A 55,622-nucleotide genomic window follows, 5' to 3' on the forward strand; every position below is an offset into this window, starting at 1 on the left:
ATCGAGGCGGAGGTCGGGTTCGTGTGCGGCGGCCCGGTCGCCCGCCGCGTGCCGACGTCGGCGGCGGCCGAACACGTCTTCGGCGTGGTGCTGGTGAACGACTGGTCGGCACGCGACATCCAGGGCTGGGAGTACCAGCCGCTGGGCCCGTTCCTCGGCAAGTCGTTCGCGACGTCGATCTCCGCGTGGATCACCCCGCTGGACGCGTTCGCGATGGCGCGGGTGCCGGTGCCCGACTTCGACCACCCCCGGCTGCCGTACCTGCGGGAGGACCCGCCGTGGGGCCTCGACCTGGCGCTGAAGGTCGAGTGGAACGGCACGGTGGTCTCGCGGCCGCGGTTCTCCGACATGTCGTGGTCGTGCGCGCAGCAGCTCGCGCACATGACGGTCAACGGCGCGACCGTCCGGCCGGGCGACCTGTTCGCGTCGGGCACGGTGTCCGGCCCGGAGAAGAACCAGCGCGGCTGCTTCCTGGAACTGTCGTGGGGCGGCCGGGAGAAGATCACCCTCGCCGACGGCGTGACCAGGACGTTCCTGGAGGACGGCGACGAGGTCGTGATCACCGCGACCGCGCCGGGCGAGGACGGTTCGGTGGTCGGCATCGCACCGGTCACGGGCAGAGTGGTCCCGGCGGTCTGAGGTGGCCCGCCCGATCCGTCCCATCCAGCCCGCGGCCCGCCCGCCGGCGGGGACCGGCCGGGAGAGCTCGCTGACCCTGGAACGCGGCCTGGCGCTGTTGCAGGCGGTGGCGGACTCCGAGTCGGAGGCACCGACGATCAGCGACCTGGCCACCGCGATCGGCGCGTCCCGCGCGGCGGTCTACCGGCTGCTGGTGCCGCTGCAGGAACGCGGCCTGGTCCGGCGCGACGGCTCGAAGGTGCGGCTGGGCCTCGGTTTGCTGCGGCTGGCGGCGAGCGTGACCCCGCAGCTGCGCCTGGCCGCCCTCCCCGCCCTGCGTGAACTGGCGGAGTCCGTCGGCGCGACGGCCCACCTGACCGTCGCGGACGGCGAGGAGGCCCAGGCGATCGCGGTGATCGAACCGTCGTGGACGACCTACCACGTGGCGTACCGGGTCGGCACCCGTCACGCCCTGTCGCGGGGCGCGGCGGGCAAGGCGATCGGGCTCCGTTCGGAGGACCCGGGCTGGCTCGCGACGACCGGCGAACTGCAGTCCGGCGCGTCCGGCATCGCGGCGCCGGTACGCGGGGTGCCGGGGCTGCGGGCGAGCGTCGGCGTGGTGAGCTTCGAGCCCCTCGACGGGGCGGTCGTGGGGCCGAAGGTCCTGGCGGGGGGGGGGGGGGGGGGGGGGCCGCCGCCCCCCGGGGGGGGGGGGGGGGGGGCCCGCGGGGCGGGGGGGGGCCCGCGGGGGGGGCGCCCCCCCTCCGGTGAGCGTCAGCTGGTCGCCAGCTCGCGCAGGACGTCGTCCAGCGGGGTCGGCTTCAGGTCGAGGACCGTCGCCGTGTCCGTCCATTCCATGACCGCCGGGCGGCGGTACAGGTACTGCATCTCGGGCATCTCCGCCATGACCGGGTCGGCGGTGGCCTGTGCGTGCAGCTCCAGCGCGGTCATCTCGCGGATCGAGGGCAGCGGCACGCCGGCCACCTCGGCGAAGCGGGCCGCCATCGCCCGGATCGGGATGTCCGAGGTTTGCGGGGTGTGCCACGCGCGGCCCCACGACGCCTCCGACCTCGCCACCGCGACCAGTGTCGCCGCGACGTCGCCGGTGTAGGTCCAGCTGTGCGGCACGTCCAGGTCCGCCGGGAACACGATCTCCTGGCCCGCCAGCACGTTCGGGGCGATCATCAGGTTGAACAGCGCGAACGCGGCGACCCCCAGGTAGTCGCCTGGGCGTACCTCCGCGAACCGGATGCGGCCCGCCTCGTGTGCGGCGAGCCCGTCCAGGTACATCCGCGTCCGGACCTCGCCCTTGATCGTCGTGGGGCGCATGGGCAGGCCGGGGGTCAGCGGGCCGTCGACCGGGCCGTAGCCGTACACGTTGGACAGGCTCACGTACGCGGCACCCGTCGCCTCCGCCGCCGACAGCAGGGCCGCCGACAGCGCCGGTGCCTCCTCGGGCCACCGGTCGTACGAGGGCATCGCGCAGTTGATGATCGTGGCGGCGCCGCCGGACAGCTCCGTCAGCCGGGTGGTCGCGTCGGCCGCGACCAGTTCGATCCTCGGGTGTGACGGGCCGGTGCCGCGGCGGGTGATCACCCGTACGTCGTCGCCCGTGGTGGCCAGCAGGAGTGCGGTCGCGGTACCGGTCGGGCCCGCGCCGACCACAACGTGTGAAGTCATGTCCTCGACGTTATGGGCGTCGGGAAAGACTGTGGATGGTTCAGAAGCTCTGATGGATGTCCTAGAGTCTTCGTGTGGACGTGCTGAGCGACGTGCTGATCACCCTGCGGACCGGACGGCCCTCGGCCGCGCGGTCCTCCAGCCAGGCGCCGTGGGGGGTGCGGTTCCAGCGCGGCCCGGCCGCCGGATGCCACGTCGTCCTCGAGGGCGGCTGCTGGTTGCTCTCCGACCACGGCGAACCCAGGCGGCTCAGCCCGGGCGACGTGCTGTTCACCCCGCACGGCGACGGGCACGCGCTCGCCGACCACCCGGACAGCCCGCTCGTCGACTTCGAACCGGAACCGCACGACGCCGCGCCGCTCGACGAGATGCGCATCGACGGCGCCGGGCCGGTCACCGAGCTGCTGTGCGCCTACTACTGGTTCGACGCCGCCCGGCCGCACCCGCTGCTCACCGAGTTGCCCGCCATGGTCCACGTGCCTGCCCGGGTCGGGCAGCACCCCTCGCTGCGGGCCGCCGTCGAACTGCTCGGGCAGGAGGTGGCCGACCCTCGGCCGGGTACCGAGGCCGCCGTGCCCGCGCTGATCGACATGCTCCTGCTGTACGTGCTGCGTGCCTGGCTCGACGACCAGCCCGAAGGCCAGTCCGGCTGGGCCACCGCGTTGCGCGACCCGGCGATCACCGCCGCGCTGCGCCAGATCCACCGCCACCCCGAGAAGCCGTGGACGGTCGAGGACCTGGCCGCGGTCGCCGGGCTGTCCCGTGCCGCGTTCGCGAAGCGCTTCACCGCGATCATCGGCCAGCCGCCGCTGACCTACCTGACGTGGTGGCGGATGACCACGGCCGCCCGGCTGCTCCGCGAGTCCGACGACCCGCTGCGCACGGTCGCCGCCCGCAGTGGCTACGCGTCCGAGTACGCGTTCGGGAAGGCGTTCAAGCGCGCCTACGACACCGCGCCCGGGTCATACCGGGCGGCGCAGAAGAGCTCGGCGTAGCGCCCGCCGCGCCCGCTCGGCCCGGCGTGCCTCGTACGCGATGGGGAAGTACCGCAACCGTTCCGGCAGCAGCGGCAGCACCCGCCCCACCACGGCACCCAGCAACCGCAGGGCCCGTTCGTCGCGGGACGTCCACGTCAGGCCCAGCTTCTCCCTGGCCGCCGCGGGCAGCGTGCCGATCGTGACGAAGTGCTGGACGCGGCCGGGCACGTCCATCGCCACCCGCCACAGCGGGCGGAGCACGGCGGGCAGGTCGACCGGCGGCGGGGTGTGGCGGGTCGACTCCAGGAACTCGTACGCGGTCGGGTGGGCGACCAGCGTCTCGTCGACCATGTCGGCGAAGTACTCGAGGTAGGCGTCGTAGGTCGGCGGGATCTCCTTCTCCGCCACGTGCAGGTTCCGCGCCAGCTGCACGATCTCCGCGTAGAACTCCTCCTCCTCGGCCCGCGTCAGCGGCCGCTTCGAGAAGTACTTCGCGCCGACCGTGTAGGCGTACGGCGCGGTCAGGATGATCCACGCCCACGGGCCGGACGCCAGCGCCGTGTACCGCGTGCCGTCCACGGTGGACGTCAGTGGCGCGTGCAGAGCCCGGAGGCGGTCGCCTTCGCGCAGCGCCTCCTCGCCGCCGTACACCCACGTCATCACCGACGCGATGGACCGCTGGGCGCGCCCGATCGCGTCCGTGCGGAACACCGAGTGCTCACCGACGACCGCGCCGACCGCCGGGTGCATCACCTGCAACGCGAACGCCGCGCCGGTGGTCAGGGAGAACGTGACGAGCCCGGTCTCGTCCCACAGGCGCGTGCCCGGGCTGATCGGCTGCCGCATGACCCAGCTCCCTTCTGGTGAAGGACGTCACCAGATAACATAGGTTCGCATGAAGACCTACGGTGGCGCCAGCCCCGACGAGCGAAAGACCAGGCGGCGCGCCGCGTTGCGCGAGGCCGCGCTCGACCTGCTCGCCGAGGGCGGCTGGGAACGCGTCACCGTCCGCGGGGTCTGCGCCCGCGCCAAGCTCAACGACCGCTACTTCTACGAGAGCTTCCGCGACCCGGCGGCGCTGCTGCTCGCCGTCCGCGAACAGGTGACGGCACACGCGTTCGCGGTGGTCGCCAAGGCGATCGCGGACACCGCACCCGACCCGGACGTGCGGGTCCGCGCGGTGATCGTGGCACTCGTCGACTTCTTCACCGAGGACCCGCGGCGCGGCCACCTGCTGGTCCAGTCGCAGGCCACCGACGAGCTGCGGGCCGCACGCCAGACCTCCGTCCGCGCCATGGCACGCGTGGTCGCCGACCAGGGCGCCGCGATGCTCGGCGCGCAGGCCCCGCCGGAACCGGACCGCGAGCTGGCCGCGCTCACGCTCGTCCACGGCACGCTGGAACTGTTCGCCTCCTGGCTGCGCGGCGAACTGGACATCACCCGCACGCACCTCGTCGACTTCCTCGTCGCCATGGTCCGCACGACCGAGGACCTCGCCGCGGCGTTGCGGCGGCAACGCGGATGACCTCCGGGCATTAGGCTCCTGCCGTGAGAACCGGCAGTCGCGCGCGATGAACGACCCCGCGAGAGAGTTCGACGTCGTGGGGGTCACCACGTCGACGATCGCCGACATCCTGGTGGCGAACCGACCGTGACCCAGCCGACGGACCCCGACCTCGAAGAGCTGCTCCGGTTCATCCGCGACGCCCGCGGTTTCGACTTCACCGGCTACAAGCGCAGCTCGCTCACCCGGCGCATCCGCAAGCGGATGGCCGACATCGGCGTCGCGGAGTACCCCGACTACCAGGACCTGCTCGAGGCGAGCGCGGCCGAGTTCGGCGCGTTGTTCAACACCATCCTGATCAACGTCACCGGCTTCTTCCGCGACGAGGAGAGCTGGGCCCACCTGCGCGACACCGTGCTGCCGGAGCTGCTGCTCGGACTGGACGCCGACGAGGAGATCCGTGTGTGGAGCGCGGGCTGCTCGTCCGGCGAGGAGGCGTACACGCTCGCGATCGTGCTCGCCGAGGTGCTCGGCGTCGAGCAGTGCGTGCGGCGCGTGAAGATCTACAGCACCGACGTGGACGACGAGGCGCTGCGGCGGGCGCGGCTCGGCACGTACCCGTCGAAGGCCGTGGAGAACCTGCCCGCCGGACTGGTGGAGAAGTACTTCGAACCGCAGGGTGACGCGGTCTCGTTCCGTACCGACCTGCGCAGGCGGGTCATCTTCGGCCGCCACGACATCACGAGGGACGCGCCGATCTCGCGGCTGCACCTGCTGGTGTGCCGCAACACGCTCATGTACTTCAACGTCGAGGCGCAGCAGGCGATCGTCGACCGCTTCACGTTCGCCATGAACGACCGCGCGTGCCTGTTCCTCGGCAAGGCGGAGATGCTGCTGGCCGACGGCAACCGGTTCGAGGTGGTGAGCATGCGGCACCGCATGTTCCGCCGCCGGGGCGGCACGGTGCCGCGGCCGCTGTCCCCGAGCCGTCCCGTGCGCACGATCGCGGTCCCGGAGGACGGCGACCGGCAGCGGAACGTCCGCGACCTGGTGCTGGACACCGCGCCGAACGCGATCGTGGCGGTGGACATGGCGGGCGTCCTCATCCAGGTCAACGGCCAGGCGCGGGCCTTGCTGGGAATGGGGCCCTCGGACGTCGGCAGGCCGTTCCGGGACCTGGAGATCTCCTACCGGCCGCTCGAACTGCGGTCCCTCATCGAGCAGGCGCACGACACCCGCCGCCCGGTGCGCGTCAACGCCGTCGAGCGCCGGATCGCCGCCGACGAGGTCCAGTACCTCGACATCGTGGTGCAGCCGCTGATCGCGATCGACGGCGAGTTGCTCGGCGCGGGCATCGCGTTCATCGACAACACCTTGTTCACCCAGCTGCAGCAGGAGGTCAAGCGCAGCCGCGAGGAGCTGGAGACCACGAACGAGGAACTCCAGTCAACCAACGAGGAACTCGAGACCACCAACGAGGAACTCCAGTCCAGCATCGAGGAACTGGAGACCACGAACGAGGAACTGCAGTCCACCAACGAGGAACTCGAGACCACCAACGAGGAACTCCAGTCCGGCAACGAGGAACTGGAGACCATGAACGAGGAGATGCGGATCCGCGGCGACGAGCTCGGCGAGGCACGCACGTTCCTCGAGGGCGTGCTGTCGAGCGTCGCGGCCGGGGTGGTGGTGCTGGACGCGCACCTGCGGGTGCGCAGCTGGAACCGGGGCGCCGAGGAACTGTGGGGGCTGCGTGCCGCCGAGGTCGACAACGAGGACTTCTTCAAGCTCGACTTCGGGTTGCCGACCGCCGGGCTGGCCACCCTGATCCGTGACTGCGTCGCAGGCCGGAGCCGGACGGGACCGGTGGACGTGGCCGCGGTGAACCGACGTGGCCGCGCCTTCACGTGCTCGCTGACCTGCAACCCGTTGAACAGTGCGGACGGCGGCGTCGTCCTGCTGATGGAGCCGGCCGATCAAGGCTGAACGCGAGTACGATGTGCCGGGTGCCTGAACCGCACTCCGGTGTGTCGTATACCGCCAGGGCGAGTCGGCGCGCGAGCCGCGAGAAGGATCGTGCACAGCGTGCCGCTCAGGTCGCCGCCCGCCACGAACAGCTTGCGGTGCGGGCAAGTCCGACGTTGCGCGGGTTGCACCTGGACATGGCCGAGATGCACCGCGCGATCGAACGCAGGCACCTGGCCGCCGCCGAGATGAACGCCCACCACGCCGCCCGGCTGGCGGCGTGGCACGGTACGTCGGCGGAGCCGCGCTTCATCACGGCCGTCGCCTCGGCGCTCGGTGTCGAGCACGTCGGGGTCAGCCTCCTCCTCGGCAACCGGGAAGAAGCCGTGAACGTGGGGTCCGACGGCGTCGCGACCGCGGCCCAGGAGGTGGAGTTCACCCTCGGCGAGGGGCCGGTCCACGACGTCGCCGAGGCCAGGGCCGCCGTCGCGGTGGACGAGACGGCGCTGCCGTCGCGGTGGCCGGAGTTCGCGTCCCAGGTGGCCGAGTTCGGGGTCCACGCGGTCGCGGCGGCGCCACTGCGGACCGCCACCGGTTGTCTGGGCGTGCTCACCGTGTTCGACCCGCCCGCGGAGTCGGCACGGTCGGCGGCGATGCTGGCCACGGTCGCCGACGCGTTGGTGCACTCGTCGCTCCTCGCGCCGGACAGCGCCGACCCGCTCGACCTCCCGGTGCTCGTGGGTGCCAACCACCATGCGGTCGTGCACCAGGCCAGTGGCATAGTCGCCGAACAACTCGGCTGCCGCGCCGAGGACGCGCTCGTCGTACTGCGCGCCAGAGCGTTCGCGATGGACGAGCCACTCGCCGCGATCGCGGCCGAGGTCGTGCACAGGGGTTTGAGATTGGACAGATGAACGAGCGCAGCCGGAGGTTGGTGGACCTCACCGAGATCCTCGTGAGCGGACTGGACGAGCCCGCCCAGCGGCAACGCCTCACCGTGATGTGCGCCGAACTGCTCGACGTGCAGGCCGCCGCCCTGCTGGCGCTCGACCTCGACGGCGCACCCGCCATGGCGGGCGCGTCCGAGGAGACGGCCGAACTGCTGACCCGTTTCGAACTGGCCTACGAGCAGGGCCCCGGCATCGACGTGCTGCGGACCGGTGCGCGGGTGGAGTGCGCCGACCTCAGCGCGGCCCGGCTGCGGTGGCCGAGGTTCGCCCCGGTCGCGCTGGACGCGGGCGTCGCCGCCGCGGTCGGACTGCCGTGCGTGCTGTGCGACGACGTCGTCGGCGCGCTGACCCTGTACACGGCGACGCCGGGACACGTGGCGGCGGACGACGACGTGGTGAGCCGGGGGCTGGTCAACACGATGTCGCTCGGGGTGACCGCCCACCGCAGCCGTGAGCTGGCGGCACGTGCCACGCAGCTGCAGGGCGCGCTCGACACCCGGGTGGTGATCGAGCAGGCCAAGGGGATGCTCGCCGAGCGGGAGTCCATCACCGTCGACGAGGCGTTCACGCTGCTGCGCAACCACTCGCGCGGCACCGGCACGAAGCTGCGCGAGGTGGCCCAGGACGTGGTCAAGGGCGTGCTGCGGCTGCCCCGCCAGAAGTGACGGGGCAGCCGGCCGGCGACTCGGACGTGCTCGGTTCGTCCGCTGGGTGGCGTGGTGACTCACCCCCGTCGCCGGCCGGCACCTCCCGCCCCCAGGCGCTGCTGGCCCGCGGCCAGCAGCCGGATGTCCCGGATGGCCTGGTCGAGCCGGGTGATGGCCTGTTCGAGACGGGCTCGCACGAGCCCGTCGGTGTCACTGAGCGCGACATTCACGTCGAGAGCGACACGCGAGAGTCGTTCGCTGATCAACCCGGCCTGGACGACGAGTACGTCGCCCGCCTCGTGATCGTCCCAGCCCATGCGGGGTCCCTCGACGGTGTGGTGCGGCGCGCCGGGTCCTGGGCGGCAGGTTCGAGACGTTCGCACTGTAACTCCGCCCCGGACACGCTGTGTATCCGCCAAACGGTCGACACAGGTCAGAGGACCGCCTGCCACAGCGCGATGAGCGCGAACGCGCCGAACACGACCGCGGCACCGCGCTGGATGACGTGCGCGGGCACCTTGGCCCGCAGCTTGCGGCCCACCAGCAGCGCCAGCACGGTCACGCTCATCAACGCGAGGAAGGTGCCGAGGCCGACCGCGATCGGGCTCGCGTAGCGCGCCGCCACCCCGATGGCCGTGACCTGCGACGCGTCGCCCCATTCGGTGAGGAACAGGGTGCCGAACGAGATCATCGCCGCGCGCACGAACGTCGTCGCGTCCCGGTTCACCGGACCGGCGCCGTCGGCGTCGTCGCTGTCGCTCTCGCGGCTCTCCCGCCACAGCAGGAACGCCCCGACCCCGAACAGCAGCGCGATCGCCGCGGCCACCACCCGGTCCGGCAGCAGGGTGATCGCACTGCCCAGCGCGACCGCGATGACCGCCTGCAACGCGAACGCCAGCCCGGCACCCAGCAGCACCGGCTTGCCGCGGAAGCGACTGGACAGCACGAGCGTCAGCGCCGTGGTCTTGTCGGGCAGCTCGAGCAGGAAGACGGCGCCGTACGCCGATACGAAAGCGAGGAGCCAGTGGCCCATGTGGACGGAATTCCCTCCGCGTCGGGCCCGGACGGAGGCAGCATGACTCCGGCCGGGCATGCTTCTACCCGGCCGGAGGTCTCGTTCGCCCGCTCGTGAGCGGGTGAGGCACCGGACCCGTGAAACGAGTCAGTATGTCGATGCACTCGCCGAGCGGACGCGAACGCCCGCCGCGGGAACTACTCCCCTCTGGCGCCAACCAGTGTACGCGTGCCGCCTGACGTGCGGGTATGGCGGTCGTCACGGGACCTACGTCCCAGGCGGACAGGACCCGGAGACCTGCCGGAACGCCGGTTCCGGCAGGCAATGTGGCAGGCGTGGAAGTACTCGATCTCGCCCGGTGGCAGTTCGGTATCACGACCGTCTACCACTTCCTGATGGTGCCGCTGACGATCGGCCTCTCGCTGCTCGTCGCCGGCATGCAGACGGCGTGGGTGCGTACCGGCAACCCGCGCTACCTGGCCATGACGAAGTTCTGGGGCAAGCTCCTGATGATCAACTTCGCCATGGGGGTGGTGACCGGGATCGTCCAGGAGTTCCAGTTCGGCATGGCGTGGAGCGAGTACTCGCGTTTCGTCGGGGACGTGTTCGGGGCGCCGCTCGCCATGGAGGGGCTCGTCGCGTTCTTCGTCGAGTCGACGTTCCTCGGGCTGTGGATGTTCGGCTGGGACCGGCTGCCCAAGCGCGTCCACCTGGCGTGCGTGTGGGCGTTCTCGCTGGCCACGGTCGCCTCCGCCTACTTCATCCTCGCCGCCAACTCGTGGATGCAGCACCCGGTCGGCGTCGAGATGGTCGACGGGCGGCCGCGGCTCACGTCGATCTGGGCGGTGCTGACGAACTCGACCGTCCTCGCGGCGTTCCCGCACGCGATCTTCGGCGCCTTCGCGGTCGCGGCCACGTTCCTCGTCGGCATCGCGGCATGGCGGTTGTGGCGGTCCCGCGAGGACGAGGGCACGTGGCGGACGTCGGTGCGCCTCGGCGCGTGGGTCGGGGTCGTCGCGTTCGCGGGGCTCGCGGTCAGCGGTGACCTGCAGTCGAAGCTGATGTTCGAGCAGCAGCCGATGAAGATGGCGTCGGCGGAGGCCCTGTGCCACACCGAACAGCCGGCCGGGTTCTCGGTCTTCGCGATCGGCGACGTGTCGAACCCGGACTGCGAGAACGTCAAGTCGATCACCGTGCCCGCGCTGCTGTCCTTCCTGGCGCACGGCGACTTCGACGCCGAGGTGACCGGGGTCGAGGACCTCGTCACGCGGTACCAGGAGCGCTACGGCACGCACTACCCGGTCGACCCGCGGCTCGGTGAGCTGTCCGGGCAGCCGATCGACTACGTGCCGAACCTGCCGGTGACGTACTGGAGCTTCCGGTTCATGATCGGCCTCGGCGCCATCGGCACCGCGGCGGGCCTGGCCGTGCTGTGGCTGACGCGGCGCGGGCGCGTGCCGACGAGCCGCTGGTTCCCCCGGTTCGCCCTCGCGAGCATCGCGCTGCCGTTCGTCGCCAACAGCTTCGGCTGGATCTTCACCGAGATGGGGCGCCAGCCGTTCGTCGTCGTGCCCAATCCGTCCGGTGTGGACGGTGTGTGGATGTTCACCGCGCGGGCCGTGTCCGGGCTGACCGTCGGCGAGGTCCTGACGTCGCTGATCGCGCTGACGCTCACCTACGGCGTGCTCGCGGTGGTGGAGGTCGTGCTGATGCGCCGCTACGTGCGGGCGGGCATCGAGCAACCGGAGCCCGGGGACAAGTCCGACGACAACCTGACCTTCGCGTACTGAGGAGCGTGCCGTGGAGACCTTCTGGTTCGTCGCGATCGCCGTGCTGTGGTTCGGCTACCTGTTCCTGGAGGGGTTCGACTTCGGCGTCGGCATGCTGCTGCGCCTGCTCGGCCGCACCGAACCCGAGCGGCGCGCGATGCTCACGACGATCGGCCCGGTCTGGGACGGCAACGAGGTGTGGCTGATCGTCGCCGCCGGTGCCACGTTCGCCGCGTTCCCCGGCTGGTACGCGGGCCTGTTCAGCGCGGCCTACCTGCCGATGTTGTTGCTACTGCTGGCGTTGATCGGCCGCGGCGTCGCCCTCGAGTGGCGCGGCAAGGTCGACACCGACCGGTGGCGCGCCGTGTGGGACGCGGTGATCACCGGCGGCTCGCTCGTCGCGACGCTCGGCGTCGGCCTCGTGCTGTCGTGGAACGTGCTGGGGCTGCCGCTCGACGAGAACGGCAACCGCGTCGGGTCCGCGTTCGCCGCGGTGCGTTGGGACACGGCGCTCGGCGCGCTCGCGTTGACCGGGTTCGCGCTGGTCCACGGCGCGGTGTTCGTCGCGCTCAAGACCGACGGGCCGCTGCGGCACCGTGCCCGGAGGCTGGCGCTCCGGCTGCTGCCCGTCGCGTTGACGCCGCTGATGGCGCTCGCCGTCACGGTGCAGTTGCGGTCGGACACGGAGTGGACGTGGCTCGTCGTGTTCGCGGTGCTGGTCGCGGCGGTGTGCGCGTGGCTGTTCCTGGACGGGAACCGTGAGGGTCGGGCGTTCGCGGCACTCGGCGTGACGCTGGGCGCGGGCGTGCTGGCGTTGTTCGGCGCGCTGTACCCGAACGTGCTTCCGTCCACTGTGGACCCGGCGTACTCGCTGAGCGTCGCCGAGGCCGCGTCGAGCCCGTACACGTTGACCGTGATGACGTGGGTCGCCGGGTTCGGCGCGCCCGCGGTCCTGGTCTACCAGGGCTGGACGTACTGGGTGTTCCGCAAGCGGGTGACGACATGAGGCCGTTGACCAGGCTTTCTCGCGCGGCCCGGCGGGCGCTCGTCGGCTGCGCGGTGCTGGCCGGGATGAGCGGTGCCGCGCTGGTGGTGCAGGCGTGGGCGCTGGCGTCGGTGATCACCGGTGCGGGCGGGCTCGCCGTGCTGGCGGGCGCGGTGGTGGCGCGGGCGTTGCTGGTGTGGGTGACGCAGGTGGTCGCGGCCCGCGCGGCGGCGGGCGCGAAGGAGGAACTGCGGGCGCGGCTGCTGGACCGCGCGCTCGCGTTGGGTCCGGAGTGGACGGTGCCGCGCGGGTCGGCGCTGACCGTGCTCGCGACGCGCGGACTCGACGCGCTCGACGACTACTTCACCGTGTACCTGCCCGCGCTGGTGAACGCGGCGGTCCTACCACTGGGCGTCGGCGCGGTGCTGCTGGCGGCGGACTGGGTGTCGGCGCTGACGGTCGGCCTGACGTTGCCGCTCGTGCCGTTGTTCGCGGCGCTGGTCGGGCTGCGCACGAAGGACCGCGTGGCCGAGGCGTCGGCGACGGAGCAGCGGGTGGCACACCACCTGCGTGAGCTCGTGCGGGCGCGGCCGGTGCTGACCGCGTTCCGGCGCGTCGACGCACAGGCGACGACGATCCGGCGGCTGTCGGAGTCGCAGCGCCGTTCGACGATGGCGACGCTGCGGGTGGCGTTCGCGTCCGCGCTGGTGCTGGAACTGGTGGCCACGCTGTCGGTGGCGCTGGTGGCCGTGCTGATCGGGATCCGGTTGATCAGCGGCGACCTGTCGCTCGCGGTGGGGTTGTTCGTACTGGTCCTGGCACCGGAGTGCTACCTGCCGCTGCGGCAGGCCGGCGCGGCGCACCACGCGAGCGAGGCGGGCATGCAGGCGGTGCGGGAGATCGCGGACCTGCCCGCGCCACCGGAGTTCGGCACCGCGGCACCGGTGGGTCCTCTGACGGTCACCGACCTGCGGGTCCGCAGGCGGGACGGCTTCGCACCGGACGGGGTGACGTTCACGGCCCGGCCTGGGGAGGTCGTGCACCTGGACACGCCGAGCGCATCGGGCAAGTCGACGACGTTCGCGGCCATCCTCGGGTTCGTGGCACCCTCGTCCGGCTCGGTCCGGGTCGGCGCACACGAGCTGTCCGACGTGGACATCGAGGCCTGGCGGCGGCGGGTGGCGTGGGTGCCGCAGACGCCGCGGTTCGCGGGCGGGACCGTGCGGGCCGAGGTCGGTGACCTGGCGGACCAGCTCAACCTGACACACGTGCTCGACCGTCCGATCGCGGAACTGTCCACAGGGGAACGCCAGCGGGTGGCGGTGGCACGGGCACTGCGCCGCGGCGCGGACGTGCTCCTGCTCGACGAGCCGACCGCCCACCAGGACCCGGCCAACGCGGCACGCGTCCACGAGGCGATCGCGGCGTCGGGCGCGGCCGTGGTGCTCGCGAGCCACCGCGCGGCGGACGGGGTGGCGGACCCCGCCCCCGCCCGCGTCGCGAACACGGTGACCCGCTCGGACATCAGGCGGGTCCCGCTGCGGACGTTGGTCACGCCGAGGTTGCTGGCGGGCGCGGCGCTGGGCGCGGCGGCGTTGCTGGCGGGGGTGGCGTTGACGGCGACGTCGGCGTGGCTGATCGCGAAGGCCGCGACACAGCCGCCGATCCTGTTGCTCGGTGTCGCGGTGGTGGGGGTGCGCGCGTTCGGCCTGGCGCGGGCGGGGTTGCGGTACGCGGAACGCCTGGTCACGCACGACGCGGCCTTCCGGATGGCGGCCGAGCGCCGGGTGCGGCTGTGGCGGACCGCGGACTACCGGCGGCTCACCACCGACGTGGACACCGCGCGGGACCTGACCCCTCGTGTGCTGCTGCCACCGCTGGTGGCGGCGGTCGTGTGCGTGGCGGCCGTGGCCGTGCAGTCGGCGATCCTGCCGGCGGCCGGTCTCGTGCTCGTCATCGCGGTCGCGGCGGCCGGCCTGGGTGCACCGGCCGTCGCGCTCGCGGTCGACCGGCACGCGACCCGCGCGCTCGCGGACGGCCGTCGCCGGGTCGCGGACCGGGTGCTGGCACTGCTGGAGGCGGCTCCGGACCTGATCGCGTTCGGCACGCATGTCGCGCACCGAGCCGAGGTGGCGCGGGAGGACGCGGCGCTGGCCCGCGAGGCCCGGCGGCAGGCGTTGAGCGCGGGCGCGGCCGCGGCGTTGATCACGCTGTGCCTGGGGCTGGCGAGCGTGGCGGCGCTGGGCTTGGCGAGCGGGGTGGACCCGCTGCTGGTGCCGGTGCTGGCACTGGTCCCGCTGGCGCTGGCGGAGGCGCTGACCCCGCTGCCGCCAGCCGTCCAGCACGTGGCGCCGCTGCGTGCCGCGCTGGCGGAGCGCGGCCCTCGGCCCCCCGAAATCCAGCGTACCGACGAGCACCGACAGAACCGGGCCGTCGCGCTGCGGGGTGTGGACATCCGGTGGCCCGGAGCGGACGCGCCCACCGTGCGTGGCGTCGACCTCGACGTCCGACCCGGGACGCACGTCGCCGTCGTCGGGCCGTCCGGGGTCGGCAAGTCGACACTCGTCGCGTTCCTGGCCGGGTTGCTCCCCGCCGAGCGGGGGACCGCGACCCTGCCGACCACCGCCTGGGTGCCGCAGGAGCCGCACCTCGTCGCGACCACCCTGCGCGAGAACCTCCGCCTCGCCGACCCGCACGCGACCGACGAGCGGCTCCGCGACGCGCTCCGGCAGGCCGAACTGCCCGCCTGGGTCGACCGCCTCGACGACGACCCCACCACCGCCTCCGGCGGCGAGGCCCAGCGGATCGCGCTCGCCCGCGCCCTGCTCGCCGACGCCGACCTGCTCCTCCTCGACGAGCCCACCGCCCACCTCGACGCGCCGACCGCCGCCCGCGTCCTCGCCAACCTGAAGGGCCGCACCGTCGTGCACGTCACCCACCGGCCCGAGGAGGCGGCCGCCGCCGACGCCGTTCTGGAACTAACCTGACGTGCGTATGGAACCCGCACTTGCCGCGCAGGCGCTCGGCGCCTCCACCGAGATCGCGACGGCAGCACTGTCCGGTGAGGACCCGGACGCGGTGCTGCGTCTCGTCGTGCGGCACGCCGCCGAACTGGCCAAGGCGGACCTCGGGCTCGTCATGACCCGCGGCGAGGACGGCGCCCTCACCGTCGAGGCCGCCCACGGCAGCCCCGGCCCCACCTTCACCGACCCCGTCGGCCTCGTCCTGTCGCCGCGCAGCTCCGCCGCCCGCACCGCCCGCAGCGGTGTCGCCATCGTGGTCGACGACGTCGCCGCCGATCCGCGTACCGCCCCGTTCGTGCCCCGTGAGCTGCGGAACTTCGGACCGTTCGCGGCCGCGCCGTTCGGCACCGCGCAGCGGCGGCTCGGGGCGCTCACCGTCTACCGCAACCGCGGTGCGCAGCCGTTCGCCGAGACCGCCGTCGAGATGCTCACCGCGTTCGCCGCACAGGCCGGGCTCGTGCTCGTGCTCGCCGAAGGCGCCAACGCCCGCGCCCGGCTGACCCTCTACCAGGAACGCGAGCGCATCGCCCGCGACCTGCACGACGTGCTCGTCCAGCGCCTGTACGCGGCGGGCATGCAGCTCGACCTGCTCGCCCGCCGCCCGAGCCGCAAGCTGGCACGCAAGGACGCCCAGCGGCTCGCCGACGCCATCGACCAGCTCGACGCGTCCATCGCCGACGTCCGGGCCGTGGTCCGCGCGCTGCGCAACCCCGACCCCGAGGAGCACGCGACCGACCTCGCCGAGTCGGCACGCACCGAGGTCGCGATCGCCGGTGAGCTGCTCGGGTTCCAGCCCGTCCTGGAGATCGACGGCGACCTCGCCGACGTGCCCGCCGCGCTCGCCGACCACGCCAGGGCCGCGCTGCGCGAGACGCTGTCCAACGTGGTCCGCCACTCCGGCGCGCACCACGTGTCCGTCCACATCGGACGAGGCGACGCGCTGCGCCTGGTCGTCGCCGACGACGGGTGCGGCATCCCCGAGGGCGTCACCCACCGCGGGCTGGGGCACCTCGAGGAACGCGCGCGGCAGGCGGGCGGCCGCTCCGACATCCGCTCCTCACCCAAGGGCACGACCGTGACCTGGACCGTGCCGCTGGGGTAGGGCTACCCCCACCTCGCATCCGCCGGGTCGCACCAGTGTCCCGGGCGCGCCGAACCGCGATCCTTCTCTTGTGCGACAAGAGAAGGAGAACACCGTGGACGTGGTGCGGCTCACCGAAGTGCGGAAGACCTACGGCGGCCGCCGCAACGCGGTGACCGCCCTCGACGGCGTCACCATCGGTTTCCCCAAGGCGACGTTCACGGCCGTCATGGGCCCGTCCGGGTCCGGCAAGAGCACGTTCCTGCACTGCGCCGCCGGGCTCGACCGCCCGACCAGCGGTTCCGTGCTGCTCGAGGACGAGGAGCTGTCGAAGCTCTCCGAGGTCGAGCTGACCAGGCTGCGCCGCGAGCGCGTCGGGTTCGTCTTCCAGGCGTTCAACCTGCTGCCCGCGTTCTCCGTGCAGGACAACGTGACGCTGCCGCTGCGCCTCGCGGGCAGGCGGGTCAAGAACGACGCCGTCGACCGGGTACTGGCGCAGGTCGGCCTCAGCGAACGCCGCAAGCACCTGCCCGGCGAGCTGTCCGGCGGCCAGCAGCAGCGCGTCGCGATCGCCCGCGCCCTCATCACGCGCCCGGCCGTCATGTTCGCCGACGAACCCACCGGCGCGCTCGACACCCGCACCGCCCGCGAGGTGCTGAACCTGCTGCGCGCGTCCGTCGACCAGGCCGGTCAGACCGTCGTCATGGTGACCCACGACCCCGTCGCCGCCTCGTACGCCGACCGGGTCGTGTTCCTCGCCGACGGCAAGCTCGTCGGCGAGCTGCACCGCCCGACCGCCGAGGCCGTCGCCGAGCGCATGACCCACCTCGGTGCGTGGGGCGAGCAGCCCGCGGGGGTGCGGTGATGCTGCGGATCGCGTTGCGGACACTGCGGTTCCGCAAGGGCGCGTTCGTCGCGACGTTCCTCGCGATGACGTTCGGTGCGGTGCTGGTCCTCGCGTGCGCCGGGCTGATGGAGACGGGCATACGGGGTGACATCCCGGCGCGGCGGCTCGCGGCCGCGCCGCTCGTCGTGACCGGCAGCCAGACGTGGACGCTGCCGAAGGAGAACCCGGCCGACCCGGAGGAGGACAGCGAGGCCGCGTACCTGCCGGAACGTGTGCGGTTGTCCGACGAACTGGTCGACGAGGTGTCGCGGGTGCCGGGGGTGGCGGCCGCGGTGGGGGAGACGTCGGTGCCGGTGCTGGCCGGGCAGCGGCGGCTCGACGCGTACGGGTGGGCGTCGGCGGCGCTGACGCCGGTGTCGCTGACGTCGGGGGAGGCGCCCGCGACGGGGGAGGTCGTGCTCGGCCAGGGGGCGGGCGCGGCGGTCGGTGACCGGGTCGAGCTGGTCGTGCGGGGGAGCGCGGAGACGTTCACGGTGTCGGGTCTCGTGCCCGGTCAGGCCGTGTACTTCGCCGACGACCAGGTCGCCGACCTCGCCGGTCATCCCGGCGGCGTGGACCTGATCGGCGTGCTCACCGCACCCGGCGCCGACGTCGGCGCGGTCGCCGACGCCATCGCCGGGCTGCTGCCCGGCCAGAACGCGACGCTGCTGTCCGGCGACGACCGCGGGTTCGCCGAGTTCGCCGGCTCGGAGAAGGCGAGCGAGAACCTGATCGTCCTGTCCGCGGTGTTCGGCGGGCTCGCCACCATGGTCATGCTGTTCGTGGTGTCCACGACGCTGGGCCTGTCGGTCCAGCAGCGGCAGCGCGAACTCGCCCTGCTGCGGGCGGTCGGCACCACGCCGGGGCAGCTGCGGCGCATGGTGGTCGGCGAGGCGCTGTTCATGGCGGTGTTCGCGGCCGGGCTCGGCCTGCTGCTCGGCGGCGTGTTCGGCGAGTGGCTGTTCGAACGCCTGGCGGACAACGGGATCGTGCCGACCGCGATGACCCACTCGTCCGGCTGGATCCCGATGGTCGTCGCGTCCGGCGCGGTGCTGGTCGGGTCGTTCCTCGGCGCGCTCATCGCCGGGCGCAAGGCGGCGCGGACCCGGCCGACCGAGGCGCTCGCCGACGCGGCGATCCAGCGGAAGTGGCTGTCCCCGATCCGGGTCATCCTGGCGGTGCTCGCGTTCGGCGGCGGGGTCGCGCTGTTCATCGTGACCGTCGCGGTGATGACCGGGCCCATCGCGGCCAGCACGGCGGGTCCGTCGGTGATGCTGTGGGCGATCGCGCTCGCGCTGGTCGCGCCGGGCGTCACGAAGCTGTTCCTGGCGGTCCTGCGCTGGCCGGTGCGGGCGTTCGCGGGCACCGCGGGCTACCTGGCGACGCTGTCGACGAAGACCCGGTCGGTGCGGGTGGCCGCCGTCGTCACACCGATCATGCTGGCCACCGGTATCGCGACCGCCAACATCTACCTGCAGACCACGACGGTCGCGGTCGCCAACGAGGCGTTCGCCGACAACCTGCGGGCCGACCTGGTGGTGACGTCGCCGACCGGCATCACCACCGGCGTGCTGGCCGAGGTCGGCGCGGTGCCCGGCGTCACCGCCGCGGCGGAGTTCGCGACCAGCACCGTGTTCGTCGCGGAGCCGTACGACTCGTCGCTGTCCGAGGACGGCTGGGCCGTCCAGGGCGTCACCGCCGAGACAGCCGCCGAGACGACCGCGGTCAAGCCCAGCGAAGGCACGCTCGCCGACCTCACCGGTGACACGGTCGTGCTGCCGGAACAGCACGCGGCCACGCTCGGCAAGGGCGTCGGCGACACCATCACCGTCCTCATGGGCGACCGTGCCGAGGTGCCGGTGGAGATCGTCGCGCTGTACCCGGCGCACGAGGGCTTCGAGACGCTGCTCATGCCCGCGTCGCTGGTTGCCGCGCACACGACCGACGGTCTGCCCAAGCAGATCATGATCCGCACCGACGACCCGGCCGCGGTGACCGCGGCACTCCGGCCGGTGCTGGCCGGGCACCCGGGCCTGGCGCTGGTGGACCGCGACGCGCTCCTGTCCGGGTACGCGCAGGACCAGGAACTCGGCGCGTGGATCAACTACCTGATGGCGGGCATGATCATCGCCTACACCGCGATCTCCGTGGTGAACAGCCTGGTCATGGCCACCGGCGCCCGGCGCCGCGAGTTCGGCCTGCAGCGGCTGACCGGCTCCACCCGCGGCCAGGTGCTGCGCATGATGACGGTCGAGGCAGGCATGGCGACGGTCATCGGCGTCGGGCTCGGCACGCTGGTCGCAGGCATGACGCTCATGCCGTTCACGCTGGTCACGGACGGCACGATCCTGCCGAAGGGCCCGATCGTGATCTACCTGGGCGTCGTCGGCGCGGCCGCGCTGCTCACCTTCGGCTCGACCCTCCTGTCCACCTGGGCAGGGCTGCGGACCCGGCCCGCGGAGGCGGCTGTCGCACCCGCCTGACGCGGCCGAAGCACCGCGGGCGGTCCCATCCGGGGCCGCCCGCGGTCGCGTTACCGTGCGACGTGGACTTCCTCGACGCGACCAGGCGTTCCTACGACGCCACCGCCGACGACTACGCCGAGTGGATCCGCGACGAACTGGCCGCCAAGCCGTTCGACCGTGCCGTGCTCGGGGTGTTCGCCGAACTCGTGCGCGGCCCCGTCGCCGACGTCGGCTGCGGCACCGGCCGCATCACCGCGCACCTCGCCGGCCTCGGCGTCGACGTGTCCGGAGTGGACCTGTCACCGCGCATGCTCGCCGCCGCCCGCCGCACGTACCCGCACCTGAGTTTCGCCGAAGCCTCGATGACCGCGTTGCCGATCGAGGACGGCGCCCTCGGCGGCGTGGTGGCCTGGTACTCCACCATCCACGTCCCCGGCACGCACCTCCCCGCCGCGCTGGCGGAGTTCCACCGCGTCCTGCGCCCCGGCGGCCTCCTGCAGCTGGCGTTCCAGTCCGGCACCGGCACCGAGCACCGCACGAGGGCAGGTCGCCACGACGTCGAGCTGACGTTCCACCACCGCACCTCCGAGAAGATGGCGGACCTGTTGCGGGACAGTGGCTTCACCGTCCGGGCACAGCTCGTCCGCGCCCCGGACACCGACGGGCCGTACCCGGAGGAAACTCCCCAGGCCTACCTGCTGGCCTGCGCGCACGACTGACGTGGGGAGCGGCGATCAGCGCTGCGGACGGCGGGCGAACCACGCCACCGCCTGCGTGCGCCGCTCCATGCCGAGCTTCGCGAGCACCGACGTCACGTAGTTCTTGACTGTCTTCTCGGCCAGGAACAGCCGCTCCGCGATCTCCCGGTTCGACAGGCCCTCGCCCATCAGCTCCAGCACCGCCCGCTCCCGCTCGGTGAGCGCGGACAGCTCGTCGGCCGCCGCCTCACGGCGCATGCGGTCCAGCACGCGGGCCGTCGTCACCGGGTCGAGCAGCGACCGTCCGGCCGCGACCTCACGCACCGCGTCCACCAGGTCCTGACCGCGCACCTGCTTCAGCAGGTACCCGGACGCGCCGGCCATGATCGCCTCCATCAGGGCCCGCTCGTCGTCGAACGCGGTCAGCACCAGGCACCGCGGCGGCGGTTCCAGCTGCCGCAGCGTCCGGCACAGCGCCACCCCGTCACCGTCCGGCAGCCGCACGTCGACCACCACCACGTCCGGCAGCGTCGCGCCGACACGCACCAGCGCCTCCTCGACACCCCCGGCCTCGGTCACCACCTCGATGCCGGGCTCACCGTCGAGCAGGTCACGCAGCCCGCGGCGCACCACCTCGTGGTCGTCGACGAGCGCCACCCTCACGGCCATGCCGCCAGACTATGCCGCCGCTCACTGGGTGGCCGCCCCCAGCACCGCCCGCAGCTTCCCGATGGCCCACCGGTTGCCGTCCAACTGGACCTCGTCGTCGCCCGCGCGCCGCCACACCCACCGCAGCACCGCGCCCGGCTCCCCGAGGACCGCCGCCTCCGCGTCGGACTCGCCCCGCTCGACCGTCACCGCGTCCGGGCCGAGCTGCACCTGCCATCCCGCGCCCTCGGTCGCGACCTGCACGGTCCGGCCGTCGCAGTCGGCGAGGTACTCGGCGATCTCCTCCGGGTCCTCCTCCGACGCGTAGGCGAGGAAACGCACCAGCAGCTCGTCGATGCCGTCCACCGCGAGGTCGGCCGGGACCGGGTCGTGCTCCACGCCGGCCGCCAGCTCCGCGTCCAGCCGGTGGATCACGGTCTCCTGCGCCATGCGACGCAACCAGAACCCGACGGTCTGGTCGTGGACGTACCAGGTCAGCGACCGGTCGGTGACGTCGCGCGCGGTGAGCTCGCCGACGAGCCGCCGGTAGGAGTCGTCGAGCGCGGCCAGCGGCTCCGGTAACTCCGGCGGCCACGGTGTCGGCCAGCTGCCCTGCCGCATGGTCTCCGTCTTGTGCAGGTACACCTCGGCCACGTGCCGCGCGAGGTCGGCGCCGGTCCAGCCGGGGCAGGACGGCACCGGCGCGTCCATGGCGCCCTCGACCACGTCACGCAGGCGCGTGAAGTCGGCCGCCAGGCACTCCAGGAATCTGTCCTTGTCCACGGCTGACACCCAACCACGGACCACCGACGAAAGCTCAGAGTTTGCGGAGCCGGACGCGGCTGGTCCGGTGGTCGGCGTCCTTGCGCAGCACCAGCGACGCCCTCGGCCGCGTCGGCAGGATGTTCCGCACCAGGTTCGGCTCGTTGATCGTCTTCCACAGCCGCGCGGCCTCGGCACGTGCCTCGTCGTCGGTCAGCCCGGCGTAGTGGTGGAAGTGCGAGTCCGGGTCGGAGAACGCCGTGTCCCGCAGCGTGAGGAACCGCTCGACGTACCAGCGGGCGATGTCCTCGGTGTGCGCGTCCACGTAGATCGAGAAGTCGAACAGGTCCGCGACCGTGAGCCCCTGCCCGGGCAGCAGCACGTTCAGGCCCTCGATGATCAGGATGTCCGGTTTGCGCACGACCTGCGTCTCGTCGGGCACGATGTCGTACGCGAGGTGCGAGTAGACGGGCGCGTGCACCTCGGGCGACCCCGACTTCACGTCCGACACGAACCGCAGCAGGCTGCGCCGGTCGTAGCTCTCCGGGAAGCCCTTGCGGCTCATCATGCCGCGCCGGATCAGGTCCGCCTTCGGCCACAGGAACCCGTCGGTCGTGACCAGGTCCACGTGCGGGTGGTCGGGCCAGCGGGCCAGCAGCGTGCGCAGCAGCCGCGCGGTGGTCGACTTGCCGACCGCGACGCTGCCCGCGATCCCGATCACGAACGGCACCTTCTGCGCCGTCTCGCCGAGGAACGACGTGGTGTCGGCGTACAGGCGCTGGTGGGCGGCCACCCGCAGGCTGATCAGGCGGGACAGCGGCAGGTAGACGTCGACGACCTCGTCCAGGTCGACGGGGTCGCCCAGGCCGCGCAGACGCACCAGTTCGTCCAGGGTGAGGGTCAGCGGCGTGGCACGCCTCAGCTCTCGCCACTGCTCGCGACGCAGCTCCACGTAAGGACTGAGGTCGCGGGTCTTCACCGCCACGTCAACAAACGTTAGGTGTTCCTGGCCCTGTGGGCACTGTGACGCAGTACACGCCGCCGTCGCTCACCCCGGCGCAGCGGTGCACGTCGGCGCCTGACGAGGCCAGGAAACGCATGCCGTGAATCCCGGAACGGGGCCTCGGCGACATTTCGGTACGTGCCGAACTCGAACTGACCATGGAATTGCCATAACTGCATGAGTCGCCCGGCGAAAAGGGAGCCGCGAGGGCTCCCTTTTCTCAGCAGTTGACCAATTCGGGGCTCTGGTTCAGCAACTGCGCGCGCGGGCTGGTGAACTCGGCGTACGCGCCGTGCGCCGCCGGGTCGAACAGCGCCAGCCGGTGGCAGTTCTGGAACGCGAGGCGCACGTTGAAGTGCCGCTCCACCGCCGCCCGCATCGCGTCACTGCCCACCAGTCGCAGGAGTTGACCACGGGACTGCTCGTCCGGTGGCTCCGTCTGGTTGTCGGCGAAGGGACCGCCGGTGGTCGAGAGGCGCTCGGCGACGTCGGTGACCACCGACCACGCGTAGGGCAGCGAATCACGGATGCAGGCGATGAAATCGTCGTCCGACACCGGACCCTGCTGGGCTTTCTCCAACAGGTCGGCGGGCACCGTTAACGACATTCGACCTCCTTGATGGGAAATTGCGGTCGACATCCACTTAACCCGCAGTGACCGTATTTGGCGAGCCACCCAAAGTGTGAACTTGCGACCGGCATTTCGTCACCGTCAGGCACCGGGCGCGATTGACCGGAGCAGCGGCCGGTACAACTCCACGGCCACCCCGGGCAGACCGCCCAGTTTCTCGTGCACCAGCCGCGACACGTCCGCCCAGTCCAGCCCGCCGTTGCCCACTCCGAGTGCGGGTACCGCGACCGAGTCAAGCCCCCGCTCGCGGATCACGCACACGAGACCGTCCAGCCCCGCCTCGACGTCCCCGAGACGCGACTTCGCCCGCCAGTGCTTCTTGGTGGGGAAGTTGACGATCACCCGCCCGTCGTCCTCGCACACGAGCATCCGCCCGGGTACCACCTCCCCGGCGGCACAGGCCTCCCGGTAGGCGGCGAAGTTGGCGGGGAACCGCCGCTTGAACTCCAGCGCGATCCCCTTGCCCATGACCCCGACACAGTTCACCGCGTTGACCAGCGCGGCAGCGCCGGAGTCGAGAAGATCCCCGTCCAGTTCGTCGATCATGCGCGCAATGTGCCACGACGCACCGACAGTGCGGACCAGCTCACCGACCCTGTCCGCGTGGGGCGAACACCTCGTCCCACGCGGCCATCACCTGCCGGGCGCACACCTCGGGCGGCACGCCGCCGATCCCGGTGCCCAGGCCCGGCATGGCGATGGTCGACACCACCGAGCGCACCGGGCGGTCGTCCTCCAGCCGCCCGTCGCGCCACGTCCGGAACACCGCGCGGGCCGCGAGGTAGGGGTGCACGGTGTCCTGTGGCAGGCGCTCGCCCGGCTCCCGCATCGTCGGCGCGCTGATCAGCCACGCGGGCGCCGCCACGTCGGTCGGCACGATCACCGCCTGGCCGACCGGCAGCTCCCCGCCGTGGTAGGCGAGCACGGCGCTGCGCACGTGCTGTTCGATCGCCGGGAACGCGTGGGCGTACACCGAGTCGATGCCGCCGCGCATCCACCCGTACGAGTTAGCTGGGCTGACCACCGCGTCCGCGGGCACGTCGAGTGTCGAGCCGCGGTAGGTGTACACCTCGCGCCGACCGTCCGCCGCCGCCTCCCACGCCACTGCCAGGGCGTCTTCGACGGCGCACAGTACGAGCCGAAGCGGTTCCCTCGTCCCGGTCCCCGCTTGCGAAGCCTTTTCGGCGGCGGTCACCGTTTCAGCATGGCATCTCAGGGGGACCGGGCGTAACCGGCAAGCGGTAACTACGTCCCCCTGTCAGGTTAAGTCTCGGTGCACCCGATCGGGCGTGCTGGCGACGCAGAGCAACCGGGTTAGGGTGGCCTCGTGCCGAGCATCGCGTACTTCGGACCGCAGGGGACCTTCTCCGAGCAGGCCGCGCTCGCGGCCGGCCGCCCGGACCACACGCTCGTGCCGGAGGCGACCGTCCCGGAGGCGCTCGCCGCGGTCCGGCACGGCCACGCCGACCTCGCGTGCGTGCCGGTGGAGAACTCGGTCGAGGGCGCGGTGTCCGCCACCATGGACGCCCTTGCCGTCGACGAACCGCTGGTGGCGATCGCCGAGGTGCTGCTGCCGGTCGCGTTCTCCCTGCTCGCACGGCCCGGCACGGACCTCGCCGACATCAGGTCCGTCGCCAGCCACCCGCACGCGCTCGCGCAGGTCCAGGGCTGGCTCGGCAAGCACCTCAGCCAGGCGACCCAGCTCGCGTCCACCTCGACGGCCGCCGCGGCGGTCGGCGTGCTCGACGGCCAGTGCGACGCCGCCATCACCGCGCCGGTCGCGGCCGACCACTACGACCTCGAGGTGCTGGAGACCGGCATCGCCGACGTCGACGACGCGGTCACCCGCTTCCTGCTGTTGCAGAGGCCCGGCGCGCTGCCCGCCCCGACCGGCTCGGACCGCACGTCGATCGTGGCCGTCGCCGCCTACCAGCGCACCGGCGTGCTCGCCGAGATGCTCACCGAGCTGGCGCTGCGCGGCATCAACCTGAGCCGCATCGAGTCCCGTCCCATGAAGGGCCGCCTCGGCGAGTACCGCTTCTACCTGGACTTCGACGGGCACGTGGCCGAGCAGCGGGTCGCCGACGCGCTCGCCGCGCTGCACCGCCGCTGCCACGAGGTCCGCTTCCTCGGCTCCTACCCGAAGGCCGACGGCACGCCGACCCTCGCGGGTGCGGACAACACAGACGCCGACTACGCGGCCGCCACCGGCTGGGTGACCGGCGTGCGCGAGGGCCGCACCGGATAGGCCTGTCCCCCCCCACGTCACAAACCGGGCGAAATTGTCGGTGCCGCGGTCTACAGTCCGCCCCGTCACACGACGAATGGGGGAGGCGCATGCCAACCGACGCCGCCGTCCGGGCGGAAGCGCTGGTGAAGACCTTCGGGTCCACCCGCGCGCTCGACGGTATCGACCTGGAGATACCCACCGGCACCGTCCTCGGTCTGCTCGGGCCGAACGGTGCGGGCAAGACGACCGCGGTCCGGATCCTCACGACCCTGTTACGCCCCGACTCCGGTCGTGCCTGGGTGGCGGGGCACGACGTGCTGGCCGAACCCAACAAGGTGCGCAAGGCGATCGGGCTCTCCGGCCAGTACGCGGCCGTCGACGAGAACCTGACCGGCTTCGAGAACCTGTACATGGTCGGCCGGCTCTACGGCATGAACAAGCCGGACGCGCGCGCCCGCGCCGACGAGCTGATCAGCCGGTTCCGGCTCACCGACGCGGCGGCCCGGCCGTCGAAGACCTACTCCGGCGGCATGCGCAGGCGCCTCGACCTGGCGGGCGCGCTCGTGGCCGCGCCGCAGGTGGTGCTGCTCGACGAGCCGACGACGGGCCTCGACCCGCGTGGACGGCTCGACACGTGGGAGGTCATCGGCGAGCTGGTGTCCGACGGCACGACCGTGCTGCTGACCACGCAGTACCTGGAGGAAGCCGACCAGCTGGCCGACACGATCCTCGTGATCGACCACGGCAAGGTCATCGCGAGCGGCACGGCCGACCAGCTGAAGGCCGAGGTCGGTGGCGAACGCCTGGCGATCGTGGTCGCCGAGGACGCCGAGGTGGACGTCGCGAGCCGCGTGCTCGCCGAGGTCGGCTCGGCGGAACCGACCGTCGACCGGCACGGCAGGCGGTTGCAGGTGCACGTCGACGCCGGCTCGAAGTCGCTGGTGGAGGCGTTGCGACGACTGGACGTCGAGGGCGTGACCGTGCTCGACGTCGGGCTGCACCGCCCGACGCTCGACGACGTGTTCCTGTCGCTCACCGGCCACCTGACGGAGGAGTCATGACCGTCCTGACCCAGGGGCTGCGCGACGGCGGCATCGTCGCGTGGCGCAACCTGCTGAACGTCCGCCGCAACGCCGACTGGCTGTTCGCCGCGGTCGTGCAACCGATCATGTTCGTGCTGCTGTTCGCGTACGTGTTCGGTGGCGCGCTCGGCGGCGAGCAGTACCGCGAGTTCCTGATCGCGGGCATCTTCGTGCAGACGATCTCGTTCAACTCGGCGTTCACGGTGATCGGCCTGTGCAACGACCTGCAGAAGGGCATCATCGACCGGTTCCGCTCGCTGCCCATGTCGCGGCTCGCGGTGCTGCTGGGCAGGACGACGTCCGACCTCGTGGTGTCGTCGATGGCGCTGCTGATCATGTCGCTGTGCGGGCTGCTCGTCGGCTGGCGGGTGCGCGGCAGCTTCCTCGACGCGGTGCTCGCGTACCTGCTGCTGTTGCTGTTCGGCTTCGCGATGTCGTGGATCGGCGCGCTGATCGGGTTGTCGGCGCCGAGTGTGGAGGTGGCGCAGAGCGCGGGGTTGATGTGGCTGTTCCCGCTCTCGTTCATCTCGTCGGCGTTCGTCGGCGCGGGCACGATGCCCGGGCCGTTGCGGGTGATCGCCGAGTGGAACCCGTTCACGGCGGTGATCCAGTCGGTGCGCGACCTGTTCGGCAACCAGGCGCCACCGAACATGGTGCCGCCGCCGGGCTGGCCCGCGGACAACGCGGTGCTCTACGCGCTGCTGTCGTCGCTCGCGATCCTGGCGGTGTTCATCCCGCTGTCGGTCGCGAAGTACCGGAGGGTGGCGAGCAAGTAGGCACCCTCGGCAGCTGGAAGCCGAAGTGTTTCTCGTACGCCGCGAGGATCTCGTCCTCGGCGAGCGTGGTCTCGGTCCGCACACCGTGGACGGTCTCGATGAGACGGTCACCGCGGATGGTGACGCGTCCCGACCCGGTCGCGCGTGAGCACCGGGGCCCGGAGCGGAAGTGCGAACCGGGCGAGTTCGCGTGCCACCAGGCGGGGCGTGCGAAGTCGGTGATCCGGCGCGCCCTCGGCTCGGCGCGGTACGCGGGGACGCCGTCGTGGAGCACGTCGACGTCCCCGCCGGGTGCGTCGAGGACGAGGAACGAACCGGCGGGGTCCTGCTGTGCCTCCGGCCAGTCGAGGCGCAGCGGGTGGACCGCGTGCGCGCCGAACCCGACGTCGACGAGGTACCGCTCGTCGAGTTCGACGAGGAGCGCGAGGTGGTCGAACGCGGGCGTGAGCGTGCCGTCGTCACCGAACACGGAGGCGGCGAGCAGGCGCACGTCGTACCCGAGCGCGGCCAGCAGCGCGGCGAACGCCCCGTTGAGCTCGTAGCAGAACCCGCCACGCCGCCGCCGGACGATCTTGTCGACGAGCGCGTCCTCGTCGAGCGCGACCGGCTCCCCGAGCACGATCGACAGGTTCTCGAACGGCACGGTCTCGACGTGGCGCCGGTGCAGGTCCCTCAGGGCGGCGGCGTCCGGCGCGTCGGGGCGCCGCGCCCCGATCCTGGCGAGGTAGCGGTCCGCGGTGGCGAGGTCCATGGGTACACGGTGACCGCTCCACCTAGGTCGAGGTCAAGCAGAAAACTTTCCTCCATCAGACCAGTTTCACCGAAATACTTGACGGATCCCTGCTGCTCGGCGCTAATGGATATTGCTGGATCAACGAGGGATTCGTAACAACCGGGAAACGGTGAGAGGTGCTCCGGATGACCTGATGACCCGTCGGCGCTGCCGGGTCGACCTGCCGTAGCGCCATGTCGTCGTTCCTGGGGTTGGACGGCATGACGGCAGGAGGTGCAGGGCATCATGAACACGTTTCTGATCGCGTTGGGGTGCGTAGTCGTTCTGGTTTTCGTCACGAGGTTCGTGGCGGCGAAGCGGCGCACCCGTGAGCTGGACAGGGATTTCTCCGTCGAGCTGGCGTGCGGCCGCTCCCGGGCTCTGCTGACGGCCGCGACCGCCGCCCGGGGCGTGCTGTGGGAGGTCGAGTTCACCGACAACGGCCTGCGCACCAAGCACATCCGCGCTCGCAACGTCGTCCATGTGTCGATTTCCGAACTGCCGGACCGCACCGGCCGCTGCGTCGCCAAGGTGTGGACCCGCTACGCGCTGACCGACGCGGCGATCATTCAACGTCCTCGCTCGTACACCGACACCCGTCGCAAGCGCGACAGGATCATTCGCGCGTTGACGGCCCATGCGAGCACCCGTGCTCGCGACGCGCGGATTCACTGACCGGGGCCGGGGTGCCCGTGCGTGGGGGTGGTGTCCTCGCCGGACGGGCCTCCTCGCCGGAGGGGGCTGATCTCGGGGAGGGGGCCTTCCGAGTTGGTCTCGGGGGGTGGTGGATCTTCACGCTGTGTGATGGTGGGCTGTTTCTTCTTACCCACTGAGGGGTAGTTCTGGTGGGAAGCAACCCAAAGCGCGGCCGAACGTCTCTTCTTGTAGAAGTCAGAAGAGCGTCCAGTGGTGTCGGGGCCAGGTGGAGGCGATGACCATGCTGCGAACCAGGATCAGCGCAGGCGTAATCATCAGCGGTGCGATGTTGCTGCTGACCGCCTGCAACACCGGTGGGACGGACGGTTCGGGGAGTCCGGACGTGCCGACGATCAACGACAGTGCGACCTCCCAGCCGGCGGAGCCACCGCCGACCACCAGTTCGAACCCGCCGAGCCCGCCGCGTACGTCGCAGGCCGTGCAGCCGCCGGTGTCCTCCGGGCAGGACGGGGTGACCAACGATGCCGAGTGCAAGGTCGCGGACCTCAAGCTGAGCCTTCGCGACGGGGACGCTGCCGCGGGCACCTTCTACCGCAGTCTCGTGTTCACCAACAAGGGCAGCCGCACCTGCACCATCCAGGGCTTCGCCGGCGTCTCGTACGTCGCGGGGGACGACGGGCACCAGGTCGGGCCCGCGGCCTACCGGGTCGGCAGGAAGGGGCCGGCCGTCACGTTGAAGCCGGGGGACAGCGCGTCGGCGGCTGTCGGGTTCGTGCAGGTGCGCAACTACGACCCCGCCGAGTGCAAGCCGACCGACGTGCGTGGCCTGCGGGTCTACCCGCCGCACGAGTACGACTCCATGTTCGTGCCCAGTCCGGGCACCGGCTGCGCGGGTGACCCGCCCGGCAACCAGCTGACCGTCGCCACGGTCAAGCCCGGTACGGGCGGTGGCGCCTAGCCCTCGTCGGCCATCAGGCCGGTGCGCCACGCCCACGCGGCCACCTCGACGCGGTTGCGGGCCCCGATCTTGGCCTGCACCGCGGCGAGGTGTGTCTTCACCGTCGACAGCGACAGGTACAGCTCCGTCCCGATCTCCGTGTTGGTGAGGCCGCGGGCCGCCGCCTTCACCACGTCGAGCTCCCGTTCGGTCAGCGGCTCGGTCGTCGTCTCCCTGGGGGCCGTCGCGTTCGCCGTGGAGAAGTGTTTGAGCAGCCGGACGGTGATCTGCGGGGACACCAGCGCGTCGCCGCGGTCGGCCGCTCGGACCGCTTCCAGCAGCAGCGCCGGGCCCGCGTCCTTGAGCAGGAAACCGTTGGCGCCGTTGGAAAGCGCGGTGTGCACGTACTCGTCCAGGTCGAACGTCGTGACCACCACGACCTTCAGCGGGTCGGCCACCCCCGGGCCCGCCAGCGCCTTCGTCACCTCCAGGCCGTCCATGCCCGGCATGCGGATGTCCAGCAGGCACACGTCCGGCCGCAGCTCCCGCGCGCGCCGCACCGCCGACACCCCGTCGGCGACGTCGGCCACCACCTCGATGTCGTCCTGGGTTTCCAGGATCATCCGGAAACCCGCGCGCACCATCTCCTGATCGTCCGCGATCAGTACCCGGATCACAGTCCCTCTTTCCGCAGCGGCAGCCACGCCTCGACGCTCCAGCCGACGTAACCGCTCGGCCCCGCGTCGAACCGGCCCCCGAGCAGCTCTACCCGCTCACGCATGCCGACCAGACCGTAGCCGCCCGACCCGCCCGCCGGGTTCACAGGGCGTCGCGAGCCGTCGTCCGTCACCCTGATGTGGAGGGTGTCGCTCGGTGTCTGTGCCACCAGCACGTGCACGGCGCTCGCGTCCGGGGCGTGCTTGCCGACGTTCGTCAGCGACTCCTGCACCAGCCGCAGCACCGACCGGCCGACCTCGTGCGGCAGCTCGTCCGGCAGGTCCACCGCCAGCTCCACCGGCGGACCCGGGAAGTTCTCGGCGAGACCGGCCAGGTCGCCCGCGAGGTCGGTCGTGGCCTGTTCCGCCATGTCCGTGTTGCCCGCGGTCCACGCCGCCGTGCCGTCCCGCAGGCTGCCGACGAGCGTGCGCATCGCCGTGAGCGCCTCGGTCCCGCTGCGTTCGATCTTCTCCAGTGCGGGCACCGCGACCGCCGGGTTCTTCTCCGCGACCATCAGCGCGGCCTGCGCCTGGACCACGATGCCGGTGACGTGGTGGGCGACCACGTCGTGCAGCTCCCGCGCCAGCGCCATCCGCTCGCCCTGCTGCGCGGACGTCACCGCCGCCCGCACGGTCTGGTTCCGCTCCCGGTCGCGTGCCCGGAAGTACACGCCCGCCGCGATGGACACGAGCAGCAGGAACAGCAGGACGAGTGAGAAGTTGGCGTCGGTGACGGTGTCGGGGTCCCGCATGGCCATCGCGAGCCCGTTCGCCGCGGCCAGGCCCGCCGTCGCCGTCGCCGCCTGCCTGGTCGGCGTGTAGCGGACGACGTAGGCGACCAGCGCCATGCTCGCGGCCAGGCCGGTGAAGGACATCGGCAGGTCGTTGCCGCGCGTGTACATCACCGAGACCATGCCGCTGAACAACAGGACACCCGCCGCGAGCCACGTGTTCCGCAGCGGGTACTTCGGGCCGAAGAACGCGCACACGCCCGCGACCGCCGAACCGCCCAGCGTGAACACCACGTCGATGCCGCCCTGCGACAGCTCGAGGAGGGCGAGCACGCTCAGTGCCGCGCCGAGCGGCCACTGCTTGCGGACCAGCTCGCCCATCTCGGAGACGACCCGCTGCCTGGCGCTGCGCCGCAGGTACAGGCCGGTGCCGACGGCCGCGGCCAGCAGGACGAACCCGATGAACAACGACGCCAGCATCTCGGACGGGGAGATGATCTCGACGAGCCCGCCCGAGTAGCCGCCGCAGTAGTAGTCCGCGCAGTACGGCGTCCGCAGGAGGATCGACGCCAGGCAGGACACCACCAGTGCCGTCGTGCAGGCGAACGCCGCCACCGGCGCCGCCCGCCACACCACCAGCACGACGAGCACGGTCCCGGCGATCAGCTCCGTGAGCATGATGTTGGACAGCGCGATCGACGGCGGGTGCACCCCGAAGCCGCGCATCATCAGCGACGAGACGGTCAGTGTGACCGCCCCGATGATCGACGCGCTCGCGGGCCGGTTCACCCCGAGCCACGCACACCCGGCGAAGATCGCGGCGCCGGGCAGCGCCAGCAGCGACCGGAGGCTCAGCGAGTAGCCGGTGGCGATCATGGCGAAGTCGAGCACCAGGGCGACGCCCAGCAATGTGGCCAGCCAGCGATGCGGCACCGGTTGCGGTGTCATGCGGCCCAACGTAAGGCAGCGGCGCGTCTCCCGCCTCGGCCGGTCGGCGGGCCGGGGTCGGCCGATCGGCCAGTGGTCGGCGCCGCGGCGGTGACCGGTCGGCCGGTGGGCCGCGACTGTTCGACCGATCCGCGGGCGGGGTCTCCGGAGAGAAGCTGTGACCAGCGAGTTCACCGGAGGAGGAAGAAAATGCTGCAGGCGGTTCTGGTCTGGGTCGGGGCGGTACTGGCGCTCGGGCTGTTGCTCGTGATGGCGCTCGGACCGGTCATCGTGGAGGTTGACTCGTGGTGGTACGAGCGGCGGCACAACCGGAAGGTCCGCAAGGCGGCCGCCCGCAACGCCGAGGCACGTGCGGCACAGCGGGTCCCGCAGCCGGTCGCCTAGCCGGCGTCGAGGACGGCGCGGACTAGGCCGGGGAAGCGCCTGTCCAGTTCGTCGAGGCGCAGCGTGTTCATGCGCTGCCTGCCGTCGTCGTACTGGCGGAGGATGCCCGCCTTGCGCAGGGTCCGGAAGTGGTGGCTGAGCGTCGAGGCGGCGACCGGCAGGCCGAACGTGCCGCAGGGGCGGTCGCCGTCGGTCATGAGCAGGCGGACGATCTGCCGCCGCGTCGGGTCGGCCAGTGCCTTGAGCACCTCGTCGACCTCGACGGTCGCGACGTCCGGGTGCGAGACCGGCGCCCATCGCCCGATCGGCATACCTGAACGACCTCTCAGTTCTCTTCGATACTTAACGAAAACTCTACCCGGACTCCGGTCTATTCGACACACATCGAAAACACCGGAGGTTCGACATGAAAGTCCCCTTCGTCCTGGCGGTTGTGGCGGCAGCGATCGGTCTCTCGGCGACCCCCGCGGCGGCTGCGGACGAGCCGGCGCACCCCGCTCCGCTCGGCCCGCAACGACCGTACGAACCCGACGTGCCCGGCCCGGAGAACCTCGAGGACGGCACGGTGACCGTCGACCGGCGCGGTGACGGCGTCGCCCTCACCTTCGACACCCGGCGCTGGACCGCGACCGGCGAGAAGCCCGCCGCGCCACGCGAGTTCGTGTTCCTGTTCGACAACTCGATCCGGTTCAACCCGTTCGCGTTCCCGACGTGCGGCAGGGCGCAGCTCGCCGCGCAGGCCTGCCCGCCCGGCTCGAAGGTCGGCGGCGGCCGCGCGGAGTTCTACCCGGCCGGCAGCGCGGAGGTGATCGTCTACAACACGACGTTCGCGAACGGCATGCGTGGCGTGCTGATCACGATCCCGGCCGCGGGCACCGTGCTCGACAACTACCTCGAGCCGGTCGTCGGCGACTACCAGCGCCGCTACACCTGGGGCTTCCACGAGCACATCCCGGTCAGCGACATCCCGCCGGGGGAACGCGGCTCGACCACCGACTTCGTCGTCACCTTCGGCGCCACCTGGCAGGGCGAGGACTTCGTCACCTCGTACGCGCGGCCGGGCAGCGAGCTGAACTTCGGGGTCTGGAGCCACTACGTGACCGGCCAGAAGGTGCTGACCGAGGGGCAGGCGGTCCGTCCGTGACACCGCCTCGGTGGTGCGGGCAGCCCCCTGCGGCCGCCCGCACCACCGAAGTCGTCTACCGGGCGACCGTCTTGCGCAGGCGGTTGAGCGCCCGGTGCTGTGCGACGCGGACCGCGTCGGGGGTGGTGCCGACGGCGTCCGCGGTCTCCTGCGCGGACATGCCCATCACGACACGCATCACGATGATCTCCCGCTGTCGCGGCAGGAGCGTGCGCAGGAGGTCGCCCGTCTGCTCGACGAGCTCGCGGCGCAGTGCGATCTGCTCCGGGCCCTCGTCGACGAGCGCGGTGTCCGGGGTCTCCGCGGTCGGCAGCGACCGGTCCCGCGCGGCGGCGCGGTGGACGTCGGCCACCTTGTGCGCCGCGACCCCGAACACGAACGACAGGAAGGGGCGGCCGAGGTGCCGGTAGGTGGGCAGGGCGCGGAAGACCGCGATGCACACCTCCTGCGCCACGTCGTCCGCGGAGCTGATCGGACGTACCCGGCCCAGCTTCGTGCGGCAGTACCGCACCATGATCGGTCGCAGGTATGCGAGCAGCTCGGTTGTCGCCGCGGTGTCCCCCGCGGACGCGGCGGCGGCCACGCCGTCCAGGTTCCCCCTGGTCACCGGGCGTGACCACGCCGGGGTCATCACCGGCGCGGTCACGCCCGCCAGCTCGGCTTCGAGCTGCGAGAGGTCAACGTCTGGCTCTGCCGTGCACAACATCGCGTGCCTCCTGTGCCCCCCGGCTGTTGTGTTCACTCAAGAGAGCACGAACAGGCGGCACAAATACGTCGGCAGCGAAATGAAATCCCCGGAGAACCAAACCGTTGCCCAATCGGGCAGTGTGCTCGTACGGCACGTGTGCCCGCGGTTACCGCCTGCTGACGAGGACGTCCACGCGCACCAGGTGGTGGTCCGACGCGTCGTTCAGACGGGACAGCTCGTCGGTCGGCCAGTAGACCGCCGAGTGCACCGGCCACAGGCCCCGCGACGGCAGCACGTAGTCGGCACGCAGGTTGCCGGGCGCGTTGTCGTTGAAGTCCGCGGTGTCGTGGTACGGGTCCGACCGGTGGGTCAGGTTCGCGCCGCCCTGGGTCTGCGCGGCGAGCACACCGCCCTCGCTGCCCGGGCGCGGGTCGATCACGCGGCGTGCGTTCAGCAGCTGCTGGATCGAGCCCGGCACGCTGTCACCGTCGAGCGGGTCGGAGTTCTGGTCGCCCGCGACCACGAACTTCTGGCTCGGGTTCAGCCCGCCCCGGCGTCCCTCGTCGTCGTAGATGTAGCGGCCCTTGCCCGGCGTCACGTAGTCCGCCCAGAAGCGGATCTCGTCGTGGTTGCGGGTGCCGTTGCGGTCCTCGGCGCCGTCGAACGTGGGCGGCGTCGGGTGCGAGACGAGGAAGTGCACGGTCTCGCGACCGACCCGCACCGGCACGTCCCAGTGCGACTTCGACGACAGGCGCAGCACGTCGAGGACCTCGGGGGAGTACCAGTCCTTCGCCGCCGGGGTCGCCGGGTCGTCCGGCAGCATGGCGTTCGGCATGTCCTTCCACAGGAAGTTCTGGAAGGTGCGGGCGTGCCTGGTGTCGATCGGGTACTTCGACAGCACCAGCATCCCGTACTGGCCCTCGAACAGGCCGAAGCCGTGCGCGTCGTTGCCGGTGTTCGTGCTGCCGTTGCGGTCGAGGTCGAAGCCGGTCAGCACACCGGTGTTGGACGGCGCGATGAACGCGTACGGGTAGTCGATGGCCCGGGCGCCGTTCTGGCCCCGCTCCAGGTAGTTGTCCCGGAACAGGTCGACGGCCGCGGGCGCGTAGTCGAACTCGTTGATCAACAGCACGTCCGGCCGGTTGCGCTGGATGACCTCGGCGACCTCGCGCGCCTGCGCGTTGTCCGGTGTCGACAGGTCGGCGACCAACTGGCCGGCCGCGCCGCGGTTGAGCGAGGCGTTGAACGTGGCGAAACGGACGGTCTCGGTGCCCGTCGCCTGGGCGCTGGGGGCGGCGAGCACGCCTGCGGCGAGTGCCACCACGGGTAAGAGCAGAAGACGCATGGGCCACCCTGACACGCCCACGTGAACGGTGTCGCGGGGATACGGTGAACGGGTGGCGGATTCTCCGGAGGCGGTGGTCAGGACACCCAAGAGCGAAGCGACACGCACGCTGATCGTCGAGACGGCGCTGCGGTTGTTCCAGGAGAACGGCTACGACAGGACGACCATGCGGGCCATCGCCAAGGAGGCGGGGGTGTCGGTCGGCAACGCGTACTACTACTTCTCGTCGAAGGAGCAGCTGGTCCAGGGCTTCTACGACCGGATCACGCAGCTCCACGAAGAGGCCTGTGTCGACGTCCTGAACAGCGAGAAGGACTTCGCCAAACGTTTGCGCGCGGTGCTGGTGGCGTGGCTCGAGGTGGCCGCGCCCTACCACGAGTTCGGCAGGCAGTTCTTCGTGAACGCGGCCGACCCGGACAGCCCTCTCAGCCCGTTCTCCACCGAGTCGAGCCCCGCGCGGGACGCCCAGATCGCGTTGTTCCGGCGCGTGCTGGAGGGGTCGACGGCGAAGGTCGACCCGGATCTGCGGCCTGAGCTGCCCGAACTGCTCTGGCTGTACGAGATGGGGGTCGTGCTGTTCTGGGTGCACGACCGGTCGCCGGACCGCCGTCGCACCCGGATGCTCGTGGACCGCACGGTGCCGCTGCTCGACCGCGTGATCGGGCTGTCCCGGCTGCGGCTGTTGCGTCCGGTGACCAGGGAGATCGTGCAACTCATCGGCGAGCTGACGCGCCCGGACGCTTGACACGGGTCGACTTGCGGTCCAGCCTGACTGTTACGGGAAGTAACACGTACTTGTCGGGAGGATCGCGATGGCGCGAGCGCTGCAACCCAAGGACCGGGACGTCACCGCGGAGCGGCTGCTCTACTCGTCCATGCGGAACTCCTACGACCCGGACGTGGACGTCGACTGGGACGCGCCACTGGTCGACGGTCTCGGGTTCATGCCGGAGGAACGGGTCTCGCTGTACGGCACGCACCTGTGGGAGCGCCTGACGCCGGAGCAGCGGCTGGAGCTGTCGAAACACGAGATCGGCAGCATCACCAGTGTCGGGCTGTGGACCGAGATCGTGCTGATGCAGCTGCTCGCGCGGTACGCGGCCGACCTCGACCCGCGCAGCCCGCACACGCACTACGCGCTGACCGAGATCGGCGACGAGACCCGGCACGCGATCATGTTCGGCAAGGGCATCGCCCGGCTCGGCCTGCCCGCGTACGGCCCGCCGCGCGTGGTGCGGGTGCCCGCGAAGGTGTTCGGCGCGGTCATCGGCGGGCCCGCCATGTTCGCGTCCGTGCTGGTGGTCGAGGAGACGACCGACCGGCTGCAGCGGTCCATGCTCGACGACGACCGCATCCAGCCGATGATCCGCATGATCAACCGGATCCACGTGGTCGAGGAGGCCCGGCACGTCCGGTACGCGCGGGAGGAGCTCGTGCGTGGCCTGACGAAGCTCTCACGTCCGGCGTTGGAGCTGCACCGCCTGGTCACGGCGGTCGTCGCGGCGACCGTGATGGACATCCTGGTGCACCCCGGTGCGTACGCGGCGGTCGGACTCGACCCGCGCGAGGCTCGCAAGGTGGCGCTGGCCAACCCGCACCACCACGAGTCACGGCGGTGGATGGCGGAGAAGATCGTGGCGTTCCTGGACGAGGTCGGCATGATCGGCGGGCCGTCCAAGGCCATCTGGAAACACGCTCATCTCATTTAATCGCTGGTTGCCTTCTCTACTCTGGAATACATGGCAGCAACGACGATTCCAGGAAAGCACGTCGACATTCGCATGTGGACTCGGCCGGAGACGGTCGAGGAACAGGCGATGCGACAGCTCCAGAACATCGCCGCGCTGCCGTGGACCTTCAAGCACGTCGCGGTCATGCCGGACGTGCACTACGGGAAGGGCGCCACGGTCGGCTCGGTGATCGCGATGCGCGACGCCGTGTCCCCGGCCGCGGTGGGCGTGGACATCGGCTGCGGCATGACCGCGGTGCACACGTCCCTGCGTGCCGAGGACCTGCCGGACGACCTGCGGCGCCTGCGGTCGGCGCTGGAGCGTGCGGTCCCGGTCGGTTTCGGCCAGCACCGCGCGACGGCGTTCGACGAGCGGGACGCGTCCGACTGGGACCCGTTCTGGCGTGCGTTCGACGACCTCACGCCGGACGTGAAGGCGAACTCGGCCAAGGCACTGCACCAGATGGGCACGCTCGGCGGGGGCAACCACTTCATCGAGATCTGCCTCGACACCGTCGGGGACGTCTGGGTGATGCTGCACTCGGGTAGCCGTGGCATCGGGAACCTGCTGGCGCAGCACCACATCGAGGTCGCGCGGGGGCTCGCGCACAACGAGTCGCTGCCGGACCCGGACCTGGCCGTGTTCCTCGCGAACACGCCGGAGATGAAGGCGTACCGGCACGACCTGTTCTGGGCGCAGGACTACGCGCGCCGCAACCGTTCCGTGATGCTGCGGTTGATTTGCGACGTGCTGCGCACGCAGTTCCCGCAGGTCGGCTTCGACGAGCCGATCTCGGCCCACCACAACTACGTCGCCGAGGAGACCCACTTCGGCGAGGAGGTGCTGGTGACCCGCAAGGGCGCGATCCGGGCCGGCCGTGGTGACATGGGCATCATCCCGGGTTCGATGGGCACGGGTTCCTACATCGTGCGCGGCCTCGGCAACCCGGACTCGTTCGAGTCGGCGTCGCACGGCGCGGGCCGGAAGATGTCCAGGAACAAGGCGCGGAAGCAGTTCACGGCCGAGGACCTGGCGGCCCAGACGGCGGGCGTCGAGTGCCGCAAGGACACCGGCGTCGTGGACGAGATCCCGGCCGCGTACAAGGACATCGACGAGGTGCTCCGCAACCAGGACGACCTCGTCGAGATCGTCGCGAAGCTGAAGCAGGTCGTCTGCGTGAAGGGCTGAGCCTCAGCCCGGGCGCAGTGCGAGCGGAGCGGGGGGGGGGGGCGCGGGGGGGCCCCCCCCCCCCCCCCCCCCCCCCCCCCCCCCCCCCCCCCCCCCCGCGCCCCCGCCCCCCCAACCCCCCACTCCCTCCCCTCCCGCGGCCCCCCGCCCCGGGGGGCGGGGGGGGGGGGGGGGGCCCCCCCCGCGGGGGGGGGGGGGGGGGGGGGGGGGGGGGCCCCGGGGGCCCCCCCCCCCCGCCCGGAACGCCTGCAACAGGTACGCGACCAGCCGGCGGGACGCGGCCACGGCGGCCTCGGGGGTGTCGGCCGTGATGCCCGCGTTGGCGTGGAGGACCAGGGCGACGTCGGCGAGGTCGAAGTCGGCGCGCAACCCGCCGCTCGCCTTGGCCCGCCGCACCACCTCGGCGATCCGCTCCTCGGCACGGTTCCGGACGCGCTCGAAGTCGATCGCGTCCGGGAAGGCGGTCAGGAACGCGGCGCTGAAACCGCGGTCGGCCACCTGCATGGCGCACACCCGCTCGATCGCCGAGCAGAACCCGCGCCACGGATCGGGGTCGGCGAGCGCGTCGTCGACGACGGACAGGCAGTGCGTGAGCTGGTCGCCGAACACCTCGGTGATCAGCGCCTCCCGGGTCGGGAAGCGCCGGTAGAGGGTGGCCACCCCAACCCGGGCCCGCCGTGCGATCGCGGCCATCGGCACGTCGAGCCCATGCACGGCGAACGCCTCCCGCGCCGCATCGAGGATCCGGTCACGGTTCGCCCGGGCATCGGCCCGCAACTGAGTCGGTCCACCGGACATGCTTCTCACATTAGCCGTAAGTGGAGTCCCTCGTCCGGTTGTGGCGTTGACGTGGGCATGAACGAGATGCGTGCTGCGCTGTACGACAGGTACGGACCCCCCGACGTGCTGTACGAGGGGAGGCTTCCGCGCCCGGTGCCCGCTCCGGGCGAGGTGCTGGTCCGGGTCCGTGCGTCGAGCGTGAACGGTGGCGAGCTGTCGGGCCGCGCGGGCAGGCTCCGGCTGCTGACGGACGTGCTGCAGCGCGGATTCCCGAAGGCCGTCGGCATCGACTTCACGGGTGAAATCGCCGAGGTCGGCGCAGGCGTGACCACGTACCGGCCCGGCGACCGCGTGTGGGGCGCGTTGCCGAGGAGGTTCGGCAGCACGGCGGAGTTCGTGGCGGTGCCCCCGCGCCAGCTCGCGCCGGCGCCGAAGAACGTGGACCTCGTACAGGCCGCTGCCCTGCCGGTGGGCACGACCGCGATCACCGCACTGCGCGACAAGGCGAGGCTCCAACCGGGGGAGCGCCTGCTCATACGTGGCGGCAGCGGTGGTGTGGGCAGTGTCGCCGTGCAACTGGGGCGGGCCTACGGCGCTCATGTCACCGCGCTGGCCAACGCCCGGCATCGGGACGCCGTGCTCGACCTGGGCGCGGACGAGGTGCTCGACTACCGGACCGCGAACCCTGCGGCCCTGGGCCGGTTCGACGTGGTACTGGACACGGTGGGCACGGAGTTTCCCGTCTACCGCAACCTGTTGACCCGGTCGGGCCGCATGGTCGCCATCGCGTTCGACCTCGATCACGTGGCGGCGTCCTTGGCGTACCTGGTGGGTTCCACGGTCTTCGGCCGTCAACGGATCCGTTTCTTCAGCGGCAACCCACGTGCCGACCTGTTCGCGGAACTCACCCGCCTGACCGACAGCGGCGCGATCCGACCGGTGGTGGACACGGTGTTCCCGCTGACCAAGATCGCGGAAGCCCACCGCACCCTCGAGGCGGGCGGCGTACTGGGCAAGCTCCTCATCGAGATCTAGGGCGTGCCTGTCAGCGAAAGAATCTCCGAGCGTTGTTCAGAATCGTTGATCTTGTAGACAGTGCAACAGCCCCGCCTGGTGAAGACCGTTTTCCTTCCACAGAACACGATCGACCAGGGCGGGGCTGTTGCGGTACGAGTCTACGACGGGTCTTGATCAGGCTCAGATCCAGGAGCCGGTCGCCACCCCTGCCCGACGTGCTGCGCGGCCGAGTGGTGATCGTGGACGGCTACCAGGTGGTCGGGGAGCACCCGGTGCTCGCCGGATTCTCGCCTGGTGAACAGATACCGCTCGACGACAGCTCACCGACGCGGGCGCACGCGTGGTTCCAGGGTTACGCCGGTGATGGTCGTACGGTGATCGCCAACGTGACCCCGTCGGCCGGTGGCACGCTCGGTGCCGGGATCGGTGTGCAGCAGCGTGCGAACAACCGGCACACGATCGTGCCGATCGGCAACCGCCGCGCCGACCCGTCACCCACGAAGCCAACTACTCCGGCAAACGCCACACCGCGGGCCTCAGCGTCCAGACCCTGTCCGACCTCAACGACCAGCTCCTCGCCCACACCGACACGATCGGGACCTGGGCTACCAAGGCACCACCGTGATCCGACTACGCCGCAAACGCCCTGGCCACGCCGACCACGACCCGGCCACCCAGGTCTGGAACCGCAGCATCGCCTGAATCCGGGTCGCGGTCGAACGGGCCATCGCCCACTGGAAGAACTGGAAAATCCTCGTCACCGGCTACCGCGGACGACTCACCGAACTCCCCAACCTCATCCGCATCATCACCACCCTCGAGTACTACCGACTCGGCTGGTGATCGGCACCTCTCTGTGTCAAGCGGCTGGCGACAGAGAGGTAACCCGGTCTCGGAGCATGGTGCGGTAGACGGTGTCGGCCAGGCGGCGTTGAGGCAGCGCAGGGCTTCTTTGTGACTCTTACCGGCTGCGCGTTTCCGCTGGTAGTAGGTGCGGCCACGGGTGTCGTAGCGGATCTGGGTGATCGCCATGACGTGGAGGGCGTAGTTGAGTTGGCGGTCACCGGCACGGGAGAGTCGATGCCGGACGACGTCTCCGGACGACACCTCGATAGGCGCTACTCCGCAGAATGAGGCAAACGCTGCCGGGGAGCGGAATCGGTGGATCGGGCCGGTGCGGGCCAGGATCTTCGCGGCAAGCAGGTCACCCACGCCGACCAGAGCGGTGAGACTGGTTGCGGACCCGGCGACTGCTGTGGCGATCGACTCGGTGGCCGCCGTGACGCGCCGATCGAGCCGACGCAGTTCGGTCAGCAGTTCGACGGCGAGTTGGCGCAACGTGCGGCGCAGCGGGTCTCGGGGGCGGCTGCGCCGCAGCGCCTCGGTTGCGGTGTCGGCGCTGAGGCCGCGAGGCAGCCCGGACGGGACGAGCTTGACCAGCAGGGCGTGGAGCCGGTTGATCGTCTGGGTGCGGGGGCGGACCAGGTCGTCGCGGTGCTCGGTCAACGCCCGCAGTGCGGCGATCTGCTCATCGATTTCCACGGTGCGCAATGACGCACCCGACCAGGCGGCCACGCCCACCGAGAGGGCGTCGACCTCATCGGTCTTGCGGCCATGTCCGGTGGAGAGCAAACGGACGCGGCGGGCGAGCTTGGTCGGTACTTCGGTGACCGCGATCCTGTCGGCCAACAGGCGATCGGTCAACGGTGCACCCAACCCGACGGCACCCTCAATCGCCCACCGCGCCTGGGACCAACGGGCCGCGAAACGCCGCAATTGGCGGTACCCGGCGCGGTTGACCTCAACCCGGACCGATGCCACCGCCACCAACTCGGCATCGACAGCCACGGCAGTCCAAGACGCCTTGTGCGGATCGACCGCGATGATGACCCGATCCGAGGTAGGCGAATTCTTCGATGCAGACGCCAATGTGGAGACTCCTCAACCAGTTGGGTGACAAGGGGTTCCGGTGAGGAGGGCAGACCAACTTCGGGCGATGCAGACCTCTCTCGAGCCACTCCTACCGGAGCGGCCACGGCCGGGACGCATGCCGATCGACGGTCAGCCTCCAAGGGCGACAGGTGTTTCCCGAGCGACCCCAACCGCGGCCTGGATGATCATGGCTGCAGACCACGGTCATCTGCCCAAGATCCAACAAGTTGGTGTTTCCGGCGCTGTTGATCAGATCATCTTCCGTCGGATCACCGCCGCGTACTTGCTGCCCCATTTCTCCTCGAGTTCGTTCAGGGCGGCGAGGGCGGGACGTGAGCCGCAACGTGTTCCGAATCAGGTGAACGATGCAGGTTTGAACAATGGTCTGCGGCCACACGTTCGCCACAACCTCCAGCAGGCCCTTGAGGCCGTCGCAGACGAGGAAGAACACCTCACGCACGCCGCGGCTCTTGGGATCGATCAGTACGCTCATCCAGAACTTCGCGCCTTCGCCGCCACAGGCCCAGGACGGCCTTGTGACCGTCGACGGTGACACCTCAATCTCGCCCGCGGCGTCCGAGACGACGGTTTTCGCCCGGCTGCCGTTCCGCACAGTCGTCGACTCACGCTCAGGTTCGGCCCGGCTCTTCTCGTGACCGAGGCGCTCGGTCTTGGTGAACAACTTCAACAAGCCGACCTGGCCCGTCAACGCCGACCCTGCGCCTTGGCCTCGGCCACCATCGCCGCCACCGCGGCTTGCTCCGGCGACAGCTCTCACGTCGGCTTCCGATCACTCTTGCGTGGACTCACAAGATCCGAGGTCATCACTCACAGTGCCCATCCCCGCCAGACCCCTCGGCCCGGCGTGTCGGGACACCGATCTTGGAACAGTGGCTTGTCACGCAACCTTGGTTGGGTAATGGGTCCAGGTTCGGATGGGTGAGTCGGTAGCGAACCCGGTCTTGGGTTGGGCGCGGGCGTTGCGCCAGCGGATGTAGCCCTCGGTCGCGGCGTTCTGTTCGCCGTGGCTGCGGTGGTCGGGTGCCGTTGAGGGCGAAGTAGCGCAGGGCAGCGAACTCGGCTTCGATCCAGTTCAACCAGGACCCGTAGGTCGGCAGGAACACCAACTCGACGTCGTTGGTGGCGCACCAAGCACGGACCTTGGGGTGGCGGTGCGGGGAGAAGTTGTCGCAGGTGATGTAGAGCTTCTCGCCGGGCCATCGGCGGCGGAGGACTTTGAGCAGGTCGAGGAACTCGCGGTGCCGTTTGCGGTCCCGGATCCGGTAGTAGATCTTGCCGGTGGCCAGGTCCAGGGCGGCGAGCATGTGCATCACGCCGTGGTGGCGGTTGTAGGTCGCCCGCTGGCGCGCGGGCTTGCCGACCGGTCGCCAGGCTTTGCCCTTGCGGGGCTGGAGGTTCAGCGGTCCGAACTCGTCCACGCAGACCACCCGCCCATCGCGGGGTGGGTGGTCGTAGAGGTCGAGGATGCGGTGCATCTTGGCGATGAAGTCTGGGTCGGTGGAGGCCTTCCAGGTCGTGGTGGTCTGCCATGAGACACCGCCGGCGCGCAGGATCCGCCGCAACGTCTCCCTGCTGATCGCGGCGACTGTGCCGCGGGCGATCAGGTGCTCGCGCAGTTTGCCTTCGGGCGTCCCCCGTTCCATTTTGGGTCCAGCGCGTCGAACCCCCGCTCGTTGAACGCGTGGATCACATCCCGCACATACTCTGCGCTGACCTGCAACAACGACGTGATGTCCCGCACCGTCTGGCCCTGGCCGGACATCATCACCACGATCGCCCGCCGCATCCGGACCGGATCCTTGGCGGTCCTGGTCACCCGCTGCAGCTTGCGGCCTTCCTCCATCGACAGTGTCCGGACGAACACCTCGGGTCGACGAGCCACAACCACCTCCCGCACTTGATCGACAGGGAGACAACCTGACCCACCACCACCAAGATCAATAACCGGGTCAACCTATCGAGACAAGCCACAGTCCTCAGCCGAGCCGTGTGCGGGTGCGGTTGGGGGCGCACCCGCACACGGCCTGCGTTGGTTCTCCTTCTGTTTCAGCGTTTCCAGAACGGTCGGCGGGCGCGGGGGGTGTCGCCCGTGGTGAGCGACCGCAGAATGGCGATCGTCTTCTGCCAGCGGCGGTCCACTTCGGACGGGTCGGCTGTCGGGGTCGCGAGTTCCGTCGACAGTGTGCCCAGGGTGGTGCGAGCTTCCCTGGGTTCCTTGTTCTGCTGCCACACCGCCAGCTGGACACGGATGCGCTCGGACAGCGCGGTCAGCAGACCCGCTCGTAGCCACACGTCCTGGCCTTCGTTGTGCAGGAGCCGTGTCAGCTCGTCCTGCACGAACGTCGCCAGCGCGGTGGCGTCGCCCGGGAGAGTGGGCGGGGGTGTCGGCCTCTTGCCACGCTTGCGTGGCAAGCCGATCCGCGGCGAACCCGGGTGGGCGGGCACGCCTGGTGCCGGTGCCGGGAAGCCGCTGGGCGCCGGTGGTGGCGGACCGCCGTAGCCGCCCTGCGCGCCGTGGTCAGCCTGCATCCCGTAGTTCCCGCCGAAGGCCGGTGCTGCTCGGGTTGCCTCGGCGGCGCTGAAGCGTGCGGCCGCGCCGAACGTCGGCATGCCCCCTCGTGGTGCGGCCGCCGCCGGCGCGGTGGCCGCCCAGGGGCTTTCCCAGCCGCTCGGGTGATCCACGGGTTGTGTCACCCGGCGGGTGGCGCCACCCTCGTTCACCACGCGTTGGTCGACCGCGACGAACGCCGTGAACCGGGACAGCACGCCGAACTTCAGGGAGGTCTCGACGATGCGGTCCTCCAGCGACGTCTGCCCGGTGACGTACTTGTCCTCCAGGTCGCGGACGATCGCCCGTGCCCACAGGTTCGCCAATGCGGGGTTGTCGCTGTGGGTCGCGGTGAGGCTGGTGCGCAGGCCGGGTTGGCCGGTCACCGTCACCGCACCCTGCGGCGAGCCCGTGTAGCGGCCCATCACCACCACCGGAGCGCCCGGGAAGACGTCCGGGAACGGTGTGGGGGCGAGCGTGGCCGCGTCCAGCGTCAGGCCGTCGCCCGCGACGTGCAGATCCGTCACCAGCGGCGTGCCGATCCTGCGGTGGATGTTGTGCATGGCCTCGTCGAGACGGTCTTCGGACTCCACCAGCTCGCAGCGACCCCGCGTGCCCGCCAGGCGCCGCAGGAAGCCTTCGTTCACCGCCCTGTCGATGCCCACCGTGTGCACGCGAACGCCAGCCAGCTTCGGCGACAGCTCGGACAGGATCCGGTCCTCGTTGCCGATCTGGCCGTCCGTGACCAGCACCAGCACGCGTTCCCGGTCGGTCTCCTCACCCAGGAGATCGGCTGCTTTGCGCAGTGGCGACAACATCTCCGTGCCGCCACGCGCGTCGAGGGTCGCGAGAAACTCCACCGCACGGAAACGGTTGCGGTCGCTCGCTTCCACGAGACCGTCCGGCAGGCCGGGTGGGGTGTCGATCTGGTAGTCGAAACCCATCACCGCGAACCGGTCGGCACCGCCGAGCGTGTCGATGATCCGCGCCGCCGCACGGCGGGCGGCGACCATCTTCCAGCCACTCATGGAGCCGGAACGGTCCAGCACGAGCACGACGTCGCGGTCGCGCCGCGCCGGTTCCCCGGTCGGGGGCAGGACCGTCAGCGCGAACGTGCCGGCCTGCTCGTCCTCGTCCGGGAGAACCGTGAGCGCGGTGCTGATCGCCGACTCGTCGCCGATCTTCAGGCGGAGCAGGAAGTCGCGGTCGGCACGTTCACCCGGGTGGAGGCTGATCCGCATGCCGTTGTCGGTGTCGTCGGTCGTGGTCGCGTGCAGGCTGGAGCGGACGGCCGCCAGCGGGAGGCCCGCCGTGTCGACGTCCACGGACAGCGACAGGTCGACCGGGTTCGGGAAGCCGGGGAGCAGCACCGGCGGCGAGATGCGGGACGCGTCGGGGACCTCGTCGGTGTCCAGGGCGGTGCCGTCGCCCACCTGCTCGCCGTCGACCGGGCGGCCCGGGATGTACTTCGGCGCCACCACCAGCGGGAACCGGTACGTCGCCTCGCCGTCCTCATAGGCCAGCGCACCCGCCAGCGTCAGGTGCACGGTCACCCGCTCGCCGGGCATGATGTTGCCGACGCGCATGGTGAACACGCCGGGCCGCTCCTCCTCGGCGATCGACGCGCGCTTGCCCTCCTGGATGGCCTGGTCGTAGGTGGCGCGTGCCTCACCGCGTTCCTTCAGGACGCCCTCGACCACCCGGCCGTCGGCCTCCATCCGCATCGCCGTGACGGCCGCCCGCGGCGGCAGCGGGAAGACGTAGGTGGCCTCGAGCGGCTCGTCGTACGTGTTGTGGAAGCCCTGGGTCAGCTCCGTCCGCGACGCGAGGCCGGTGATCCTGGCGCGGACGTCGATCGACTCCAGCGGCAGGTTGCCGTGCTTGGTGCGCAGGCAGCCGAGCCCGTCGTCGTCGGTCGGCCGGGCGGTCACCTCCGCCTGGTCGATCAACTCGATGTCGGTGCTCATCGACGTTCCTTTCGTGGGGTCAGGCCGAGGCGGTCGATCGCGTCGAGCAGCGGCGCGGCGGCCGCGCTCAGCTCCGCGATCTCGGCTTCGCCGAGGTTTCCGGTGGCGCCGTCGATCAGCACGGTGACACTGTCACCGATGCGGAGGGCGGGCACGACGTTCGTGACAGTGTTGTTCGTGACGGTGTCGGACACGGCCGCCTCGACCATGCGCAGCAGCCCCTCCGCCTCCGCGCGGACCTCCCGCGGCGGGTGCACGACGTCTATCGTCAAGCGGGGTTCGACCTCGGCCAGCTCGGCGAGCCTGGCGTCGGAGACGCCGAGCAGCCGTTCCTGGACCTCGGCCAGCGCCAGGCCCTTGGCCTGCAGCTTCTTGATGGCGGCCAGCTGCATCGCGTGCCGCTCGCCGTACAGCGCGACCCGTCCGCGCGTCGCCAGCGGACGGTCGACGAGCCCGATGGTCGTGTACCACCGGATGGTGCGCCCGTTGGGCAGCTCACGGACCCGGCCGCTCCGCTGCCCGCCGTAGTCATCGGCCAACAGGTCGGCGACACGTTCCGAAAGCTGTTCGAGGGTGTACAGCTCGTCGCTCATACCGCAATGTTGACAGTGTTCGGTGACAGTGTCAAGCTGACAGTGTCGGTTTCACGCCGGAACCGGCGTCAACCCCAGCCGAGCTCGTGCAGACGAGCGTCGTCGATACCGAAATGGTGGGCAATCTCGTGTACGACCGTGATCGCGACCTCCTCGACCACGTCCTGCTCGTCCCGGCAGATGTCGAGGATCGCCTCGCGGTAGATGGTGATCGTGTCCGGCAGCACGCCGCCGTACTGGGACGTGCGCTCGGTCAGCGCCACGCCGTGGTACAGCCCGAGGAGCGTCGGGTTCTCGGGGTTGCGGTCCTCGACGAGGATCACCACGTTGTCCATGGCCCGGGCGAGCTCGGCGGGGACGAGGTCGAGCGCGTCGCCGACCAGTTCCTCGAACCGCAGTCGGGTCATGGCGAACGCCACGTCAGCCGCCCGACTTCGGGGCGCTCGACGCCGGGGTGTTCGGTGCCGACGAGTTCAAGGGCTGGGCCTTCACGCTGCCGCGCACCGGCTTCAGCGTCTGGTTCGGCTCGAGCGCGCCGACCTTGCAGTCGACCTTCCGCGATCCCGCCGCCCAGCTCTCGGCCTTCAGCGTGTCCGAGTACAGCGAGAGCCCGAGCGCGGTCAGGTCCTTGCCACCGGTGTACTTCGCCGCCAGCGGGGGGCAGAGGTCCACGGTCTTCTGGAGCTGTTGCGCCTCGGACGGGTACGCGCCGGGGAACGTCTTCGACAGGTCGATGCTGCCGACGACCTCGTACGAGTGCTGGGTGGAGCAGTCGACCGGGTCGCCGACCTCCTTCTTGTTCACCAGGGCGAAGCATGTTCCCGGGTCGTGCACGTTCGACTGGTCCTGAGTCTTCGCGCTACCCGTCGTGGGCAGCAGGCGCTTGCCGGACGGGGTCACCCGCTGCAGGCCACAGCGCAGCTTGCGGTCACCGTCGCGCCACTGTTGGGCGTTGGGCTTCAGCGCCCCGACCGTGTACTTGCCGAACGGGTCGAGCTTGCCGCCGAGGTACTTGGTGCCCACCGTCGTGCACCTCTCCGTCACGACCTGCTGCCAGCCCGCGTCGTTCGGCGGCGGCGCGCTCGCGGGGTAGTCCTTGCCGATGTCGACGTTCTCCGTCACCTCGAAGGTGTGCGGCTTCGAGCACGAGACCCGGCGCATGTTCTGCGGCGCGTCGTTCGGCCAGTCCAGGCAGGTGCCACTGGGCGAGTCGAACGCGGCGGCCGCCTCCTCGGCGACCGTGTCCGCCGCGCTGTTCACCGACACCGGCCACGAGAACAACATGCTCATGCTGAGCACCGCCAGCGCCCCCACGAAGGCGCCCGCCATCACCAACCGTGTTTTGAGCGTGCTCCTCCGGGAGCTCGACAACCCGACGCGTGCAGACATCGCGTCCATGATGCCAGCGTCACGCACCGTGGTAGGGGCCGAATCGACTTGCGAGCCGAAACGGGGCGGCGGATACGCTCCGGGCTGTGATCGACCTGAGGACGTTGCGTGAGGACCCTGAGTCGGTGCGTGCGTCGCAGCGCGCCCGAGGTGAGGACGAGGCGGTGGTCGACGCGCTGGTGACCGCGGACGAACGGCGCCGTGCCGCGGTCGCCGCCGCCGACACGCTGCGTGCCGAGCAGAAACAGCTGGGCAAGCAGGTCGGCCGTGCGCGTGGCGAGGAACGTGACGCACTTCTCGCCAGGGGCAAGCAGCTGGCGGCGGACGTGCGTGCGGCGGAAGCCGCGCAGTCCGCGGCGGAGGAGGAGCTCGCGAAGCTGCACGTGGCCGTGCCGAACGTGGTGCACCCGGACGCGCCGGCCGGCGGCGAGGACGACTACGTGGTGGTCAAGGAGGTCGGCACACCACCCGCGTTCGACTTCGAGCCCGCCGACCACCTCGACCTCGGGGTGCGGCTGGGCGCGCTGGACGTCGAGCGCGGTGCGAAGGTGTCCGGGTCGCGGTTCTACTTCCTGACCGGCATCGGCGCGCAGCTGCAGCTCGCCTTGCTGAACCTGGCCGCGGCCCAGGCGACCGCGAACGGGTTCACGCTGATGATCCCGCCGGTGCTCGTGCGACCGGAGATCATGGCGGGAACGGGGTTCCTCGGTGCGCACGCGAGCGAGGTGTACCGCCTCGCGGACGACGACCTGTACCTGGTGGGAACGTCGGAGGTGCCGCTGGCGGGCTACCACTCGGACGAGATCCTCGACCTGTCGGCGGGCCCGAAGCGGTACGCGGGCTGGTCGTCGTGCTTCCGGCGGGAAGCGGGGACCTACGGCAGGGACACGCGCGGGATCATCCGCGTCCACCAGTTCGACAAGGTCGAGATGTTCGTCTACTGCCGCCCGGAGGAGGCGGAGGCCGAACACGCGAGGCTGCTGGCGTGGGAGGAGGAGATGCTGGCGAAGATCGAGGTCCCGTACCGCGTGATCGACGTGGCGGGCGGCGACCTCGGCACGAGCGCGGCCAGGAAGTTCGACTGCGAGGCGTGGGTGCCCACACAGGGTCGCCACCGCGAGCTGACGTCCACGTCGAACTGCACGACGTTCCAGGCACGCAGGCTCGCGATCCGTTACCGCGACGAGAACGGCCGCCCACAGGTCGCGGCCACACTGAACGGCACGCTGGCCACGACGAGGTGGATCGTGGCGATGCTGGAGAACCACCAGCGGGCCGACGGCTCGGTCCGCGTACCGGAGGCGCTGCGCCCGTACCTGGGCCGCGACACCCTCACCCCGGCGTGACGGCGAGGTGACGGGTTCGTGCCCGCACCGGGTGGTTCTCGCGGCGTGGCCGGTCAGTCGCGCAGGCCCATCGCCTCGGCGATCATGGGTTTCAGGCTGCGGCTGAACTCCAGGTTCATGTGGTCGCCGTCGAAGTACACGGCCACGTTGCCCACCACCGCGTAGCAGCGGTTCCTGTCGCAGAAGTAGTCGCTCAGGTCGATCAGCTCGACGCGGGGGACGCGGGTCTTCCTCGCCACCTCGGTCAGCGGGTCCGCCGGGTGCGCCACCTCGCGGTCCACGGCGCACACCAGCGGGTCGTCCGGGTTCAGCGTCACGCAGTCGCGGGCCCGGACCTTCCCGTTCAACGGCGGGTCGGCCAGCACGAACACCCGCGCCCCCGCGTCCGTCCACCTCCGCCAGTACGGTTCCAGCCCGTCCCGGTACTGCTCGGTCTGGGATCGGCCGCTGCCGTCGTCCGCGATCTCCTCCCGGGCGTAGAAGGACGTGAAGACCGCCTCCGGCCGGTCGTCCGCCACCACGTCCGCGACGTCCGAGGACCAGTTCGTGCAGGCCTTCCTGGTGCCCTCCGAGGCCTCGGTGCGGAAGCCGTGGAACTCGATCCCGGCGAAGGGACATCCACCCAGCAGGGAGAGCTTCAGGACCCACCTGTTCTCCTTCGCGAGGTCGAACAGGGGGCCCTGCCACTGCTGGGCGTGGGAGTCGCCCACCAGCCAGACGACCGGGGCCTTGGTGTTGCCGCGGCTGAAGTCGCAGACCGACGTCGTCCGCTTGTCGCCGACCTTGTGCTCGTCCGTCGCGCGGCACTCCGCCGGCCTGTTGTAGTACTGGTTCGCGGGGCCCATGTCGACGACCTCCGCCGGGCCGAAGCGGTCCTTGCACTTCACGCCACCGGCCAGCGCCGGGCCGCCGTGGCACGGGGTTTCCTCCACGACCTCGGCCTTGCGCTGGGCGGCCGCCACCTCGCGGTCGTAGGCGCCGTTCAGGAGGTGCGCCGCCACCGCCACCACCGCGACGCCCGCGACCATGGCCGTGAACGTGAGCCTCGTGCTGCGGGCCAGCGGGCCGAACGACAGGCCGCGGTCCTCCACCAACACCTTCGACAGGTACGCCAGGACGAGCGACACCGCCAGCACGGCCAGTAGCCACGGGGTGGTCATCTCGCCCGCGTCCAGCACGTCGCCCAGCACGAACGGGGCCAGCAGGATCAGCGGCCAGTGCCACAGGTACAGCGAGTAGCTGACGTTCCCGACGAACTGCACCGGCCACGAACCCGTCACCGGGGAGTGCCACTGCCTGCCGGGACGCAGCCCGGACATGATCACCAGCGCGGTGCCCGCCACGGGCAGCAGGGCGTGGTAGCCGGGGAACGGGGTGTGGTGGTCGTAGAGCACCGCAGAGGCCACGATCATGGCGAAGCCCGCGAACGACGTGATCCCGGCAGCGGCCTTCGGCAGCACGAGGCGGTGTGCCAGCAGCGCGACCAGCGCACCCGCCGCGAACTCCCACGCCCGGCCCTGCGTCACGAAGTACGCCTCGTTCGGCGAGGCGTCCGTGTAGTGGACGCCGAACGCCAGCGACGCGGCGCCGACCACCGCGATGCCGACGACCTGCGCACGCCGTCGCCGCACCAGGAACAGCGCCAGCAGCAACAGCGGCCACACCAGGTAGAACTGCTCCTCGACCGACAGCGACCAGTAGTGCTGCACCAGGCTCGCCTGCGCGTTGGCCGCCGAGTAATCCACCGACTGCGTCGCCAGCAGCCAGTTCTCCCAGTACATGGCGCTCGCGGCGGCCTCGTGCGCGGTCGCCGCCCAGCGCGGGTAGGGCAGCAGGAGGTACGCCGCCGCGACCGACAGCCCCAGCACCAGCAGCGCGGCGGGCAGCAGGCGGCGGATGCGCCGCGCGTAGAAGCGGCCGAGCCGCACCCGGCCCGTGGTGCCGATCTCCTTGCCCAGGTGGGAGCTGATCAGGAAGCCGGAGATCACGAAGAACACGTCCACGCCGACGTAACCGCCGGTCAGCCAGTCCGCGGACAGGTGGTTGACCACCACGGCGAGCACGGCGACGGCCCGCAGCGCCTGGATGTCCGGACGGAACCCCGGTCGGGACGACGCGCGAGGCCGCGCGCCGCCTTCCCGGCGGTGTTCGGTAACGGTGCCCATACCCCTCAGACCTGGTCGGCGACGTGTTTCGCGATCTCGAGCGCGCACGTCGCGCCAGGGGACGGGGCGTTCAGCACGTGCACCTGGTGCGCGGCGGACTCGATGACGAAGTCCTGGACCAGTGTGCCGTCCGGCAGCAACGCCTGCGCACGGACACCCGCACCCGCCCGCACCAGGTCCTCCCTGCCGACCGCGGGCACCAGCCGCGCCAGGCTCGTGGCGAACCGGCGACGGGACAGCGAGCGGGCGACCTCCGCGACCGCGGTGCGCGGGTACCGGCGCGCGAGCTTCCAGATGCCGGGGAACCGCGCCACCTCCGCGAGGTCGGCCACCGACACGTCCCGCCAGCGGTACCCCTCCCTGCGCAGCGCCAGCACCGCGTTCGGGCCCGCGTGGACGCTGCCGTCGAGCATGCGGGTCAGGTGCACGCCCAGGAACGGCAGCGTCGGGTCGGGCACCGGGTAGATCAGGCCGCGGACCAGGTGCGCCGCCTCGGGCCGCAGCGTGAAGTACTCGCCGCGGAACGGCACGATCCGCACGTCCGGGTTCAGCCCCGCCAGCCGGGCTACGCGGTCGGCGTGCAGACCCGCGCAGTTAACGAGCGCGTCCGCCCGCAGCACCTCGCTGCCGGTCGCGATCTCCACGCCGCCGCCCCGGCCGGGCCGGATCCCCAGCGCGGCAGTGGAAAGTCGCAGGTCAGCGCCTGCTTCCGTGAGCAGCCGGACCAGCGCGGCGCACACGGCGGGGAAGTCGATGATCCCCGTGCTCTCCACGCGGAGCGCGGCGAGGCAGGCCACCTCGGGCTCCAGTTCGTGGGCCTGCGCGGGCTCGATGAGTTTCGCGGGCACCCCGTTCGCGTCGGCGCGGGCGGCAAGGGCGTGCAGGCCGGGCAGCTCGTCCTCGCGGGTGGCGACCACGAGCTTGCCGCAGACCTCGACGGGCACGCCCTGCTCGCGGGCGAAGGCCACGATGGACCGGTTCCCGGCCACCGACATCCGCGCCTTGAAGGAGCCGGGCGCGTAGTAGAGGCCCGCGTGGACGACGTTGGAGTTGTGCCCGGTCTGGTGGCCTGCCCAGTGGTCCTCCTTCTCGAGGACGGTCACCCGGTCGCCACGCGAGGTCAGCTCCCGCGCGGTCGCCAGGCCGAGGATGCCGCCGCCGACCACCACCACATGTCGCACGGTGCTGAAGCGTAGGTGACGCCGGGCGTCAGGGGCGGGTTCTCTACCGTGGTCGTGTGCTCGGCGTGCGCAAGCGGCTCGGTCCCGCCATCAACATGGGTGGTGGCCTTCTGCTGGTCGGCGCCGCCGGGTACGTGTTCGTCGCGCTGGCCGGGCACACGATGCCACCCGCCGACGCGGCCGCGCTCGCCAGCCTGTACCTCGTGGTCAACATCGTCGGGCCCGGCGTGTTCTCCGCGCTCGAACAGGAGACCAGCCGCTCGGTGAGCGCCGAGGCCGCGGCGGGCCGGGGGCCGGGCACGGTCGCGCGGCACGCCTGGCTGCTGGCCTGCGGGCTGATGGTCGTGCTGCTGGTGCTGCTCGGTGCGGTGTCCCCGGTGCTGACCGACAGGGCGTTCGGCGGCCGGTGGGGGCTCTTCGCCGCCGTCGTGGTGAGCGTGTTCGCGGCGGCCGCCGTGCACCTGGTCCGCGGGTTGCTCGGCGGGTTGCAGCGGTTCACCGGCTACTCGGCGACCCTGGCCGGGGAGGGCGTGGCGAGGATCGTCCCGTGTGTGCTGATCGCCTGGTTCGCAACGCCGGACGCCACCACGTTCGCGCTGGTCTTCGCCGCCGGGCAGGTGCTGGGCGCGGTCATCGGCCTGCTCTGGCTGCGGCCGAAGCCTGCCCTGCCCGCCGAGGTGACCGCGGCCGCCCCGGTCACCGTGGGCGGGATGGGCCGGTCGGTGTCGCTGCTGGTCGGCGGCACGTTGCTGATGCTCGTCGTGATGAACGTCGGCCCGGTCGTCGTCACGTCCCGGATGACCTGGGACGCGGCCGCGGCGGCCTCGTTCGTCTCCGCGTTCGTGCTCGCCCGCATCCCGTTGTTCCTGTTCGCGCCGGTGCAGGCGATGCTGCTGCCGTCGCTGACCAGGGCAGCGGTCGCCGCCGACTTCGCCGCCGTGCGGGCCAGGCTGCGCCTGATCGTCCTCGCGGTGCTCGCGATCGGCCTGCCCGCCGTGCTGGCCTCGTTCACCATCGGCCCGTGGGCGGTGCAGGTGCTGTTCGGCGCGGAGGTCCGGCTGCCCGGCACGGTCGTGGGGCTGCTCGGCGTGAGCACCGTCGGCATGATGGCCGCGCTGGTGCTCCAGCCGGGGCTGATCGCCCTCGGCGCGCACAAGTCGGTCACCGCCGCGTGGCTCGCCGGGACGGTGGTGCTGGCCGGCCTGCTCGCCCTGCCCGGCGACCCGATCCGGGCCGGGGTGATCGCGCAGCTGGTCAGCGCGGCCGTCGTCGTCGCGGTCATGGTCCGTGCGGTGTCGACCTCGTTGCGGCGTGGGAAAGCCGATCCCGCCCCCGCCGGTGACACGGTGGTGACCGGCTAACGTAGTGGCCCGTGTCCACGGACAGGCCTGGCCCGCCGATCATCATCGTTCCGGCGTGGAACGAGCAGCAGACGGTGGGTGACACGGTCCGGGAGATCCGCGCCGCCACCCCCGACCTCCCCGTACTGGTGGTGAGCGACGGGTCGACGGACCGCACCGCCGAGGTCGCCCGAGAGGCCGGGGCGCTCGTGCTGGAGCTGCCGTTCAACCTCGGCGTCGGCGGTGCGATGCGGGCCGGGTTCCGTTACGCGGTCCGCCACGGCCACACCGCGGCCGTGCAGGTGGACGCCGACGGCCAGCACGACCCGGCCGAGGTGCCGCTGCTGCTGGCGAAGCTGACCGAGGCGGACGTCGTGATCGGCGCCCGCTTCTCCACTCCCGACGACGAGTACCGGGTGCGCGGGCCGCGCAGGTGGGCGATGGTCGTGCTGTCGAAGGTGCTGTCGCGGCTGGCGAAGACCCGGCTGACCGACGTCACGTCCGGGTTCAAGGCGAGTGGTGGCCGTGCGCTGGCGGTGTTCGCCGAGCACTACCCGGTGGAGTACCTGGGGGACACGGTCGAGTCGCTGGTGATCGCGTTGCGGGCGGGCTGCCGGGTCACGCAGGTGCCCGCGCACATGCGCCCGCGCCGCGGTGGCAACCCGAGCCACCGCCCGGTCAAGTCCATGATCTATCTCTTCCGCGCCG

The 55,622-nt window shown here is 71.2% G+C and carries 53 protein-coding genes and 2 pseudogenes (2 of these 55 running past the window's edge); 28 read left to right on the forward strand and 27 right to left on the reverse strand.

Annotated elements, in window-relative coordinates:
* Together fahA and ACIBVP_RS14285 are read left to right on the forward strand one after the other, a co-directional pair.
* Positions 1 to 639 carry the 3' portion of a fumarylacetoacetase gene (gene fahA / locus ACIBVP_RS14280; RefSeq protein ID WP_396106547.1) on the forward strand. The gene continues 558 nt to the left of window position 1, outside the view, so 639 of the gene's 1,197 nt are visible here — the last part of the coding sequence; its start codon lies beyond the left edge, outside the window; it ends in the stop codon at positions 637 to 639.
* Between the two features lie 22 nt (positions 640 to 661).
* A pseudogene (locus tag ACIBVP_RS14285) lies at positions 662 to 1,288 on the forward strand (helix-turn-helix domain-containing protein); the annotation flags it as partial.
* Between the two features lie 104 nt (positions 1,289 to 1,392).
* On the opposite strand, the gene ACIBVP_RS14290 reads toward ACIBVP_RS14285, so the two are convergent.
* A complete protein-coding gene (locus tag ACIBVP_RS14290; protein WP_396106548.1) occupies positions 1,393 to 2,298 on the reverse strand; it encodes an NAD-dependent epimerase/dehydratase family protein in 906 nt (301 codons plus the stop codon).
* 74 nt (positions 2,299 to 2,372) lie between these two features.
* On the opposite strand from ACIBVP_RS14290, the gene ACIBVP_RS14295 reads away from it, so the two are divergent.
* Positions 2,373 to 3,293, forward strand: coding sequence for an AraC family transcriptional regulator (locus ACIBVP_RS14295; protein ID WP_396106549.1), 921 nt, complete (start codon positions 2,373 to 2,375; stop codon positions 3,291 to 3,293).
* Here the strand turns inward: ACIBVP_RS14295 and ACIBVP_RS14300 are convergent.
* Positions 3,261 to 4,121, reverse strand: a complete 861-nt coding sequence (locus tag ACIBVP_RS14300) for an oxygenase MpaB family protein (protein WP_396106550.1) — start codon at positions 4,119 to 4,121, stop codon at positions 3,261 to 3,263. The two genes, ACIBVP_RS14295 and ACIBVP_RS14300, sit on opposite strands and share 33 nt — an antisense overlap.
* Before the next feature lie 49 nt (positions 4,122 to 4,170).
* Here ACIBVP_RS14300 and ACIBVP_RS14305 point away from each other — a divergent pair, with 49 nt between their 5' ends.
* From ACIBVP_RS14305 to ACIBVP_RS14320, 4 genes are all read left to right on the forward strand, one after another.
* On the forward strand, positions 4,171 to 4,800 hold the full coding sequence (locus ACIBVP_RS14305) for a TetR/AcrR family transcriptional regulator (protein WP_396106551.1): 630 nt from the start codon (positions 4,171 to 4,173) through the stop codon (positions 4,798 to 4,800).
* Positions 4,801 to 4,926: 126 nt separating this feature from the next.
* On the forward strand, positions 4,927 to 6,765 hold the full coding sequence (locus tag ACIBVP_RS14310; protein WP_396106552.1) for a CheR family methyltransferase: 1,839 nt from the start codon (positions 4,927 to 4,929) through the stop codon (positions 6,763 to 6,765).
* A 20-nt stretch (positions 6,766 to 6,785) separates the two neighbouring features.
* Positions 6,786 to 7,658 carry an ANTAR domain-containing protein gene (locus ACIBVP_RS14315; RefSeq protein WP_396106553.1) on the forward strand — a complete coding sequence of 291 codons (873 nt, stop codon included), beginning with the start codon at positions 6,786 to 6,788 and terminating at the stop codon, positions 7,656 to 7,658.
* Entirely contained in the window at positions 7,655 to 8,359 is a 705-nt protein-coding gene (locus tag ACIBVP_RS14320; RefSeq protein WP_396106554.1) for an ANTAR domain-containing protein, read from the forward strand. The genes ACIBVP_RS14315 and ACIBVP_RS14320 overlap by 4 nt, the downstream gene beginning before the upstream one ends.
* Positions 8,360 to 8,418: 59 nt before the next feature.
* Here the strand turns inward: ACIBVP_RS14320 and ACIBVP_RS14325 are convergent, their stop codons facing one another.
* Both ACIBVP_RS14325 and ACIBVP_RS14330 read right to left on the reverse strand, forming a co-directional pair.
* Positions 8,419 to 8,658 (reverse strand): hypothetical protein, encoded by a 240-nt coding sequence (locus ACIBVP_RS14325; protein ID WP_396106555.1) that lies wholly within the window; start codon positions 8,656 to 8,658, stop codon positions 8,419 to 8,421.
* A 116-nt stretch (positions 8,659 to 8,774) separates the two neighbouring features.
* Positions 8,775 to 9,374: a TMEM165/GDT1 family protein gene (locus ACIBVP_RS14330; RefSeq protein WP_396106556.1), complete on the reverse strand. Its 600-nt coding sequence runs from the start codon at positions 9,372 to 9,374 to the stop codon at positions 8,775 to 8,777.
* A gap of 317 nt (positions 9,375 to 9,691) precedes the next feature.
* Here ACIBVP_RS14330 and ACIBVP_RS14335 point away from each other — a divergent pair, with 317 nt between their 5' ends.
* From ACIBVP_RS14335 to ACIBVP_RS14365, 7 genes are all read left to right on the forward strand, one after another.
* Positions 9,692 to 11,146 carry a cytochrome ubiquinol oxidase subunit I gene (locus ACIBVP_RS14335; RefSeq protein WP_396106557.1) on the forward strand — a complete coding sequence of 485 codons (1,455 nt, stop codon included), beginning with the start codon at positions 9,692 to 9,694 and terminating at the stop codon, positions 11,144 to 11,146.
* A gap of 10 nt (positions 11,147 to 11,156) precedes the next feature.
* The gene (gene cydB / locus ACIBVP_RS14340) at positions 11,157 to 12,131 is read left to right on the forward strand and encodes a cytochrome d ubiquinol oxidase subunit II (protein WP_396106558.1); all 975 of its coding nucleotides are present in this window, start codon (positions 11,157 to 11,159) and stop codon (positions 12,129 to 12,131) included.
* Positions 12,128 to 15,097 (forward strand): thiol reductant ABC exporter subunit CydC, encoded by a 2,970-nt coding sequence (gene cydC, locus ACIBVP_RS14345; RefSeq protein WP_396106559.1) that lies wholly within the window; start codon positions 12,128 to 12,130, stop codon positions 15,095 to 15,097. Before cydB ends, cydC begins: the two co-directional genes overlap by 4 nt.
* Positions 15,098 to 15,104: 7 nt before the next feature.
* On the forward strand, positions 15,105 to 16,235 hold the full coding sequence (locus ACIBVP_RS14350) for a GAF domain-containing sensor histidine kinase (protein ID WP_396106560.1): 1,131 nt from the start codon (positions 15,105 to 15,107) through the stop codon (positions 16,233 to 16,235).
* Between the two features lie 70 nt (positions 16,236 to 16,305).
* The gene (locus tag ACIBVP_RS14355) at positions 16,306 to 17,079 is read left to right on the forward strand and encodes an ABC transporter ATP-binding protein (RefSeq protein ID WP_396106561.1); all 774 of its coding nucleotides are present in this window, start codon (positions 16,306 to 16,308) and stop codon (positions 17,077 to 17,079) included.
* A complete protein-coding gene (locus tag ACIBVP_RS14360) occupies positions 17,079 to 19,583 on the forward strand; it encodes an ABC transporter permease (protein ID WP_396106562.1) in 2,505 nt (834 codons plus the stop codon). The genes ACIBVP_RS14355 and ACIBVP_RS14360 overlap by 1 nt, the downstream gene beginning before the upstream one ends.
* Positions 19,584 to 19,645: 62 nt before the next feature.
* Entirely contained in the window at positions 19,646 to 20,284 is a 639-nt protein-coding gene (locus ACIBVP_RS14365; RefSeq protein WP_396106563.1) for a class I SAM-dependent methyltransferase, read from the forward strand.
* A 15-nt stretch (positions 20,285 to 20,299) separates the two neighbouring features.
* Here the strand turns inward: ACIBVP_RS14365 and ACIBVP_RS14370 are convergent, their stop codons facing one another.
* The 6 genes from ACIBVP_RS14370 to ACIBVP_RS14395 form a co-directional block, all read right to left on the reverse strand.
* Positions 20,300 to 20,932: a response regulator gene (locus tag ACIBVP_RS14370; protein ID WP_396106564.1), complete on the reverse strand. Its 633-nt coding sequence runs from the start codon at positions 20,930 to 20,932 to the stop codon at positions 20,300 to 20,302.
* Between the two features lie 21 nt (positions 20,933 to 20,953).
* Positions 20,954 to 21,694, reverse strand: coding sequence for a maleylpyruvate isomerase family mycothiol-dependent enzyme (locus ACIBVP_RS14375; protein WP_396106565.1), 741 nt, complete (start codon positions 21,692 to 21,694; stop codon positions 20,954 to 20,956).
* A gap of 34 nt (positions 21,695 to 21,728) precedes the next feature.
* On the reverse strand, positions 21,729 to 22,652 hold the full coding sequence (gene coaA, locus ACIBVP_RS14380; RefSeq protein ID WP_396106925.1) for a type I pantothenate kinase: 924 nt from the start codon (positions 22,650 to 22,652) through the stop codon (positions 21,729 to 21,731).
* A 244-nt stretch (positions 22,653 to 22,896) separates the two neighbouring features.
* Entirely contained in the window at positions 22,897 to 23,283 is a 387-nt protein-coding gene (locus ACIBVP_RS14385; RefSeq protein WP_396106566.1) for an SCO5389 family protein, read from the reverse strand.
* 105 nt (positions 23,284 to 23,388) lie between these two features.
* The gene (locus ACIBVP_RS14390) at positions 23,389 to 23,853 is read right to left on the reverse strand and encodes a macro domain-containing protein (protein WP_396106567.1); all 465 of its coding nucleotides are present in this window, start codon (positions 23,851 to 23,853) and stop codon (positions 23,389 to 23,391) included.
* A gap of 40 nt (positions 23,854 to 23,893) precedes the next feature.
* Entirely contained in the window at positions 23,894 to 24,523 is a 630-nt protein-coding gene (locus ACIBVP_RS14395) for a macro domain-containing protein (protein WP_396106926.1), read from the reverse strand.
* A gap of 111 nt (positions 24,524 to 24,634) precedes the next feature.
* Between ACIBVP_RS14395 and pheA the strand changes: the two genes are divergently transcribed.
* From pheA to ACIBVP_RS14410, 3 genes are all read left to right on the forward strand, one after another.
* Positions 24,635 to 25,555 (forward strand): prephenate dehydratase, encoded by a 921-nt coding sequence (gene pheA / locus ACIBVP_RS14400; protein WP_396106568.1) that lies wholly within the window; start codon positions 24,635 to 24,637, stop codon positions 25,553 to 25,555.
* 89 nt (positions 25,556 to 25,644) lie between these two features.
* Positions 25,645 to 26,598 (forward strand): ATP-binding cassette domain-containing protein, encoded by a 954-nt coding sequence (locus ACIBVP_RS14405; RefSeq protein ID WP_396106569.1) that lies wholly within the window; start codon positions 25,645 to 25,647, stop codon positions 26,596 to 26,598.
* A complete protein-coding gene (locus ACIBVP_RS14410; protein WP_396106570.1) occupies positions 26,595 to 27,395 on the forward strand; it encodes an ABC transporter permease in 801 nt (266 codons plus the stop codon). Before ACIBVP_RS14405 ends, ACIBVP_RS14410 begins: the two co-directional genes overlap by 4 nt.
* On the opposite strand, the gene ACIBVP_RS14415 is transcribed toward ACIBVP_RS14410, so the two are convergent.
* On the reverse strand, positions 27,349 to 28,146 hold the full coding sequence (locus ACIBVP_RS14415) for an arylamine N-acetyltransferase (RefSeq protein WP_396106571.1): 798 nt from the start codon (positions 28,144 to 28,146) through the stop codon (positions 27,349 to 27,351). The genes ACIBVP_RS14410 and ACIBVP_RS14415 overlap by 47 nt on opposite strands.
* Before the next feature lie 267 nt (positions 28,147 to 28,413).
* Here ACIBVP_RS14415 and ACIBVP_RS14420 point away from each other — a divergent pair, with 267 nt between their 5' ends.
* Positions 28,414 to 28,842, forward strand: coding sequence for a hypothetical protein (locus ACIBVP_RS14420; RefSeq protein WP_396106572.1), 429 nt, complete (start codon positions 28,414 to 28,416; stop codon positions 28,840 to 28,842).
* A gap of 256 nt (positions 28,843 to 29,098) precedes the next feature.
* Positions 29,099 to 29,782 (forward strand): DUF4232 domain-containing protein, encoded by a 684-nt coding sequence (locus ACIBVP_RS14425; RefSeq protein ID WP_396106573.1) that lies wholly within the window; start codon positions 29,099 to 29,101, stop codon positions 29,780 to 29,782.
* Here ACIBVP_RS14425 and ACIBVP_RS14430 read toward each other — a convergent pair.
* Both ACIBVP_RS14430 and ACIBVP_RS14435 read right to left on the reverse strand, forming a co-directional pair.
* Entirely contained in the window at positions 29,779 to 30,438 is a 660-nt protein-coding gene (locus ACIBVP_RS14430) for a response regulator (RefSeq protein ID WP_396106574.1), read from the reverse strand. The genes ACIBVP_RS14425 and ACIBVP_RS14430 overlap by 4 nt on opposite strands.
* Complete coding sequence (locus tag ACIBVP_RS14435) at positions 30,435 to 32,156, reverse strand: sensor histidine kinase (protein WP_396106575.1); 1,722 nt, start codon at positions 32,154 to 32,156, stop codon at positions 30,435 to 30,437. Before ACIBVP_RS14435 ends, ACIBVP_RS14430 begins: the two co-directional genes overlap by 4 nt.
* A 189-nt stretch (positions 32,157 to 32,345) precedes the next feature.
* Here ACIBVP_RS14435 and ACIBVP_RS14440 point away from each other — a divergent pair, with 189 nt between their 5' ends.
* Complete coding sequence (locus ACIBVP_RS14440; RefSeq protein WP_396106576.1) at positions 32,346 to 32,540, forward strand: hypothetical protein; 195 nt, start codon at positions 32,346 to 32,348, stop codon at positions 32,538 to 32,540.
* Here ACIBVP_RS14440 and ACIBVP_RS14445 read toward each other — a convergent pair.
* Positions 32,537 to 32,851: an ArsR/SmtB family transcription factor gene (locus ACIBVP_RS14445; protein ID WP_396106577.1), complete on the reverse strand. Its 315-nt coding sequence runs from the start codon at positions 32,849 to 32,851 to the stop codon at positions 32,537 to 32,539. The genes ACIBVP_RS14440 and ACIBVP_RS14445 overlap by 4 nt on opposite strands.
* Before the next feature lie 95 nt (positions 32,852 to 32,946).
* Here ACIBVP_RS14445 and ACIBVP_RS14450 point away from each other — a divergent pair, with 95 nt between their 5' ends.
* Positions 32,947 to 33,684 carry a hypothetical protein gene (locus tag ACIBVP_RS14450; RefSeq protein WP_396106578.1) on the forward strand — a complete coding sequence of 246 codons (738 nt, stop codon included), beginning with the start codon at positions 32,947 to 32,949 and terminating at the stop codon, positions 33,682 to 33,684.
* A 55-nt stretch (positions 33,685 to 33,739) separates the two neighbouring features.
* On the opposite strand, the gene shbA is transcribed toward ACIBVP_RS14450, so the two are convergent.
* Positions 33,740 to 34,315, reverse strand: coding sequence for an RNA polymerase sigma factor ShbA (gene shbA / locus ACIBVP_RS14455; RefSeq protein WP_396106927.1), 576 nt, complete (start codon positions 34,313 to 34,315; stop codon positions 33,740 to 33,742).
* A gap of 223 nt (positions 34,316 to 34,538) precedes the next feature.
* A complete protein-coding gene (locus ACIBVP_RS14460) occupies positions 34,539 to 35,717 on the reverse strand; it encodes an endonuclease/exonuclease/phosphatase family protein (protein ID WP_396106579.1) in 1,179 nt (392 codons plus the stop codon).
* A gap of 52 nt (positions 35,718 to 35,769) precedes the next feature.
* Between ACIBVP_RS14460 and ACIBVP_RS14465 the strand changes: the two genes are divergently transcribed.
* The 3 genes from ACIBVP_RS14465 to ACIBVP_RS14475 all read left to right on the forward strand — a co-directional run bounded on the left by ACIBVP_RS14465 (position 35,770) and on the right by ACIBVP_RS14475 (position 38,635).
* Positions 35,770 to 36,462, forward strand: a complete 693-nt coding sequence (locus tag ACIBVP_RS14465; protein ID WP_396106580.1) for a TetR family transcriptional regulator — start codon at positions 35,770 to 35,772, stop codon at positions 36,460 to 36,462.
* A 67-nt stretch (positions 36,463 to 36,529) separates the two neighbouring features.
* A complete protein-coding gene (locus tag ACIBVP_RS14470) occupies positions 36,530 to 37,426 on the forward strand; it encodes a diiron oxygenase (RefSeq protein WP_396106581.1) in 897 nt (298 codons plus the stop codon).
* A gap of 30 nt (positions 37,427 to 37,456) precedes the next feature.
* A complete protein-coding gene (locus ACIBVP_RS14475; RefSeq protein WP_396106582.1) occupies positions 37,457 to 38,635 on the forward strand; it encodes an RtcB family protein in 1,179 nt (392 codons plus the stop codon).
* 3 nt (positions 38,636 to 38,638) lie between these two features.
* Here the strand turns inward: ACIBVP_RS14475 and ACIBVP_RS14480 are convergent, their stop codons facing one another.
* Complete coding sequence (locus ACIBVP_RS14480; RefSeq protein ID WP_396106583.1) at positions 38,639 to 39,433, reverse strand: TetR/AcrR family transcriptional regulator; 795 nt, start codon at positions 39,431 to 39,433, stop codon at positions 38,639 to 38,641.
* A gap of 57 nt (positions 39,434 to 39,490) precedes the next feature.
* Here ACIBVP_RS14480 and ACIBVP_RS14485 point away from each other — a divergent pair, with 57 nt between their 5' ends.
* Positions 39,491 to 40,450, forward strand: a complete 960-nt coding sequence (locus ACIBVP_RS14485) for an NAD(P)-dependent alcohol dehydrogenase (protein ID WP_396106584.1) — start codon at positions 39,491 to 39,493, stop codon at positions 40,448 to 40,450.
* A 612-nt stretch (positions 40,451 to 41,062) separates the two neighbouring features.
* Here ACIBVP_RS14485 and ACIBVP_RS14490 read toward each other — a convergent pair.
* The 8 genes and pseudogenes from ACIBVP_RS14490 to ACIBVP_RS14525 all read right to left on the reverse strand — a co-directional run bounded on the left by ACIBVP_RS14490 (position 41,063) and on the right by ACIBVP_RS14525 (position 48,783).
* Positions 41,063 to 42,361: an IS110 family transposase gene (locus tag ACIBVP_RS14490; protein ID WP_396106585.1), complete on the reverse strand. Its 1,299-nt coding sequence runs from the start codon at positions 42,359 to 42,361 to the stop codon at positions 41,063 to 41,065.
* A gap of 267 nt (positions 42,362 to 42,628) precedes the next feature.
* Positions 42,629 to 42,921, reverse strand: a pseudogene (locus ACIBVP_RS14495) (transposase); the annotation flags it as partial.
* A gap of 267 nt (positions 42,922 to 43,188) precedes the next feature.
* A complete protein-coding gene (locus ACIBVP_RS14500; protein ID WP_396106586.1) occupies positions 43,189 to 44,028 on the reverse strand; it encodes an IS630 family transposase in 840 nt (279 codons plus the stop codon).
* Positions 43,986 to 44,228: a transposase gene (locus ACIBVP_RS14505; RefSeq protein WP_396106587.1), complete on the reverse strand. Its 243-nt coding sequence runs from the start codon at positions 44,226 to 44,228 to the stop codon at positions 43,986 to 43,988. Before ACIBVP_RS14505 ends, ACIBVP_RS14500 begins: the two co-directional genes overlap by 43 nt.
* 203 nt (positions 44,229 to 44,431) lie before the next feature.
* Positions 44,432 to 46,900, reverse strand: a complete 2,469-nt coding sequence (locus ACIBVP_RS14510) for a VIT domain-containing protein (RefSeq protein WP_396106588.1) — start codon at positions 46,898 to 46,900, stop codon at positions 44,432 to 44,434.
* A complete protein-coding gene (locus tag ACIBVP_RS14515; RefSeq protein ID WP_396106589.1) occupies positions 46,897 to 47,493 on the reverse strand; it encodes a MerR family transcriptional regulator in 597 nt (198 codons plus the stop codon). Before ACIBVP_RS14515 ends, ACIBVP_RS14510 begins: the two co-directional genes overlap by 4 nt.
* A 68-nt stretch (positions 47,494 to 47,561) precedes the next feature.
* Positions 47,562 to 47,912, reverse strand: coding sequence for a metallopeptidase family protein (locus ACIBVP_RS14520; protein ID WP_396106590.1), 351 nt, complete (start codon positions 47,910 to 47,912; stop codon positions 47,562 to 47,564).
* A 1-nt stretch (position 47,913) separates the two neighbouring features.
* Positions 47,914 to 48,783: a septum formation family protein gene (locus ACIBVP_RS14525; protein WP_396106591.1), complete on the reverse strand. Its 870-nt coding sequence runs from the start codon at positions 48,781 to 48,783 to the stop codon at positions 47,914 to 47,916.
* Between the two features lie 185 nt (positions 48,784 to 48,968).
* On the opposite strand from ACIBVP_RS14525, the gene serS reads away from it, so the two are divergent.
* On the forward strand, positions 48,969 to 50,228 hold the full coding sequence (gene serS / locus ACIBVP_RS14530; RefSeq protein WP_396106592.1) for a serine--tRNA ligase: 1,260 nt from the start codon (positions 48,969 to 48,971) through the stop codon (positions 50,226 to 50,228).
* 53 nt (positions 50,229 to 50,281) lie between these two features.
* On the opposite strand, the gene ACIBVP_RS14535 is transcribed toward serS, so the two are convergent.
* Positions 50,282 to 52,393 carry an acyltransferase family protein gene (locus tag ACIBVP_RS14535; RefSeq protein ID WP_396106593.1) on the reverse strand — a complete coding sequence of 704 codons (2,112 nt, stop codon included), beginning with the start codon at positions 52,391 to 52,393 and terminating at the stop codon, positions 50,282 to 50,284.
* A gap of 5 nt (positions 52,394 to 52,398) precedes the next feature.
* On the reverse strand, positions 52,399 to 53,574 hold the full coding sequence (lhgO, locus tag ACIBVP_RS14540; protein ID WP_396106594.1) for an L-2-hydroxyglutarate oxidase: 1,176 nt from the start codon (positions 53,572 to 53,574) through the stop codon (positions 52,399 to 52,401).
* Positions 53,575 to 53,630: 56 nt separating this feature from the next.
* Between lhgO and ACIBVP_RS14545 the strand changes: the two genes are divergently transcribed.
* Together ACIBVP_RS14545 and ACIBVP_RS14550 are read left to right on the forward strand one after the other, a co-directional pair.
* A complete protein-coding gene (locus ACIBVP_RS14545; protein WP_396106595.1) occupies positions 53,631 to 54,935 on the forward strand; it encodes a hypothetical protein in 1,305 nt (434 codons plus the stop codon).
* Between the two features lie 11 nt (positions 54,936 to 54,946).
* Positions 54,947 to 55,622 carry the 5' portion of a glycosyltransferase family 2 protein gene (locus tag ACIBVP_RS14550; protein WP_396106596.1) on the forward strand. Its footprint extends 83 nt past the window's final position, so the window shows 676 of its 759 coding nt (coding positions 1-676); its start codon is at positions 54,947 to 54,949; its stop codon lies beyond the right edge, outside the window.

Source organism: Actinophytocola sp. NPDC049390 (assembly GCF_044466355.1).
Lineage (GTDB): Bacteria > Actinomycetota > Actinomycetes > Mycobacteriales > Pseudonocardiaceae > Actinophytocola.

Coding starts and splice junctions, on each gene's coding strand:
- ACIBVP_RS14290 (WP_396106548.1), bottom strand. CDS start 2,298: ATGACTTCACACGTTGTGGTCGGCGCGGGCCCGACCGGTACCGCGACC.
- ACIBVP_RS14300 (WP_396106550.1), bottom strand. CDS start 4,121: ATGCGGCAGCCGATCAGCCCGGGCACGCGCCTGTGGGACGAGACCGGG.
- ACIBVP_RS14305 (WP_396106551.1), top strand. CDS start 4,171: ATGAAGACCTACGGTGGCGCCAGCCCCGACGAGCGAAAGACCAGGCGG.
- ACIBVP_RS14320 (WP_396106554.1), top strand. CDS start 7,655: ATGAACGAGCGCAGCCGGAGGTTGGTGGACCTCACCGAGATCCTCGTG.
- ACIBVP_RS14325 (WP_396106555.1), bottom strand. CDS start 8,658: ATGGGCTGGGACGATCACGAGGCGGGCGACGTACTCGTCGTCCAGGCC.
- ACIBVP_RS14330 (WP_396106556.1), bottom strand. CDS start 9,374: ATGGGCCACTGGCTCCTCGCTTTCGTATCGGCGTACGGCGCCGTCTTC.
- cydC (WP_396106559.1), top strand. CDS start 12,128: ATGAGGCCGTTGACCAGGCTTTCTCGCGCGGCCCGGCGGGCGCTCGTC.
- ACIBVP_RS14350 (WP_396106560.1), top strand. CDS start 15,105: ATGGAACCCGCACTTGCCGCGCAGGCGCTCGGCGCCTCCACCGAGATC.
- ACIBVP_RS14360 (WP_396106562.1), top strand. CDS start 17,079: ATGCTGCGGATCGCGTTGCGGACACTGCGGTTCCGCAAGGGCGCGTTC.
- ACIBVP_RS14370 (WP_396106564.1), bottom strand. CDS start 20,932: ATGGCCGTGAGGGTGGCGCTCGTCGACGACCACGAGGTGGTGCGCCGC.
- ACIBVP_RS14385 (WP_396106566.1), bottom strand. CDS start 23,283: ATGTCGTTAACGGTGCCCGCCGACCTGTTGGAGAAAGCCCAGCAGGGT.
- ACIBVP_RS14390 (WP_396106567.1), bottom strand. CDS start 23,853: ATGATCGACGAACTGGACGGGGATCTTCTCGACTCCGGCGCTGCCGCG.
- ACIBVP_RS14405 (WP_396106569.1), top strand. CDS start 25,645: ATGCCAACCGACGCCGCCGTCCGGGCGGAAGCGCTGGTGAAGACCTTC.
- ACIBVP_RS14410 (WP_396106570.1), top strand. CDS start 26,595: ATGACCGTCCTGACCCAGGGGCTGCGCGACGGCGGCATCGTCGCGTGG.
- ACIBVP_RS14415 (WP_396106571.1), bottom strand. CDS start 28,146: ATGGACCTCGCCACCGCGGACCGCTACCTCGCCAGGATCGGGGCGCGG.
- ACIBVP_RS14420 (WP_396106572.1), top strand. CDS start 28,414: ATGAACACGTTTCTGATCGCGTTGGGGTGCGTAGTCGTTCTGGTTTTC.
- ACIBVP_RS14425 (WP_396106573.1), top strand. CDS start 29,099: ATGACCATGCTGCGAACCAGGATCAGCGCAGGCGTAATCATCAGCGGT.
- ACIBVP_RS14435 (WP_396106575.1), bottom strand. CDS start 32,156: ATGACACCGCAACCGGTGCCGCATCGCTGGCTGGCCACATTGCTGGGC.
- ACIBVP_RS14440 (WP_396106576.1), top strand. CDS start 32,346: ATGCTGCAGGCGGTTCTGGTCTGGGTCGGGGCGGTACTGGCGCTCGGG.
- ACIBVP_RS14445 (WP_396106577.1), bottom strand. CDS start 32,851: ATGCCGATCGGGCGATGGGCGCCGGTCTCGCACCCGGACGTCGCGACC.
- ACIBVP_RS14450 (WP_396106578.1), top strand. CDS start 32,947: ATGAAAGTCCCCTTCGTCCTGGCGGTTGTGGCGGCAGCGATCGGTCTC.
- shbA (WP_396106927.1), bottom strand. CDS start 34,315: ATGACCCCGGCGTGGTCACGCCCGGTGACCAGGGGGAACCTGGACGGC.
- ACIBVP_RS14460 (WP_396106579.1), bottom strand. CDS start 35,717: ATGCGTCTTCTGCTCTTACCCGTGGTGGCACTCGCCGCAGGCGTGCTC.
- ACIBVP_RS14470 (WP_396106581.1), top strand. CDS start 36,530: ATGGCGCGAGCGCTGCAACCCAAGGACCGGGACGTCACCGCGGAGCGG.
- ACIBVP_RS14475 (WP_396106582.1), top strand. CDS start 37,457: ATGGCAGCAACGACGATTCCAGGAAAGCACGTCGACATTCGCATGTGG.
- ACIBVP_RS14480 (WP_396106583.1), bottom strand. CDS start 39,433: ATGTCCGGTGGACCGACTCAGTTGCGGGCCGATGCCCGGGCGAACCGT.
- ACIBVP_RS14485 (WP_396106584.1), top strand. CDS start 39,491: ATGAACGAGATGCGTGCTGCGCTGTACGACAGGTACGGACCCCCCGAC.
- ACIBVP_RS14500 (WP_396106586.1), bottom strand. CDS start 44,028: ATGGAACGGGGGACGCCCGAAGGCAAACTGCGCGAGCACCTGATCGCC.
- ACIBVP_RS14505 (WP_396106587.1), bottom strand. CDS start 44,228: ATGGAGGAAGGCCGCAAGCTGCAGCGGGTGACCAGGACCGCCAAGGAT.
- ACIBVP_RS14510 (WP_396106588.1), bottom strand. CDS start 46,900: ATGAGCACCGACATCGAGTTGATCGACCAGGCGGAGGTGACCGCCCGG.
- ACIBVP_RS14515 (WP_396106589.1), bottom strand. CDS start 47,493: ATGAGCGACGAGCTGTACACCCTCGAACAGCTTTCGGAACGTGTCGCC.
- ACIBVP_RS14525 (WP_396106591.1), bottom strand. CDS start 48,783: ATGAGCATGTTGTTCTCGTGGCCGGTGTCGGTGAACAGCGCGGCGGAC.
- ACIBVP_RS14535 (WP_396106593.1), bottom strand. CDS start 52,393: ATGGGCACCGTTACCGAACACCGCCGGGAAGGCGGCGCGCGGCCTCGC.